This is a genomic window from Caballeronia sordidicola (genome assembly GCF_001544455.2).
In the GTDB taxonomy this organism is placed as follows: domain Bacteria; phylum Pseudomonadota; class Gammaproteobacteria; order Burkholderiales; family Burkholderiaceae; genus Caballeronia; species Caballeronia sordidicola.
The window spans coordinates 228834-282767 of record NZ_FCOC02000004.1; the positions used below are offsets into that span (position 1 = coordinate 228834).

The following is a 53934-nucleotide window of genomic DNA, read 5'->3' on the forward strand; positions in this document are numbered from 1 at the left end:
GGCCGGATGTGCGTCATGCTCAACGTTGATGGCCGTGCACAACTCGGTGGGTTGCGGTCCCATACTCGCATTCGGCACCGACGCGCAGAAAGCCGAGTATCTGCCGAAACTGGCAACCGGGGAGATGATCGGCGCGTTTTGCCTGACTGAGCCGCAGGCTGGATCGGAAGCGAACAACCTGAAGACGCGCGCGGTCGAACGGGATGGCCAGTGGGTGTTGTCGGGCGCGAAGCAGTTCACTACCAACGGCGCGCGCGCCGGCATGGCGATTGTCTTTGCGGTTACGGATCCGGAACTTGGAAAGAAAGGCTTGTCGGCGTTTATCGTGCCGGCGGACACACCCGGTTTCAACGTCGGCCGGCCCGAACACAAGATGGGCATCCGCGCCTCCGATACCTGCCCGATAACCCTCGACGACTGCACGATTCCCGCGGCCAACCTGCTGGGGGCGCGTGGCGAGGGCCTGAAGATCGCGCTGGCGAATCTGGAAGGAGGCCGCATTGGTATTGCCGCGCAGGCGGTGGGTATTGCGCGTGCCGCGTTCGACGCCGCTCGGACTTATTCGCATGAGCGGGTCCAATTCGGCAAGCCGATCAAGGACCATCAGTCGGTCGCCAATTTTCTCGCCGATATGCAGACCAGCCTCAACGCCGCTCGCCTCCTGGTGCTGCATGCAGCGCGCATGCGTACCGAGGGCTTGCCGTGTTTGAGCGAGGCTTCGCAAGCGAAGCTGTTTGCATCGGAGATGGCGGAGCGTGTTTGCTCGCAAGCCATCCAGATTCATGGGGGGTATGGCTATCTGGAGGACTATCCGGTAGAACGCCATTACCGCGATGCGCGTATCACGCAGATCTACGAAGGCACGAGCGAAGTGCAGCGCATGGTAATAGCGCGGCAACTTTGAATGACCGGGAAATTCGGAACTTCGTTCTTTGGTCTCCCGGAAATGCTCACCGTGGACTCCCGTGAAAGCTCACTGTCGACACCCGGCTCACTCCCGTACATCCTCACCGGTCACTTCCCGCAGACCCTCACCTTTGTGCTTGATATGTAAGCCATGTCAGCCAAAAAACCCCGCGCCGTGGACGGACGCGGGGTTTTGGCGCTCCGCGATTAACAGTTACGGACGGTTGTAATCGGCGGGATTTGCCGCTGCCGCCACAGGTGCTCCCGACGCCGACGTGCCGCTCACCGACGGACCGTAGCTGCCTTGCGCAACACCGTCTTGCGCAGCAACCCGTCTTTCGGCTGCCTGAATATTCGCCGGATATTGCGTGCGATCCGATGCCGGGTTGTAGCCCGCCTGTTCCAGCTGAACCAGCTCGCCGCGAACCTGGGCGCGCGTGACCGCGTTGTTGCTCTGAGCAAACGCGAAGCTCGGTGCAGCCAATGCAGAAGCGATGACAACTGCAGGGATAAGTGCCTTGAACATGGTGAATCTCCAGTCTGGTTATCGACTACGAAGCGTGCGTCGCCGGTGCTCCGATGAACTGAGGCTTGATCGGCATCGCCTGTTTCGATCCGTGGAACGATCTTATTCCCCGATGCTCTAGGTAAAAACCCTTAAATCGTAAATACACTGTTGTGCCCTGACGAATAACTGATCGCATCTGTCCGCCGCGCTGGACGAGCGGTGTGCGAGCGCGTCGCGTTTATGGGGAACCCTTTTCCCCTCGAGCGGCTATACGCTTCATTGCGTCGCGGGAAGGGTGACTTCCTGCATCCATCGTTCAAGATCAGGAGGTCGTCATGTCGAAGCTATTTTCCCCATTCAGACTTGGCCGTCATGAACTCGCGCATCGCGTGGTGCTTGCGCCCATGACACGTTTGCGTTCAGATCCGGACGACAGTCCGAGCGAGATGATGGTCGAGTACTACAGCCAGCGTGCATCGGCGCGCGCGCTGCTGATCACGGAGTCGTCGCACGTGCTGAAGAGCGGGCGCGGTTATGCGGGCGGTCCGGGAATCTACGAAGACCACCATGTTCAAGGCCTGGAAAAAGATCGCCGATGCCGTCCACGCAAAAGGCGCACGCATCTTCATGCAGCTCGTGCACGACGGCCGCCAGTCGCATGTCGACCTGACCGGCGGTACACCGCCCATCGCGCCATCCGAAGTGCCATTCGAAGGACGCGCGCTGACGCAGGACGGATGGGTGCCGGTATCGATGCATCGGGCCGTGGGTATCGAAGAAATTCCGGCGCTCGTCGAGGCCTTTCGCAAAGGCGCGCAACGTGCGCTGGCGGCGGGATTCGACGGCGTCGAGATTCATAGTGCCAACGGTTATCTCATTGATACCTTCCTGCAAGACGGCACCAACAAGCGGACCGATGCCTACGGTGGCCCGGTCGAAAACCGTGCGCGCTTCCTGCTCGAAGTCACTGAAGCGGTGAGCTCGGTGTGGGGCGCCGATCGCGTGGGCGTACGCGTGTCGCCGAGCGGTCAGTGGGGCGAAATCTCCGATAGCAACCCCGAGGCCACTTTCGGCTACGTAGCCACACAGTTGAACCGGTTCGGTTTGGCCTATCTGCATATCATCGAACCGCGTGTGAAGGGCGTCGAAACGCTGCACGAGGGCCAGGCGCCGGTTGCCTCGGTGTTCTTGCGCAAACTGTTCAAGGGTCCGATTATCGCGGCGGGAGGATTTGACGGCGATGGCGCGGAAGCGCTCCTGCAAAAGGGCGATGCAGACTTGGTCGCATTCGGGCGCTGGTTTGCTTCGAACCCCGACCTGCCGAAACGGCTCAAGTACGGCTTGCCGTTGAACGGCTATGACCGCTCGGCCTTCTGGGGCGGCACGGAAAAGGGCTATACCGACTATCCGTTTTATGAGGACGAAGCCATGGCTTGTGCGTGATCGGCGGTTCAGGCCGCGCCGGACGCGTCCGGGGCAAGATCGCGATCCCATGGTGCGACTTCGCCCCACGTTTGCGTCAGCAAGTCGATAAAGATACGCACCTTCGGCGACAAATGCCGGCGGGTCGGATACATCGCGCGGATGGGTTTGGCAGCGGGCTGGAATTCGCTCAGCATTGGCACGAGCTTGCCCGTGCGTACGTTGTCCTCGAGCAGGTATGTCGGCATGTTGATGATGCCAAATCCATGCACGGCAGCGGCGACCAGTGCTTCCGCGCTATCCATTTGCAACCGGGTCACGTGGCTCACCTCGTTCGCGAGAGGGTCGGTGAAAATCCAGGGCTGAGGCCGTCCCGCGCTCATGAAAAACAGGCATTCGTGATTGAGCAGATCGCCGGGCGCTTGCGGCGTACCGTGCGCTTTCAGATAGGCCGGTGACGCGCATGTCAGCAGGTGCTGCTGCGCGACAGTGCGGGCAATCAGACGCGAGTCGGGACGCGGGTCGCCAATGCGCAACGCAATGTCGATACCTTCATCGATCAGGTCCACGAACCTGTCCGTGAAGCTCACTTCGGCGCGCACGTCGGGCCATGTCTTCAGGAACAATTCGATGACCGGCATGACGTGCCGATGCCCCAGTCCCGTGGGCACGCTCAGCCGCAGCACGCCGGTCGGCTTTGCGCTGCGCACGGCCATGGCCAGTTCGGTTTCCTCGAGGTCGTCGAGAATCTGCGTGCAGCGGGAGAAGAACACATCGCCGTCGTCAGTGAGGCTCAGGCTGCGCGGCGTGCGGTTCAGAAGGCGCACGCCCAGGCGCTGCTCGAGACGCACAATGCTTTTACCCACCGCGGAACGCGTGAGCCCGAGTTGCTTCGCTGCGATCGTAAAGCTTCCCGCTTTTACGACAGCGACGAACATGGCTATATCGTTGATATTTCCAAGTGCCAAGGCGGCGCTCCGGGAGAAAGTTGGCGGCAAAGCTGGACGGCTTCAAGGACGCGCCATTGTATTTCGATTCCCGTGGTCACACGAAAAGCGCATCCGGCGCTCGACGGTTGCTTCGTGCTTGACGGTTGCTTCGTCTTAACGCGGAGTTTTGGTCCCGTGAAAGGGGAAGACGATTCCCCTTTAATCCGAGTGCCAAGCATCAACCTCTTGCTGCAAGGCAGGACACCCGCGAGCATGAACCGGTTCAACGATTGTTCGCCGTGGATGAAGAGTTAACTACGTTTCCACCCAATAAATACTGTTCCTGTTTGGCCTAGACTACGTCGCAGAAAGCCGAGGATCGCTGCTCAGGATTTCCTAAGCATTTCGAATTAATAGACCGTGCTGGCGAAGCGTCCTTGTGATCGCCATCGCCGGTTTCCCTGCAATTTCATTCATGTATCGGAGTCTCACATGTCGCAACTTTTCACTTCAACCAACATTGGCCCGTACACGTTGTCCCATCGCATTGTGATGGCGCCGCTTACTCGCATGCGTTCTGGTCCCGGCGATGTTCCCGGTGACCTGATGCGCGAGTACTACGCTCAGCGCGCAACGCAAGGCGGTTTGATCGTCGCTGAAGCCACGCCGATTTCTCCCGGCGCAATCGGATATCTGGGTGCTCCCGGCATCTACGCCGACGAACAGGTTGCGGGCTGGACAAAGGTCGTCGATGCGGTTCATGCAAAGGGCAGCCGGATCTTCCTGCAACTGTTCCACGCCGGCCGCCAGTCGCACATTGACTTGACGCCCAATGGTGAAGCGCCCATCGCGCCGTCGGCGTTGCCGTCCGACGGATTCGCCTACACCGCTGAAGGCTGGAAGGCGACCTCCATGCCGCGTGCGCTTGAAACGCACGAGATAGCCGGTATTGTGGAAGAATTTCGCCGTGCGGCCGAACGCGCATTGAACGCAGGTTTCGACGGCGTCGAGATTCATGGCGCGAACGGTTATCTTCCAGACCAGTTCCTTCAGGATGGCTCGAACAAACGTACCGACGAATACGGTGGTTCGATCGAAAATCGCGCGCGCTTTCTTCTGGAAATTACGCAAGCGGCGGTATCCGTCTGGGGCGGCGAGCGCGTGGCAGTCCGGCTGGGACCGAGCGGCACGTGGGGCGGCATGTCGGACAGCGATCCTAACGCCACATTCGGTTACGCCGCAGACCAACTGAATCGTTTCGGTCTTGCTTATCTGCACCTGATTGAACCACGTATCAAAGGCAGTGAGCTCGTTTCCGAGGGTCTTGCGCCCGTAGCGTCACGGCACTTAAGGAAAATTTTCAAAGGACCGATCATTGCCGCGGGCGGTTTTACGCCGGAGTCGGCCGAGCACATTCTGGGAGAGGGCAGCGCTGACCTGGTTGCTTTCGGACGGCACTTCATCTCGAACCCGGATTTGCCGGAGCGCGTGCGCAAAGGATTGCCGCTCAACGCCTACGATCGCGACACTTTTTATGGCGGTGACGCGCGCGGCTACACTGACTATGCATCGGCCGATGAAGCAGCCGTTGCGGCATGAGGCGCGCATACGCGGCAGAGAAAGCCGCTTTCCGATACGCTGCGAGATACGGCATCACGTACCTTGCCCAACGCCGTTTTGAGGAGCAGAAGTCATGACGAAGACAGTGAAGACTCCAGGACCCGATCATCCGATCAGCATCGAACCCAATGCATCGCGGATCACGGTGACTATCGGTGGCCGCGTACTTGCCGACACACGAAAAGCGCTCACGTTGCGCGAAGCGTCGTATCCGCCGGTCCACTATATTCCGCGCAAAGATGTGGATATGTCGCTATTGCAGCGTACCGAACACACGACGTATTGCCCATACAAAGGCGAGTGCTCGTACTACAGCATTCCCTTGGGCGGCGAGCGTTCGGCGAATGCGGTGTGGACTTACGAAGACACTTATCCGGCCGTTGCCGAAATCAAGGACTATCTTGCGTTTTACACGGATCGTGTCGACGCATTCGAAGTGCATGCCGCCTGAATTGTAGTGCCTGGATTGTAATAACGCGCTTCGAAGCAGGCTGTCTTCGCGTTGAACGTCGTTTGTGCACGTTTTCGCCAGCCGACGTATTTTACGGAGGGCGTTCGTTCAACAACGACGTGTTCGCCTTTTGCACCGACCGATGCAGAGGCATTCCTATCAACGCTCCAGCGGAGCCTTATGACCATGCAACGTCGCTTGCGGCTGGGCGCTTTCATGCGGCCGGCCACCATTCACACCGGGGCGTGGCGTTACCCGGGCGCGTTCCCCGATGCCAACTTCAACTTCGCCCACCTCAAGCGTTTTGCGCAGACGCTCGAGCGTGGGCGCTTCGACGCGTTTTTCATGGCCGATCATCTGGCCGTGCTCAACATGCCGGCTCAAGCCCTGAAGCGAAGCCACACCGCGACCTCGTTCGAGCCACTGACGCTGCTTTCGGCGCTTGCCGCGGTGACCGAGCACATCGGCCTGATTGCGACGGCTTCCACCACGTTCGACGAGCCTTATCACGTTGCGCGCCGGTTCGCGTCGCTCGACCATTTGAGCGGCGGTCGTGCGGGCTGGAATCTGGTCACCACGGCCAATCCCGACGCGGCGCTCAACTTCGGCCTTACCGAACACGTCGAACACGGAGAGCGCTACAAGCGGGGCCGCGAGTTCTTCGACGTCGTGACCGGCCTTTGGGACAGTTGGGCGGATGACGCTTTCATTCGCGACGTGCAAAGCGGCATTTTCTTCGATCCCGCGAAAATGCACGTGCTCGACCACAAGGGCGAAAGCCTCTCGGTGCGCGGCCCACTCAACATCGCGCGGCCGGTGCAGGGGTGGCCTGTAATCGTGCAGGCGGGATCCTCGGAAGCGGGGCGGCAGATCGCAGCCGAGACCGCCGAGGCCGTCTTTGCTGCGCCGAAATCGCTGGCGGAAGGCCAGCGATTTTATGCCGACGTCAAAGGCCGCATGGAGAAACTCGGCCGTAATCCCGAGCATCTGAAAATCCTGCCGGCGGCGTTCGTCGTGGTCGGCGATTCGCTCGATGAAGCGAAGCACAAGCGCGCGCTGCTCGACACCTTCGTACATTACGACAGCGGCATTGCGTCGCTTTCCATCATGCTCGGCCACGATGTCTCCGGCTTCGATCCCGATGGACCACTTCCGGAAATCCCCGAGACCAACGCAAGCAAGAGCAGCCGTGAGCGCGTGATCGAGTGGGCGGCGCGCGAAAATCTGACGATCCGTCAGCTTGCGCAGCGGGTCGGAGGCTATTCGGGGCTTGAGATGATCGGCACGCCGCAGATGATTGCCGACCAGATGGAGCAATGGCTTGTTGAAGCGGGTTCGGACGGCTTTAATGTGATGTTCCCGTACTTGCCCGGCGGTCTCGACGATTTCGTCGATAAAGTCGTGCCCGAATTGCAGGCGCGCGGCATTTTCCGGCGCGAGTACGAAGGTCGCACGTTGCGGGAAAATCTTGGCCTGCCGCGGCCGGCGAACCGCTACTTCGAGCCGGGCGCCAGAGAGTAAATACCGGCTTCCCGGAGAGTCTGGTCAATATCACCGGTCCCGCCGAGCGCCGCGCCCGCGCAATCCTGCAGTTCACCGCAACGGATTGCGCCGTTGCCGGGCCGCCTCCGTGAGCCTAAGTCGAGGGAACCAGAAGGAGAGTCAGGAAAAACTCGTGTTGAAGCGTTGCGGGCAATCCATTACATTCGACGCGTTGTCCAGATGTCGATCATCCGGCGCAAACCCGGGTGATCCGCAAACCACTACAAAATGATGTCATTTGGAGATTCACGATGAAAGCGATCAAACTGGTTTCCTTATCCGCTCTCTTGCTGGCGGTATCCGGTCTGGCCATGGCTCAGAGCGGCGGCGGCAATGGCAACGGCGGTGGCGGCGGTGGTAACGCGCACGGCGCGGCGACCGCAGGGCCGACCACGGGTGGCGACAACTCGTCCACGCCGGGCAGCTCACGCGGCAAACCGCACTTGTTCAAGCACAAGCAAAAGAAGACGGCTCCGGCTGCAGCCCAGTAATTGCGGGCCGGGCAGCGTGATCAGTCCGTCGCGCCGCCCCTGTAAGCGATGAACGAAAAAGCTGTTACGGCCGAGGCAAACGGTCGTAACAGCTTTATTTTTTCGTCGAGTGCTTTTCAGCGGACGCTTCGAAAGCTTCGCGTGTCACCAAGGCGCTGAACAGAGAGACTTTGTCCGTTTTTATACTGTCATTGTTGAACGGCCACGCGCGCCGGGATTTCCAGCGGGTTAATATGGATGCAACTCAGTTGCACTGAAACCGCTGGCCGCCGTTAAATCTGTCAAATTCAGGAATTCTGAAATCAGTGATTTCAGTGTAATTTGAACTCTGGGCGGCGCTCATGCTCGAATGTGAGCAATCAGTGCAACAGTCGATGATCTGGCATCATGAAATCTACGGCGCTTGTCGCGGATGGTGCGCAACTGCTTCCATGTTGCGGCAAGGATCGGCAGCATATGATTCACGCGAAACCGCTGCGCCGGACTTTTATCACTATCCACCGGCTGCGCATCTTGGTTGCGCATCAACATTCCGTCGGATATCTCCCGGAATAGCCCGAAATACTAACGTCAGGTCGAATAAGAATGGCTACAGAATCCCAGCAGCAAAGTCAGAGCGATGTGTTGAACGCTGCTCGCAAAGAGCGCAAGCGAGTCGCAATTTTCCTCGTGAACGGGGTGCGGCTGGTTGGTCACATCGAATCTTTCGATCAGTACCTGGTCATGCTGAGTTCGGCCGCTGGCATCCAGGCGGTCTACAAGCATTCCATTTCGACTATCCAGGAAGACACCGGCAAGGCGTTCGCCGCGGGCGCGGCGCGCACCAGCTCGGGCAGCTCACGCGATGCCGACGCCAAGCGTCCAGTCGCGATCTCGCACAAGCGCCGCTTGCCAACCAATATCGGCGGCGAATAAGTACGAACGGCGGCGCATCTGCACTATCCGGGTGCGCGCCATACAGCAACGTCCAGCGCTGACCCGTTTGAGCGATTCGCCGACATGCGGTATGGACGGACAAATAAAAAGGCGAGGCCTGTTTTGGGCTTCGCCTTTTTATTTCGCATCAATTCACGATTTCGTCATAATCCGAAAGCGTGTATCAAAAACTTATCGTCCCGATGACGTCTTTTTGCGCATCACCAATACTGGATGATGATCGACCCGCACAATCTCGTTTGACTGCTTTGTCTCGGCAATCTCCGGCAGCGAAAGATCGAGTACATCGGCTACAGGTTCCAGCCGTGGACCTGCTGGAACGGCAACGGCGACGTCCGCGGCTTCTGCGCGATCCACCATGACGGAATCCTGTGCGGTCGTATGCCGCACGTCCACGGTGCGGCAGCGCACTTCGAATCCCACCGAGCGAATGATCGTCTCGCGTGTCTTCCAGAAAGCCTCGGCGGAGCGGGTCATGGGCCGCATGGCCACATACTCGATGATGACCGGATAACCTCGCACGCGCGGATAAGCCGCCAGCAGCTGGCCCGACCGGACGTACTGCGTATAACGATCTATCTTCTTGGTCAGCAGCGAAAAATGCGTCGCTTCGTCGTCCCAGTCGAGGTCGTCGAAAATGCCGACATACACACGCTTGAACAAGATGTTTATGCGCCCGGAAACCCTTTATCCATATAGCGCGTCCAAAATTCATCCAATATTCGTCCAAAATTCTAGCCGGCCTTCAGCTTGATTTCCGTCCATTCTCGACCCCGGACGTCGCGGTAAAGGCTGGTCATTTTCCCGGACTTGTGGCCGAGGAGAGCCTGGGCGAAATCTTGTCCGTACTCCTCGGTATAGAGGCGCGCGGCAAGAGATCGGATTTCGTGAAAACTCGCCGGCGTGCGGCCGGCAGGAACGGTCAGCTTGGCCTTATCGCGGAAGTGCGCGAACTTGATACTGAGCGTGCCGCTCTTCGGCGCCGTGCCCGGTTCTACGTTGCCGGTCTTGCGCACGAGGTGGATCACGTTTTTCGATAGAACCTGGTCGCGGCACTTTTTAAGTACATCCTCCAAAGTCATCCCCAGGGCATCGAGTCGCAGGCCGAGTGGGATGCGCAGCTTCGCGCGCTTGCCTTCCTTGCCCTTCGATTGCTCGACCAGCAGATACCCGTCTTTGATGTCTTCAAACCGCATCTTTGCGATGTCCTCGCGGCGCTGCCCGCACATGAGCGCGAGTTCCATTGCGTTTGCAATCCAACAATCAACGCGTTCCTTGCGCGCCTCGTCGCGGCACTGTCCGGGCAAGTCGCATATGCGGTATTTGCAGTTGCCGAAAGGAGTATTCATGGTGGTCCTCTATGCGGCCGCGTAAGCCAGTTCTTTCTCATGGGCGAAGTTGGCGACGATCAGTGCCTTAGCCATCGGCGGGCAGACCGAGTTACCACACATGCGCACCTGGGCGCTCTTCGTTAGTTGTAGGCCCTGCGCGGCGTCGTCTCCGATGATGTAGTGCTCAGGGAATCCTTGCGCCCGGAACAGTTCGCGCGGCATGAGCATGCGCAGACCGATGTCGACAATCTGATAGTCCTGCCCGTGGATCGTGACCAGCCCGAAGCGATCGCGGCTAGTGATGGTGGCAAGCGGCCCGTCGAGCTGCGGCGCTTGGTCCGTTCCGTAGTAGCTGAGCAAGAAGGCTCGTACTTCGGCATGATGCTGGCCGCCGGCGCTTACCGTGGCAAGCGGTTCGTCGGTGGCGGCCGCTGTGCTCGTGCCGCGCAGTTTGATGAGATTGCTAGTGACAAGCGCCGTGTCGTACTTTGCCGTCACGGTCGCCGTTGGTTCTTCGATGCCGCGCGGCCGGCTCTGGCCGGCGCGCGCGCCGACGCCTACCAGGCACGCTGACACAAGGCTGTGATGATCGGTCGACGTCACGGTGCCGATCGGTTCTTCGAGGTCTGACCCAACGACGCCCGTGTAATGCTTCGCCAGAAAGGCGCTGACCAACGCGTGCTTCGATGTACCGCTGACAACCGTGCCAAGCGGCTTCTCGATGTCCAGCGCGCGCGGCGCTTGGCCCTCGCGTTCGCCGTAGCCGGTTTGAACCGGCGTGGCCGCCATCAGCGCTTTCTCGCCGCGGTGCGCCCCGGTTATAGCCGTGCTCGCGCAATTGACGCACGAAGCTATCGAACGTTTTCCCTTTCTTTGCAGGGTCCGGTTTGGCGTTGCCGTCCGCATCGATGACGAGCGGCCCCCACGTCTTAAATTCTTCGACGTTCTCGAGCATGATCACGCGCGGTTTGCACTTTGCCGCCCAGCGCAACGTGACCCAGGCCAAGCCGCGAATCTTCTTCTCGACTGGTTTTCCACCTTTGGCCTTGCTGAAGTGCTTGCAATCTGGCGACAGCCAGACAAGGCCGACCGGCTGATTGTTGGTGACCTTGATCGGATCTACGTCCCACACGCTTTCGCACAGGTGCTTCGTATGCGGATGGTTCGCGGCGTGCATCGCGAGCGCCTGAGGATCGTGGTTGATCGCAATATCGACCGGACGGTCGAACGCTTGTTCAAGTCCTTCGCTGGTGCCTCCGCCACCGGCAAAGTTGTCAATGATCAATTCGCTGCCCAAGTCCAGCGCGAGCGTCATCAAGTCACGTTTCATTTTCTAGTCCTTTGTATCCAGCCGCGTTTGGCTGGTCCTAAACTTGCTTCAATAGTGTTAAACGATTGCTGAATACGCCGCCTTCGTGCGGGTAGGCAGCGGTTTCCGATTCATGGAATAGCGAGAGAGGCAAATGGCGGAGCGGCGGTCTACAGCGCTCCTTCGTCACTCGGCGCTTTGCAAGCCAGCACTCTTTGCATGGAAATCATGAGCCCTCACCGTGATCACGAATTCCGTTTCACCTACCGAAGGAAAACCGGGAAAAAGCTGGCCTATAGCGTTGGTTTCAGCGTCAGCGATGCGAGATGGGATGGCAGTTTTTATTACGACTTCGATGTCGTGAGGGACGAAACCATTTCGATACTGCATGCCGACGCTGCGCGGCTGGCAGGGCCGAGCTGTCGGATGGAAGTAAAAAAATTCGTGCATGCCCTGATAGAGCAAGAGATCGAAGCTCTTTCTGACGATGCGGAGTAGCACCGGGTTGAGGGGTAGCGGTTGCACCCTATTGGACAGCCGATGCCAAGCCCATGCCGCCGAGGTTCGGGGTCAGGCCAAAGCCTGGCGAGAGAAGGTTGGCGGAAAAGGCAACCGGGTTGCGACCTCATGAGATCGAAGAGCTCCCGGTTCCTGGGCTACAGTTTTTGGATCAATCGCCGATAACAACGTAGTGGGTTGTACTAACGCTGATGCGACCGCACGGACGATACCGAGCGGCGAGATAAGACTCTGAGAGAAACAATGGACCAAGCAAAGGCGCAAAGACCCGATGACGATGATCCGGCATTCCTTAAAGCGCGCGCGTTGGCGTTGGCGTTGGTCGCCATACGACGTGCACAAGGGAAACCGAATCCCAATGACTTCCCTATAGGAAGCGTTGAATGGACGCAAGTCATTGCAGATTTTGCTGCGGATCTCATGCGCGTTCCTCCGGATATTTTGCAGAGCGTTATCCCTAAAACACCCAACGGCAGCGCGGAGTAGTTGTGCTGAATCCTTAAAAGGAGGATATATGCGCAAAATCAGTGAGACAAAAGCCTTTGACCTCAGCATTGCTGCGATACGAACGGCACAGGGAAAGGGAAACCCGGAAGATTTTGCAACGGGGACGCCAGAGTGGCAAAGCGCCCAGCTCGGCGTAATGCAAGACACGCTTCGAATTATCGATTTGCTGCGAACCGAGCGGAAGGCAGCATTGCGCGGCAACATAGATAAGCGCTACATCGCTGGCAAAGAGCGAGCACGTAAATAAGCGGCGCCAGGCTGGCTCCGGGCTATGCGGTCCATCGTTCATCCCCTGTTTGGTTCGCTGGTGTTCGTCAGCGCTTGAGAGGGAGTATAGAAAATCTAGTCTATTAAAGTCAAGAAAAACTATACATTGGGCTTTATCTTTTTTCTCGCAATGTCCACGCACGTTGTGGGACAGCGACGGATAGTGCCGATGGGCGGAAAAAAGCCCGCGCAGGGCGGGCTTTTTTAAAAGTCTGTTGTAAGGATGTTATTTCAACCCGTCTAGGCCTGCCTTGAAGTTAATAGCCATGCGTGCGGCTGCGGTCGTCGTCCAGACGCCCACCATTGTGGCGTCGGGAGTGCGGCAGTCCGAGGCCGTATGCGCAATTACGTAAGGGTCGGTCGTGACGCCGTTGACATCCGTCACGATTCCGCGATCGACGGTGCCAACCGGGAACGCAAATGCAACCGCGACGGCATTCGATATGGCTTGATTCAATCCATCGGCGGCGGTATGCCCAGGCGCAAAGTCGCACGTCGGGATTGCGCTCAGGATGAACGTCTGCTTAGCCGCAAGGTCCTGCTGGAAGATAAACGTCGTAAGGTCGGACTGAAATTGGTCGAGGGCAGCTACCTGCTTCGGATCGTCGCGACTCGTGACCATGTCGTCGAGTTGAAAATTCACCACAGCGTAGCCAGTGGGCTGAACAGTTAGCTGATCATTTGTCGGTCGGACGCCACCGTTCACGCTCATGACCAAGTCGTGGAGGGCGGTCGCGGACATCGTAATCGGTGTTACTGCGGCCGTGACGCCCTGAGCGGCGAGGGCCTGCGTGAGGGTGGCAATGGTTTCTGAAGCGCCGGCGTCGGATGCTGCGGCAGCTACGGCCGCTTTGGCCGTCGCACCGCCGCTGGCTTGCGGCATGGGCGCGCCATAGTACTGGATCGACATTACGGGTGCCGTTTCGCGGGGCCGTCTCCGCCACCACCGCACGCAGCCAACCACAACGCCACGAAAAGCGGAAGAATTTTTCTTTTCATTCTGAGAGTCCCCGGAAAGGTTTTGTAATTGAGTTTTCAAGTTAACATCAGAACATTCGATCCGCAACGTTCGAATTCGCTACAAGCAGCACAGGTAGCACTCGCGTGCGCGCGCCTCAGATTCAATGCATATGCGGAATCAAGCTTGGCGGTGCGCCGGATCTGTATTAGCCTCGGTCGATGCGTCATTCGCGGACGCTGATTGCTGGCAGTAGCAGTTGAGGAGGGCCAGTGCTGCATCAGCGCGCTGGAACTGTGCTCGGGATAGATGATTCGCGCTGATCAATGTGTACAGCTTCTCACGCCAGTAGGCGGGCGGGAGTATCGAGCTTGCTTCAATCTCAGGCCGCCACCGCCGGACGATCGTCTCGATATGGGTGAGTTCCTCGTCGATCAAGTCGTACATGACGCGCCCCGGATCGTGTTTTTGTCTGTTAATTATGTTTAGTCAAGAACACGAAACAAAGTAGGGATTTACATCAGTAGCGCGGACCCCGTTTTTAAGACGTGAACCGACCGTCAGTCTTAGGAGCAGCGCGCTTTCTGCCATCGGCCTCCCACTCGCCGTACCGAATCGCAAATTGGCAGGCTTTTTGTTCGGTCTCGAAGTAGCCGAGGATGCCGGATGCCCACTGGGCGCCAGCGGGAGTCGTCACGATAACCATTGCCGCGTAGCTGCCGGGCGAACCGACTGCTAGCGGTTTCAAGGTGTGATCCTTATAGAGGACTGGAACAGCGTGCATAGGAGCTCCTGCGCAACGGAATCGAAGATGATTGCGCAAAGCAACAACAAAAACTGTCAGAAATTGAAAAATTTGAAAGAAGCGGAGATGGCGTGCGTCCATCGAGACCGATATTGCGTAGCGGCACGAGTCGAAACCACTAGCGATAAAAAACACCCGCTGAAAAGGGCGGGCGCAAGGTACTTCGGTGATCAGCCGCGCTGAGAACACGGCACCCTCATGATACGCGCCAACCAAGCGACCTCAGTCGTGAGATTCACGAATTTTAGGCGCGCAGATCATTCAAAAGAGATCAGATGGCCGGCTGCAGAGTCCAGATGAGCGCAAACATCACCACGAGCGCCGCTGCGACCATCGCTGCGCCCGCCGCGATAACGAAATCGTGCCACGTCGTTCGTTCTTCCCTCAATTTCATCTCATGGAGCAGTGGACTCAAAGACTGCTCCATCAACCGCACGCTGGTAGTAGACTCGTTCGCCGACCGTCTCGCGCTACGTCGGATGTACCGTGGTTTTGTAAATGTCTGACGCATTTCTATCCTCGGAATCGCGGGGCATACGCCCAACGCTCTGAGGAATGCAATTTCTAGGCCGATCGTACGATTTCGACTGCACACACAACAAAAAGCCCCGATTATGCGGGGCTTCAGATGATTCCATAGAAGGAAATACCTGAGGGCGGTCAGGGATGAGGCGCGGCCACGACGAAGCGGGCAATGAAGAAAACGACGGCCACCAGAAGGGCGCAGGAGCCAATGATCTTCCAAGTTTGAGCATTCAGGGCCTCGTGAAGGTCAGCGCGAAGCGTCTGAAGATCTTCTTTCGTGGCGAGCGTGGGCAACACGACATCAAGACGCGTTTCCAATGCGGTAAGTCGGCGTTGAATTTCCATGTCACCATTGTCACCGCCGCCGCCGCCAAGGTCAACGTGCAGCCGTTCCGATTCGGCCTCAAGGCGACTCAAGCGCTCCATCAATTCGTAACTTGGCTCAGCCATGAGTATGCTCTTGGGAGACGGCCTTGGAAGTGGCGTCAACTAACTTCTCCAGCTTTTCTATGGCAGCCGTCGATAATTCCGTCAACTCTTGGATCTTCGCCACATCAGAAATATTGGAGGCTAAAAAGAGACGCGTAGCGAATTTGAAAATGGCCAGCTGGCTTGCAGTTATCGCAACGAATGCTTCTCGTTCGTCATTTGTCATAGCATTTCCCAAGATTACTACGCGAAGCGTCGGCACTCAGAAGCAAACGCAATTCAATAATCAAACCGCCGCGCTGCATGGCTGATCATCCCCATACAAAAATTCCCATCATCGCAACCATAGCCAACAACAGCACTGCGAACCCAAAGACGATCAGCGTGTCGCCGCGCCGGTAGGTCTTCCGTAGGATCTCAAGCCGCTTTTCCATTCCTTGATCCCAGATCCTCTCGAGCTTGTGCTTGACCGTCCGCGCGCGCTTCATGTTGGTCCGACCGTTGACTAAAATGAAGCCGATCGTCGGGCAATCCGTGGGCCCGCTAGTACTGAAAGTCATGCCAATGGGGGAAGATGTGTTTTTGCCTTCTCAACCCTTTTCAAAATTGTTTTGCCAGCGGAAGAATGTGTATCGTGCGGATAGCGATCAAAGCAAGCTTTTGACTCTTCGACAACTTCTCCATATTTCCTCGAACGTGAAAGGCAGAGGGTTAGGCGATCTAGGATAACTATGTCGGTGAACGGTGTGCTGCCCTGTAGCTCACCTACGAGGCCGCCTTCCGCTTGGATAGATGCATACTCATGCATTGCCTTTAGCGCAGAGCGATAACGAAGGATGGCACCGTTCCGCAATTCGTGAAATCTTTCCCACTTTTTATAATCGGTCTGGCGGTATGGCGTCTGGATATTGACGATCGTTTTCGCATGCTTGCGAAGCAGCGCGTCTTTCTTAGCAGTGGCTTGGTCTATATAAAGTTCATCTTCGACGATTTCGACTTCATACGAGCCGCCGGATCTCTCGGCGACATATTTCTTCCACAGTCCGCTCTTCGGAGCCCATGCCCAATCGTCATGTCCCATGCCAACGTAAAAAACGTTGCCTGCGCAATCTCGATGAACATAGGTGTAGTAAATCGGGTCTTCGGATCGCACCCATTCAAACTCAGCTTCCATTTTGACAACAGAAGTCTCGACGACGCGCGCTTCTTCTTGTGCTGGCTCAGGCGCCAGCGCGGGCGTCACAACCGTCGGCTCAATTCGATCGGCCGGCTCGAAGCTGAAAGGTTTTGTTGAAACATCCTCTTTGGGAATCTCAGCTTTCTTTCGCTTGAATAGGTCGAAGAAAGCCATTAATCGGGCCGCCACATGGCGCGTTTCGCGATGCCGGCAACGAAGTGCATCTTTTCAATTTCTGCATCTGTGAATGACACGGTCCCGTGTGCTTCATTGGTCGAGAGCAGGTGGTAGCGCCCCGCCGCCTTGTATGCGAAGACCTTTACCATCACCCGGCCGTCTTTGGACTTCACCAAAACTTCCTCGCCTGGTGTGACAGGGGTATTCGGCTCGACGATTACAAACTCACCAGGTTTGATCCTGGGAATCATCGAGTTGCCTGCGCACTCGAGTGCATACGCGTCCGGATCCGAAGTCGGCCAGTCGATGTATCCATTGCCGTGTCCGACCGCGTGTTCGATGTCGGCCCAGAATCCGTTATCGCCTAACTGTGCCATTCCTACCACCGCAAGAGCCCTCCGCCTGCCGATCGCCTTCGGACGATACTCGTCGTTGTAATGGAAAGCAGCCTTCTTGTCGCCTTTCCCAGAAAGCAACCAGATGCTGCTGTAACCGAAAGCAGTTTGGATGGCTATGGCATCGTCAATACTGATAGGGCCGCCCTCAGCGAGCCACAGTTTGACGCTATCAACTGGGATCATCGCTCGCTCGGCGACCGCGGCGGCGTCCAGCCCAAGCTCCGCGAGCATCTCCTGCACGCGCGCCTGTCCATCTCTCCCGGTAGCGTTAAGCGGGCCGGTAGCGCCTGATTCGGCGTCCGGCATGGGCAAGCTCGCCATTGCGGAAATCTGCTGAAGCTGAGCATAGCTGGCGTGGTGGCGGCCGGTCTCCCAAGCAGACACGTTTCCCTTCGTCAGACCGAGCTTTTCGGCGAGCTGTTCTTGTGTTAGGCCGGCTTTCTTCCGCGCGGTGCGGATCCAGTTCTTGATTTCCATGCGCGGAGGGTATAGGAAATCTAAACAACCGTGGTCTCGAAATTCTTTACTTGAATGTCTAGTTATTCTATACTTGGTCGAAACGTCATTCCAGGCAACTCCATGAAAGAGCATCCGGTTGAACGAGCAGCACGAATTGCAGGGGGCTACAAAGCCCTCGGCGATCTGCTGGGTGTAACAAAGGGCGCGGTCCACCAGTGGTTGGACGAGAAGCGGCATGTTCCCGCCGCCCATTGCCCAAAGATCGAAACCTTTACCGGGGTGTCACGAAAGGATCTACGTCCGGACGACTGGAATAAATATTGGCCTGAACTCGAATCACCCCGTACAGCAGAGGTTGCCTGACATGGAGCAGAAACAGAGCCTTGATCATGCCGTACCAGCGGCAGATAACGACCGTGAGCAGCGCGAGGCGTTTTACGTGGCCGCTATTGGAGGCTCTGGAGATTGGAAGACATGTTCTGAACGTGAAGATCGAAAGACGCAATGACCATGTCACTAACGTTCTCCTTATTCAATAAGGTAACTCGTGCGATCTCCGCGGCCTTCGAGTGCTCGGCAAGCAAGCCTGGAAGTGCTTGTGGCGGGAGCACTCGAAGTAGAGCGTCGAACATCACTTGCAACGCCATGCATTCGCCTTTGATCTCACATATTTTTTCTGTTGCTTCTTGCAAGTCTTTCATGGGTATCCCCGTAGGAATTGGTTGTGTGAGAGCTTTCAATTCTACAGTCGAAAGACGGGATACCCGCCCTAAATAAAGGAGCGCGCGTGCTTACTGCCGCTGAGTTGAAAGAGATACGCGCGGTGCTGTGTGAGATGGCTGCGCGAGGATGCGTTGAGGTTCAGCTTGAGCGCGCGTGGAAGGATTTGGTTGCTCAGTATCAGGCGCTGAAAGCGGCGACAGCGAAGCCAGGAGCAGTAGCGAAGTAACTGACGACGATGGTCATCCTGCCGGGTTCACCCGGTCTCGTTGAGGACTACTAAACCGTCCGTCTCCGTCACGCAGGTTTGTTGTTTTCATTTTTGTTTTACCCGTCTTGTTTTTGTTGTTGACCGAAATATACGTTCCGCAGCGCAGCAATAAAACGTTCGATTGGAGATGCAGTGAACATTACCGATGCAGTTTACGCAGTTGTCCACGATTACCCGGGTGGCTCCGAATCGCTTGCGCCGCGCTTGGGTATGTCGCCCGCAATGCTCCGGAACAAGGTCAACCCAAACAACACCACGCACCATTTGACGTTGGCTGAAGCGCTGCGCATATCCCAGATCACTGGCGATGTGCGCATTGCCGAGGCTATCGCTAACGAACTCGGCTACACGATGGTTCAGACGCCGCGCGTGGAAGAGTGCTGCGACTCCGCCATCGTCGAGTTGATGGGCGAAGCGTGGAGCACGCACGGCGATGTGGGCAAGGAAATCTGCAAGACGCTCGAAGACGGGCGCGTCGAGATCAAGGAGGTTGATCGCGTCGAGTCGCGGATCTACAAACACGCGCAGGTGGGTCAGGATTCCGTGCAAACCAACAACCGACTCAATAGTTTCGAATCGATGATGACGCAGGCGCGCCATGATCCAGCGCTCGACGATTTGAACCGCTACTTCAACCTTCGGCTTCTCGTAAGTCAGCAACTGTCTGTCATGAGGAACAACGCGTAGTCAAAGGCGCGTTCTTCGAGATCACCCATCCATTTCACCCGCTTCGCGGAAATAGCTTCGTTTTGGTCAGCCGGCGGCTGAACTGGGGCGAGGATCGGGTGATGTATTTCGACGCGAACAAGCGCCTGCGTTCGGTTTTGGCATCTTGGACAGACGTGCCGGAACCGGATTTGTTCGCGCAAGCTTCGGAAGTTCGATCCTCGTTTAGAACGGACGACTTGCTTCGATTGCGTGCGCTAATCGACGATTTGCTAGGTGCTCGCGATGTCAAATAAATTTCGCCGCTTATGTAAGGATAAATACGCCGTCGTCACGATACTGAAGCATCTGATTGATCAGGAAGTCTTATGTCTATCCAGCTCTAATTTGCCGTTATTTCAGAGTAAATCAATCATTGAAATCCTTGACAGATTGATTTTACTGTCATATTTTAGTTGTCATTTTAACAACAACGGATACTCTAATGACCAAGCCGCCGTCAAAGCGAGATCGACTACGCGAACTCGGCGGCCTCAATCCTCATCCCGATCGAATACAAGCGCCCTGGTTCCGATCGGGCGATTTCTTCGATCCCGACGACATGGTTCAGGTCAAGTACGAGATGTTGCGTCATGTTCAGGTCGACGGCGCCTCCAAGGCCGAGGCGGCCGCATTGTTCGGAATGTCCAGGCCAACGTTCTATCAAGCAGAGAGTGCCTTTGCGAGCGAGGGGTTGCCGGGGCTGCTCCCGAAACAGCGTGGGCCCAAAGGCGCACACAAACTCAACTCGACGGTTATGGCGTTCATCGAAGAGCGCTTACAGGACGACAACACCATCCACGCTCGCGCGCTCGCACAGGAGATAGAAACCGCGCTGGATCTATCGGTCCACCCACGCAGTATCGAACGCGCGCTGGCGCGCAAAAAAAAACCTTAGACGATTCGGCTCAATTTATTTCGCCATCGTCGGCGCTTGGACGCTACGAAGCGCTGCGGGCCGAGCTCTTCGGCACAGATCCTCACTCCGAAGGCCACGCCGCAATACGCTTTCATGGGGTATTGAACGGCCTCGCGATCAAACTCTCGCATGCTCTGTGCACCGAAGTTGCCGTCCCGGCCGTGTTTGATTCCAACTCAGTGCGGGATAACGGTGCGCTCGTACGCGTGCTGGCCAACCTCGTGCTGCGCGCCCACGAGGAGCTTGCCCATGTCTACTAACTCCGCTCAGAAGGTCACCTCGGAACATCTCCGGCGAGATGCCTTTCTTTATGTTCGCCAATCGTCGCTTCGACAGATGTTCGAGAATACCGAGAGTACGAAGCGGCAATATGCACTGCGCGATCGTGCCGTTTCGCTCGGCTGGCCAATTGAGCGTATTCACGTCGTCGATAACGATCTCGGTATGTCCGGATCCAGCGCTAAGGAACGAGACGGCTTTCAGCACTTGGTTGCCGAGGTGGCCAACGGTCACGCCGGCATCGTGCTGGGATTGGAAGTGTCCCGTCTTGCGCGCAATAATGCGGACTGGCATCGCCTGATCGAGCTTGCATCGCTCACGCAAACTTTGATTTTGGACGAAGATGGAATTTACGATCCGGGCCAATTTAACGACCGTCTTCTACTGGGATTGAAGGGCGCCATGAGTGAGGCTGAACTTCATATTCTCAAGGGTCGTCTGCAAGGCGGGATCGAGAACAAGGCACGCAGGGGCGAACTGGAAGTGCCTTTGCCGATCGGCCTTGTTATCACCCGAATGGCTCAGTGGCGCTCGATCCTGATCAACAAGTACGGGGAGCGCTGCAGTTGCTCTTCGACACGTTTCGGCAAGCTGCATCCGCTACCGCGACGGTCAGGCGATTTCGCCAGGAAGGCTGGCTGTTTCCGCGTCGCATCCGCCGCGGAATCGGGAGGGAGACCTGCTTTGGGGGCCCCTGGAACACTGCCGGGTCATTCAGATTCTGCATAACCCTCGTTACGCCGGTGCGTTCGTGTACGGGCGCACCCGCGGAGCATACCGTCCCGGTCGCAAATCCACATCGCTGAAGGTTGCTCGCGAGAACTGGCAAGTGCTGATTCAGAATTCTCATCCAGGTTTTATCGATTGGGACGAGTTCGAACGTAACCAGGCTACCCTTAAGCAGAATCTAACCGGATTCGGCCTCGATCGACGTGGCAGCATGCCACGTGAGGGTGTCGGCCTCCTGCAGGGGCGTGTCGTGTGCGGTGCCTGTGGAGCACGCATGCGCGTACGATATCAAGAGGTCGATAATAAACTTCAGCCCTACTATATGTGCACGGAGAATCCGGTACGTCGTGCAGGCAAGCCCTGCCAATCGGTTCGCGGAAGCGCCATCGATGACGCTATCGGCTCGCTGCTTTTGGAGAGCGTTGCGCCAGCTGTGCTCGAGGTCGCGCTAGCGGTCGAAGATGAGATATCGGGGCGCGTCAAACAGGCCACGGCGCAGCGTCAGAAGCAACTAGTTCGAGCGCGCTACGACGCCGACACACCCTTGGAAATGCCCAGCGACGCGGCGATTCGATCGTGCGAGAAGCCGGCGTCGAATTTAAGTCGTAAAACGTCCTTGATCATGCGCATGTTCATCCGGTGCGCGGGCATCGTCTCTCCGGCCAAAGCCGGCGAGCATAACCCGCGTGGTTGATGTCATGCGCAACGCCAATCCTGCTGTCCGGTCCGCTCGGTCACGTTCCCGAAACGGCCAGTCACGTTGCCGAAATCGTCGGTCACGATCCCGAAACGGCAGGTCATCTTCATCCGAAATACGCAGCTACATCCAACTGAGCGACGTCCCTCAACCGCTGATGGAGCGCAGCCACCAGCATCTGGACGGTGCGACCAGCGACAAGCTGATCGCTTTCAATGATTGCCCACTGGTCGGGCGCATTGAGGAGAGCGACGGCGTCTATGAAATTGAGTATCCATTTCCGCGCTCGACGATCCGCGATGACTTCGTCTCGTGGCTGATGCGCTGGGGAATTAGCTTTCGGGTGGAGCAATGAGACGCTTCGAATACATGGACCCGTCGCTCGTGCTCGAGCGCAAGCAGGAAGGCACATGCATTGGATGTGGCGACCTTATCCGATCGCGCTGGGGAGGAGTCACGAAATACCTTTGCAATAAAGCATTTCAAAAGGCGATCCACCGAGTGGATCGAGATGCGCCGCTGCAAGAAATATCACTTGGGAGCACCTATGACACGCGACGAGAGCGAGCAAATTGAAATCTTGCTGACAGACTGGTATCAATGGCAGGCCGGCTACTTCCCGGCGCTGGGCGGCGGCCGCGTAGATCCGTCATGCCGCAACTTCCCCGAGAGCGATCGCCACTCCGACATCGAGGACCGCACGGACGCTGCGGAGCGGCGGTTAAAGAAGAAGCAAGCCGAGCAGGTCGACCTGTGTGTTGATGCGCTCGTATGGCAGCAGCGCGCATCAATCCAGACGCACATGAAGAACAAACTGGCGGGCGTTGAAGTCTGGAGCAACCCGCGCATCACATTCGAAGAGATGCACGAGTTGTATCAGGATGCCAAGCAGGCGTTGTTGCCCGCTCTGCGTCGACGCGGCATGATCAAGAGCGTCGTCGTCGGATAAACAGGGGGGCGCTCGTCGGTAGAACTGTCAACCTTCACTGGATTACTTGGCTGCGCCTACCAGGCTAAACGCATCGAAGCTTGAATCAATCGGCGTATGACCTATATGAGTCAATGCTTCTTCAACGAGAGGCTCACAGGCTGCATAGTCTGAGTTCATGCTGTCAGTGTGCGCCTGGGGAAAATTCACAGACTGAACCTTCCCGCCCCAACGATCGACGGTTGCAGTCATGCTGCATTTGCCCGCACCGCCGATCTTCAAGTCCAAGAGGATCACGTTCATTTCAAAAGCAGCATCTGAATTAGAAAAATTCCACTGCATCACCAGACGGTCGGCTGGGGTATTCGTGTCGACCAGCTTCATTGTCTTGTCTGGGATTCCAACTGCTGCGACCAGGTCAAGAGCATTGGACCCAATGAGGGCGCCAGAATCTTTGCGAGCCTCATGGGTTCGGTAAGCCGCACACCCACTGAGAGCCGTGACGAGGGAAAGCAATAGAACAGTGAAAAGTCGCACAACGACTCCTTTGGAAAGAGATGTGAAAGGCCTCGGGCGATCAAGTCACATGCCCACGGCCGCGCTCGATGCGTGGTCGTCATAGCAAGAATGCGACCCGATGGAAAGCTTACTTAATTGAAAGTGCGTCTTACCGGCGCTTGCGAGCGATAGGTGCCATTGCGAGTCTTCTGCCGAGCGTCATTCGAGGCGCGCACTGCGTGCGATTCCACCGGTGGAGTGATGTCCCGTCAATACCAAGCGACACCTGGCCGTCGCTAAGCCGCTTTTTGGCTGACTGGCATCTTTGCGGTGAATAAGGTCCCAGACTGATCGGACGAAGACACAGTTAGCGTACCGTGGTGCGAATTGACGATTTCGCTGCAGATAAAAAGCCCGAGCCCTAAACCACCTCCCGGTTTGCTGGTTTTCGGCCGCCAATAAGGTTCGAATAGATTTCCCAGCGATTCGGCAGCGATCGTATTGCCGAGGTTATGCACACTCAATTCCAGTGTCTCATTTTCAATACGAGCCTTTACGGTTACGGGATGATCTGTCGAACCATGAAAGACTGCATTCGAAAGCAAATTTGAAAGCAACTGCTGAAGGCGCGTGTTATCGCAATACACCACGCTTTCCACGGAAAGATCGGCAATGATCATGCAATCTGGATTTGCGGTTTGCACTTCGCTCACGACCTCGCGCAACTCGGTTTCCAGGACTGAGTCTGGCTTAATATCCGCCTCAATACCGGCTCCCAACCTTCCTCTCGCGAAATCCAGCACGTCGTTGATAAGTGCACTCATTCTGCGCGAGGCGCCTAGCAACCGTGCCCCAAACTTTGCTAGATCCACGTCTGCTTTCCGAAGCGCGAGCAGTTCGCCCGTCGCGCTCACAACAGCTAAGGGTGAGCGCAAATCGTGGCCCAGGACTGCGATGAATTGTTCGCGGAGGTGCGCATCTTGCTCTCGGCGCTCCGCCAAGCGCTGCGCCATTTGTTCGCGGTTTTCGTTTTCAATCTGCAAGGCGATCACTTCAGCAAACGCCTCCATCATCTTGACAACTCGTTCATCGGACGGATGCGCGGGCTTTGAGTCGATTGCGCATAGATTCCCAAAGTACTCACCGGTCGAGAGCACGATCGGCACTGAAATATAACTTTCGAGCCCATAAATCTGTGATGTGGGATGCCCGGCGTAATGCGCGTCCTCACTGAAACTGTCGATAACGATCGGTTCGCGCCGATTGCGCGACTCATGACACAGCGTCGTGCGTAATTCAAGTTGTGAGCCTGCCTGCAGCCCGAAACCGATTTCGTCGTTTACGGCACACGCTGTCCATGTCAAATCTGTCACGCGTGCCACAGCAGAAAACCCCATGCCGGCGTTTTTGCAAATCACGCGAAGCATCGACGGAATGGCGGTAACCGCTCCAATCAAGGCCACGTCGTGTGCAATCGATTCCGGAGCGTCAGGATCCCTTATTGGATTGGTCATATGATTGGCAAGGTGGCCTAGGGCTCATTGTGAGGCCGTCCGCGGCGAGCATGTAGATAACGGGCCTCAAGATTGCTCGACAAACCTCACCTGAGCGCTTTTGTGTGCGACAACAATTGGTGGAGTATCGGCATGACATGGCAATCGGCGCGTACAAGGATTTGGACCGGCCGGACAGTGGAATCGGCTGCGAATAAGTTTCGCGTGCTGGTAGTGGACGATAACGTAGACGCGGCGGATGCATTGGCCATGTACCTGCAGTACGAAAATTTGGAATTGCGAACTGCATACGGCGGGAGGCAGGCGGTCGATGTTGCGATCGCGTGGGGTCCGCATATGGTAATCATGGACAGTTCTATGCCCGACTGCAATGGAATTGAGGCAGCCCAACACATGCGCGCCGACGCTCGGACTAGTCATATAGCGATAATTGCATTCACGGCACTCGACGAGAACGAAGTGCGCCGACATCTAGCCGATAACGAATTCGATGCGTACTGCCAAAAAGGAGAGCCTCCCAGCCGTCTGGTGGCGCTGTTGGCGCGGTTGACGAAAAAATAATTGGCCGCACCGGCCGTGGCGAAGGGGCAAAATTAATTTTTGCAAAAAGGCGTTGTAAACCCCGAAAACCTTCGCTATATTGACGGGGTCGGGTGCGAGGTGCGCCCAGAGAAAGCCCACACGGTTAGCCGCGTGGGCTTTTTCCGTTTACGCCCGAGGGATCATGAACCTAAAAACCATCATCGCGAAGGTTGTCTCGTGGTTCAAAGGCGAGGCATCGACCATTGAGCATGACATCGCGTTGCGCGTCGATGCCGCTACCGCCTTGCTCAATGCAGAATTCACGGCGCGATTCAGCGCTGATCAAGCGTTGTCTTCGCGTTTATCCACCATCGAGGAAGCCATGAGCACACCCGCTACCGCAGCAGCGCCGGCCGCACAAGCCACGCCAGTGAACCAAATCAACACCGCAGTGCAGATCGCGCTTACGCTGAAGGCTATCGATGCATCGCTGTCGGTCGATGCAGTGCAGGCCGCAACGAACGCCGCACTCGGCGCGCTGTACCCGACAACAGCCTAAGCCATGATGGCGCCGATTCGCACCGCGCATTGCAACGTTGTGTTCGGTGCGCCCGTCGATTGGGACGAGGAGAAGGATGGCAAATGTGGTGCATTGCCGATCTATCGTGATGCAGCAACCCAGACGATGCATTCGTTCTGGCAGCCGAACGAGCAGGAGATCGCCAACATCCTCGCGGGCGTGCCGATCCGGCTCACGATCATTGGCTCGGCACATCCTCCTGTCGCTATCCGACCGATGCGCCCGTGCAAGCATCGCGGGTGCAGTGCTCTTGTGCCTGGTGGCAAGACCTATTGCCCAGCGCATGCAAGTGAAGAGATCAAGTGGAAGCCTGATGCGGTGCGCGGCAACCGGCACGAGCGTGGCTACGGCAACGCATGGATGAAGCGCCGCGATCGCATCTTGCGTCGTGACTGCGGACTGTGTCAGGTCTGCAAGCGGGTCGGGTGCGTGACTATCGCAACGGAAGTGGATCATCGAGTGCCCAAGTCGCAGGGCGGCACCGATGACGATGACAACTTGCATTCGATATGCAAGCCATGCCACAAATCGAAGACGGGAAGCGAGCGGAAAGTGTAAAACGTTGCGTGAAACCAACGTTTCGAGGGCGTTCCACGCGAGAAGCACCAAAAAGGTGCATTCATGTTGTGATTTTGCAACATAAAACGATACTATTGGGTGGGGGGTCTTAAGTCTATGGCTATTACGGCTAGGACCGACCGTTCCGTCAAATTTTCACCGCCGCGAAAAATGAAAAGCGGGTTTTCCGCCCGACACGTTTTCGCATGTAAGAGTTACAACGGCAAAATCGGCAACCCTGGCAAGCGGGCGCTAAATAAAGACGAGCCAAACTTTGGTCTCGCAACGAATATCGAGTGTCCTGTCTGGGTTTTGGGGTATGCGGCAGAGATGTGGGACCGCGTAGCGCCCGCGCTATGCGCGAACAAAATCATGCAGGTGACCGATCTGCACAACCTCGAAGTCTTCTGCATGGCGTACGGGCGGTTGCGGCTGGCAGAAGAGGACATGAGCCGGAACGGAATTGTTGTCGCAGGCGCGCAAGGCGGCCCGATGAAGAATCCGGCTGCGACCGTAGCGAATGAAGCGGCTCGGCAGATGGCGACGTTTGGCGCGCTGCTCGGGCTTGATCCATCCAGCCGCCAGAGCATGACCGGCGGCAAGAAAAAAGACAGCGGCAATCCTTTCGCCGCATTGCTCGGCGGCTAAACCTGATGGCGACAACGATTTCGCGAGTGGAGCGAGGGCTCCAGTTCGCGCGTGATGTCGTGCGTGGGAAGAAACCTGCCGGTCGGCTTGTCGTGCTCGCGTGTCAGCGGCATCTCGACGACATCGCGGCGAGCCGGAAGAAAGAATTCAAGTGGAAGTTTGATGCGGCGGCAGCCGAACGGAAGATCGCGCTGATCGAACTGATGCCGCACGTGAAAGGCGAGTGAGGCTTCAAACGTCAGCTCGTGACGCTCGAGCCGTGGCAGATATTCGGCTTGATGGTCACATTTGGGTGGTTGAGCAAGCGCACGGGGAAGCGGCGCTTCCGTGAAAGCTACTGGGAAGTGCCCCGGAAGAACGGCAAGTCGGTGATCGCGGCCGGCGTCGGACTCGGCATGTTCCTGATGGACGATGAATTCGGCGCGGAAGTGTACGCCGGCGCGACCACGGAAAAGCAGGCGTGGGAGGTTTTCAGGCCCGCGCGGCTGATGGTAAAGCGTTCGCAACTGCTGATTGACGCGGCAGGAATCGAGGTGAACGCCTCGAATTTGAATAAGCCGGCCGATGGAAGTCGCTTTAAGCCGCTAATTGGCAATGCGGGTGACGGATCCTCTCCATCATGCGCGATCGTCGACGAGTATCACGAGCACGACAGTTCCGCGCTCTACGAAACCATGTTGACCGGCATGGGGGCTCGGCGGCAGCCATTGATGTTCATCATCACGACCGCCGGCGCGAACATTGAAGGGCACGGTCTGGACGCAAGCACGCGCCGATGCTCGCCTTACCGCTGATCTGCTTCGCTTCGGCGCCGCCGTCGATAGCCTGGTCAAAGTGCCGCTCTCGCCGCAACAGAAAGCCGCGATCGTGGACTTCACGTTCAATCTCGGCTCCGGAAATCTCCAATCCTCGACGCTGCTGAAGCTGCTAAACGCCGGCGATTATGCCGGCGCGGCGAACGAATTTCCAAAGTGGAATCTTGCGTCAGGCAAGGTCATGGCAGGCCTGGTCACGCGTCGCGCGCGCGAGCGCAGTCTTTTTCTAATCGGAGCATGGAGATGATCACGATCATCGTTGGATTCATCGTCGCTCACATCGGCGCGATCGGCGCGGCTCTTGTCGCCGCGGGCAGCGTTTTGTTCGCTTGGGTTAAGACAAAGGGTGCGCAAACGACTGTCGCGCAAACCAAAGAACAAGCGCAATCCAAGGTCGATGTGGCCAACGCGAATGCACAGGTCGCGATCGATAACCTCAACGCGCGCAAGACGGCCGACGTCCAGGCGGACGCCGATGCGGCAAAGATTGCGGCCACAGCCGCGCAGGAGAGAACGAATGTTGAAAACGATCAAGCTGCTCTCAGCGACGACGCTGCTCGCGACAATCTGCTCAGCCATGCTCCACGGTTCAGCCGGCAGCAATCCAGGCACCGGTCAAGGAAGTTCCGGGACCGATCCGGGTCGTGGATAACTCGTGCATCTGGTTCAAGCCAGAAACGCCGACGGATAACGATGTGAAGGTGATGTCGCGCGGCTTGGTCGATCAGATCACGAACAATCTAAAGGTCGGGATTGAGCACTGCGGCTGGAAGATGGCGGCGCCAAAGTAATCATCAACGCTTCTTTGGCGCTTGCATAAGATCGATTGCCTGCACGACCAGGGCGGCGGATTTAGCTGCGCGATCTTCTAAGTCTCCAATTTGAGCCAGCAAATCCGCTTGCCGCTTTGCCAAAGCATCGAAGGCTTCCAGAGCTTGGGCTTTGCTGTGCTCGAGCTCGTGCATATCCTCGTGGTGGTGCGACTCGTCCTCGAAGAACATCTCGATGTATCGGCGCAGATCTTCACTCGTGCATGCCATCGCCCGTCTCCCTGCCTCTCGGCAACTCAATCTCGCCACCAGCCTTTGTTGGGAACAATATCAGGTGCGCTGGCGCCGGGTTCTGTTGGCTCATCGCCGGTTATTCGCGTTGAAAATAGCCGCCACCGCGTTTCTTTTGGCTCGGTGAAGCCATGCTTTCTACACCAGCGTTTAGTCAATACCGTGGCGTAATGCTGGGCATCTGCGCCGTCCATGCACTCGCTCAATATCGCTGTTCGCTCAGCCCAGAACTCCGCCGCGTTCGAACCGTCGTCGTCCTCCATGATGCACCCACATATACTGTATGGATGTACAGTGTATCGCGACATCAAAAAGCGCCTGATTTTCAGGCGATACCTCGCCCAAGCGATGGTCTAGGCCCCGAGATTTCCCATAAGGGACCGCGCGACGCTGTTCGCGATCGTCTTTATGACTTGGTTGTTGTCCGACACTTTTCTTATGCGTCTGACTTAATCCACTTGTTTAGCTCTGGTCGCATGGAAAAACGTGGCGCGGCAAACCAGTGGCGAAGCTCTTCCTCCCACTTGTCCACCAGGTAATCGCTAAGCTCAAACTCGTCATCAGGCGCGCCGCTTCCATCTTCGTGCAGAAAAAAATAGACGACACGCGTGCCGTCCCAATATGCACCTAGAAAGTCGGCAAGCAACGCCATTGTGCCGGGAGGCTGGGAGCGCAGTAGCGAGGTAAGGATTGCGTCGATTTCAGCATAGTGCAGTTGCATGTCAGTCTCCTTGGGCAATATGGAGGGAGCAGGAACTGAGCCGGGGCTTGCGTGACCACGCGCAATTGCCGTCTGGAGCCGTGCGATCTCTCGATTCGGAAATTGTTCGGGCTGTTACGGGTGCAGAATGGGTCGCGTGCGCAAGATACGGCTTTAGCGGCGACCGCAGTTTCGAGGTAGCTAGCCGATTACTCGCAGAATTCGAGAAGACGCAATCTTCTTTAAAAGTTGCCGCGAGGCTGTCTTCGGCGCTGTTGCCTTCACTCGTAAATCCACTTTTCCAGATCAGACCGTAATCCGTATCGCGGAGATTCCATCCAAGCTACTAGGTCGGCGTGCAGGCGGTTGCACGTACGTTCGTCGAGGTCGAATTTGTCGTACGACTCGCCACTGCCATCGTTTCGTAGTTCGGCACCTTTTGCCCACTGACCATCCCAAAACACAATGGTGTGCTCATTAAGCTCCGCGGTCGTACAGCGCGGCATGCCTCGAAGCAGCGTTGCCAAATGAGCCTGAAACGCCACACATCCCATATCCATGGTCGAACTCCGGTGAATGTCGAAAGTTTCGGCACCAGAGCAAACGGCGTGCCTTTAATCGTCGATGGGATGGACCAGGATCGACCTTGACACGGCCTCTCCGCTAAGATGGTGCAAGGAGGCGATTTATGTGCGCAAACTACGACCCGGCAGCCGAGATCGACTTCGAGGCATTCAGCCAATTTCCGAAGCCGAATTTTGATTACCCGGTCGAAACGTGGAAGGACTATCTCGCGCCGATCCTGCGTGCGAATGCCGGCGACTGCCTGACAGAGCCAGCCACCTTCGGCATGGTCCCGCGTGCGCACATCCCGGCAGGTGTGAAGTTGTTTGACACCATGAACGCCCGTGCGGAATTGGTGGGAGAGAAGCGAAGCTTTTCGGGACCGTGGAAGAAGCTACAGCTTTGCTTGATTCCGTGCCGTAGTTTTCATGAGCCGAGCTACGAAACCGGCTCTGCGGTGCGCTGGCGCATTGGCTTGGCATCGGGTGAGCCGCTCGCTATTGCTGGACTATGGCGTGAATGGCTAGAGCCGGAAGGCGTGGCGCTGTCGTTCACCATGTTGACCGTGAATTCCGACGACCACGCGTTGATGCGCCGATTCCATAAACCTGGCGCTGAAAAGCGGTCTGTGGTGATCCTTCGGCCCGAACAGTACGACGACTGGCTGTCGTGCCGCTCAACGGATGAGGCCCGCTCGTTCCTGAACCTTTACCCATCCCATGAGATGACATCGGCGCCGGCACCGATTCCGCCACGAAGGAAAAAGGTCGACTCTGGCGACACTGACACTCTGTTGTAGAGCAGCCAGTGCTTTGTTAGAGCAAAAAGCCCCGTGGTTTTACGAACGGGGAGCTCGGCAATCCCTGAGCGCACCATCGCCGAATAAGGACGGTAGAACGATAACGCGTCGGCCGAAATTTCGTGACAACGTCTTGCGCAACAGAATCTGCAAAACCTGAAACGTTCGTTGCCGAGTCACGGAAATCGCTTATTCGAGTCAGGCGGCGCAGGAGGTGGTTTTGCCCCCTAAAGTCCAGACCTTCCTCGCGCCTCAGCCAACAGTAAGTACAGTGAGTGCAGCCCTACCAGCTGACTGCCGGTTTCGTCTTTCCAAGCCCTGTTGATCACTTCCCGGTATCCCTCGGCTCGATCGATCACGCGCCTCAGATGCTCAATCTCAAGGATCAAGCGCCGCACCTGTTTATCAGGATACGCAGCCCACAACCGACGCAGCTCTGCATATGTGGGCGCTTCAAAGGGAGGAAGTGGCTTATAGGACACGGAACCCTGTCCCTAAAAAATACTGTATGGATATACAGTATAAGCCACGGAAATCATGGCACTACAATTGCCCTGAAAGCGATCCAACCTCCGGCAAAAAAAGACGCGTATGAGGCAACTCCCAAGGCGATTGAGACCCATTGAATACGGGAGCCCCATCTATGCCAATAGGGCGGTGCGTTAGGTAGAACCGCGTTGCCATAGGCCGCCTGCGACAAATACCGCATAGCGGTGGATGTGCCCGCAGATCCGGCTCCAATCATGAACACAAACAGTGCGCCGCCCACCTTCGTCAAAATCGAGGTCAATGGCGGACCGTCCAATTTGGTTACGGCATTTCCGACAAATGCAAGCATGGCAACCGCCGCACCTCCGTTTAGCAATATGGCCGACTTCAATGCGGTCTGACCCGCCTCGATGACCGCTTTAAACATCTCTATGGTCATTCCCGACTGAGCAGACAACTGCGTCTTCCATACTTCCAGCTGATGCTGCGCTTGCGCCTCGGTGACTTGCGGGGGAAATGATTCTTGCTCTAAAGCGGTCGCGAGAATTTCGTCGATATAGGTTTGCATGTTGGGTACTGCAATTACCGTCTGTCCTGCCTCAGCGCATTGGTCAACCGCTGCTTTGATTTGTTGAATGACCTCGGAGGTTTTCATGGTCTCATTATTTTTTAACGGTGATGTATGGAAGCCTGAAATTTCAAGTGTAACTCACGCCCAAACTTGCCCGAGCACACGCAGCAGTTCATCCAAAACGCCACTGTAAGTGCTTGTTTTTCTATGTCACGTCGTTTGGTATTTTAGTAGTACTAAATAATGGAAAAAATGGTGTCAACCTCTTGAAAATAAAGGCTTAACATGGTTCGCTCGGCATTTCCTTGAACAGGATGTTCACGCCGACGTAATCGATAGTGTCCACGTCGAGAAGAGACATGGTAGTTCCCCAGCGCCCGATGCCGGGCAAAGATTGCAGGCGCGTATTGTAATGGACTGCGTCATCCCAAATAAGTACGCGGGGCGTGATTGCAACGGTGTACGACGCTCGAATGTGATGCCGTTCATCGCGCTTTGAAATTGACTATTTTAAAGGAGTTAAAAAACGATGATCGTGAATAGGAGAATACCTAAAAATACCCCGAATCAATTGACAGCGCTCATCTCGAAAAACAAACTGGGGTCACGTTATTGAACAGTTTGTGCGATTGAATACCGGACGGCGCACGAGCAAGCCATCATAGTCCGGCAGGAGCAGCAACATGAAATCGAAGTACAAAAAGTCCCTCAAGGCAACCATGATCGCGGCAGCGTCCCTAGTCCTGGCGACAAGCGCATTTGCGGCGTCGATCGACGGCACCGTAATGGTACGCGTCGGTGGCAGAGTGCAATCAGTGGACGCGAATATGCATCGCGTGACCGTCATCAACGCCCAGGGCGCCACGGAATCGTTCCAGGTAGGTGCAAGTGTCTCTGATCTTAACAAGCTTAGGGCGGGCACCAATGTAGTGGGCACGACCGCTCGTCCCGTTCGGCTCACTGTGCTTGAATCGTCAAGGCTCGCCGCGGTGCCCTCGCAAAACGGCAATGAAACTATCGCCCAGGTGACGAGCGTGGACAGTCAGCGTGGTTCCTTGACGCTCAAGGACACGTTGGGAGCCGAATTGACGGTGCAAGCGAACTCGCCCGGATCGGTCGCCGCCGTTGCGCCTGGTACGCGCGTACTTGTCAATGCAGTCAATCCCGCTTTGCTGGCTAACGGCCAAGCCCTCCAGTAAGCAGTCGGATTCCTCCGATAGCGGGGCATGCAGTAAGGCTCCATGATGCAAGCTTCGTTGGTCATCCAGATCCCCGCTGGATGACCAACGGTGAATCGTCCGGTTCGCTTTCGGTCGATTCAGCTTCTTAGGAAGCGCGGCGGAGCAGCAGTCAAAGTACCTCTGCGACCAAGCGTCGTCGCAAAAAAATCCACCCGGTGCAAGCCGAATGGATTTTTTTTACTCAAAAGTCCAAGCTCATATTTTTATAAGGATAACAAACCAAATAAACAAATCCTTTGCTTTAGCATTGATCAAATACTGGCTTGGCCTTGCAAAGAATTCCCGACGGTTTGCATGCTTGGTCGGAATGGTGATGCGCAGGATAAGCGCCGACTCATACGTTGCCAGGGGCATGCAAGCGCAAAGAGTTCGTTTGAAAAACGCGTGCTGATTTGCATCTTACGTTTGTGCTACACGCTTTTTAAAAGAGTTGGTTAATATACGTTCGCGTATCTGTCGGCCCACGCATAAGGCTTACGAGCCTTACAATTCTCTCGCGGGGTCCGCTGACACGCAGCGAAGCATGCAGTTCCAGCAGGACAAAGGCGGTGGACGCCGTTGGCGCTGCCGCACCAAAAATAAACCGCTTCTCGTGGAGAATCTCGTTATGTACCAAATCCGCATGGCTGCATTGGCTCTCGTCGTATCAGTGGCAACTGCTGGACTGACTGCTCCGGTCGCAATGGCACAAACGGCCGACACCGCCGCTTCCACGCCGAAGCAGGTGCAAAAGGCGCAACGCAAGGCTGACCGCAAGGCGGCCCGCGCCAAGAAGAATGCGGAACTGAAGGACTTGGAAAAGAACGGCTATCAGCCGGGCGGCGACCAGACCAATTATCCGCAGAACATCCAGAACGCAGAGAAGAAGTCGGCTGAAGCGAAGGCCAAGGCTGCGTCGGCTCCTTAAGCGGCGTACGAAATCGGTTCAAATGGAATAACCCGCTCATGGCGGGTTATTTTTTGCGCGAATACACCATATGGCCGGAACTTGCCACGTGCCGGGCGCTTGGTGCGTGCGTTGATAAAACCCTTGTGGTGTGCCGGATTCGAGCGGGCCGGTGCATCGGCAGGCTTTTTGGTGAACCGGTAGAATCGGATGCCATTTTGCGTAGGCTCATTTTGGGGTGGCGTGCTCGTTCAGGCATCTTCACGGCGGCTCCGCGTGGTTGTTGCGCGCCCTGCGCCGGCTTATGGCCGGCTTCACTTTCTACCAGGCGGTATATGCGACGTTCCGCATTTTTTATCCGCGTAATCGGCATCGGAATCCTGTTTCACGTGTATATCGGCATGCGCCTCATTCCCGTGGCGCCCGTGGGCCCTGCACTCAAGATATTGGCGGTGCTGGCGTTGGCGGCATCCATCGTGTTGATCCCGCTTGGCATGATGGCGCGCAATATCGAGCAGCAGCCGCTGTCCGACCGGCTCGCGTGGACCGGACTGCTGGTGATGGGATTTTTCTCGTCATTGCTCGTGCTCACGTTTCTTCGCGACGTCGTGCTGCTGGTGCTGCATCTGGCGAGCAGCGGCGAAAATGTTGTCGATCCGTGGCCCGGCTTCAAGGCGTGGAGTGCGCTCGGCGTGCCATTGCTTGCCGTGCTGGTGACGCTGTTCGGCATTTACAGCGCGCGCCGCCGCGCGGCGGTCAAGAATGTGGATGTATCTATCGATAACCTGCCTGCCGCCCTGCATGGCTTCACCATCGTGCAAATCAGCGATATCCATGTTGGCCCGACAATCAAGCGTCACTATGTGGAAAAGATCGTGGCCGCGGTCAACGCATTGAAGCCCGATTTGATTGCCGTCACGGGCGATGTGGTCGACGGTTCTGTGCCGCAACTTGCCGCGCACACGCAGCCGCTATCCGACCTGAAGGCACGCCATGGGGCGTTCCTCGTGACCGGAAATCACGAGTACTACGCCGGTGCCGACCGGTGGATCGCGGAATTTCGCCGCCTTGGACTGACCGTTTTATTGAACGAACACGTGGTGGTGGATCACGACGGCGAACGCGCCGTCGTGGCTGGCGTGACCGATTACGGCGCGGGCAGTTTCGATCCTGCGCATAAAAGCGATCCGGCCAAGGCGATGCTCGGCGCGCCAGCCGACATCATGTTCCGTCTGCTCCTCGCGCATCAGCCGCGCAGCGCGCCGGCGGCGTCGAAGGCAGGTTTTACGCTGCAATTGTCCGGCCACACACATGGCGGCCAGTTTCTGCCGTGGAATTTCTTCGTGCGGCTTCAGCAGCCATTCGTTGCCGGTCTTGAAAAACTCAATGATTTGTGGGTCTACACAAGCCGCGGGACAGGTTACTGGGGGCCGCCGATCCGGATTGCCGCACCGTCCGAAATCACGCTCCTTCGCCTTCTGAGCAGCGCCCGTTCCGCCTGACGTATTTGCCAGCGCACAAACGACTTGCAAAGGAAAGGATTGATGACTTCGCGTCGATATCCTTTCCCATAATTCCCGATATCGGATTAAACCGGATTTTTTAATTAAAAAGTCGATTTCACGATAATCAGTAATTAATCGGCCTTTCTCCCTGTTTCATGGACAACGCTGTGTTGCGCACGGTATAAATATCGTCAGCGCATTAATGCGTTTGCGTGTCTGATTCAATTGACTGTATTGATTCAATACGTGATTTTAATTCCATTCGCCCGGAGAATTGCATGAACGCAAAATGGACTTTGGCAGTATTGCTGACGTGTTTGACCATGACGGCGCAAGCCAATGCACAAACCAGTGACCCGCTTTCCAGTGATGCAATCAAAACCGCACTGGCTTCCGAACCGCGTCATTTGCAGGCGCAAATCGTCGGTATCGACGCCAGCACGCGAACCTTGTCGCTCAAAGGGACCAAAGGGCGCGTAATACCGGTGTCGATCGGCAAGCAGGTGACGAATTTCGATACGCTTAAAATAGGCGATCGCGTGGATGTGCTGATAAAAGAGGCGTTATTGCTGGATGCGGTAAAACCGCAAAATAAAGATGACGGATTGAGAAAACGCGTGGATACGACTGCTTTTGCGCCTGCTTCTGACGCATCGGGTTTCGGCGCGGCGAAGGAAGTCGATATTATCGCAACAGTACAGCGTATTGATCCTAAGAAGAAAACGATTACCCTGCGAGGTCCGTGGCGAACCGAGACCTTTGGTCTGACACCTGAACTGGCCGCCAAGAAATTCAAGGTCGGGGACAGCGTTCACGCGGTCTATATTTCGGCGACGGCGGTTCAGGTGACCCCAGTCGCCAAATAAATCAAATCCTGATCAGGACCGCGCCCGCTGTAACAAGCGCACACGCCGCAATGCGCCGCGCGGTCAGCTTTTCGCTCATGAATATCCATCCGATCAGCACTGCAAAGATAGAGCTGAGTTCGCGCAACGCCGAGACCATGGCAATGGGCAGGTAGCGAAACGCGATGACCACGATTCCGTACGCGACCATTGCAATCGCGCCACCCGCCATGCCTTGCAGCGAACGGCGTGCATCGCTTGAGAACAATCGGCGCGGGCCGCCGTATCGATACAGCGCGAACGCTGCAAACGGCACGTTGAACAGAAGATATACCCACGCAATGTAGGCGAAGCCGCTGCCGGCGACCCGCACGCCCATGCCATCCACGATTGTGTAAGCCGAGATGAACGCGCCTGTCACGAGCGCGGCGGGCACGCTTGCGGTGGCGAAGCGGCGCTTGCGGAACGCGAGTGAAACGATGCCTGCGGAAACCAGTGCCACGCCTGCCAGCGCCAGCGGCCGGAGATGTTCGCCCGCGAAAATGAATGCGCCCGCGAAGACGAGCAGCGGCGAAAGGCCTCGCGCAATGGGATAGATCTGCCCGAAGTCGCCTGCTTTATAGGCTTTCGCGAGCGCCACGCAGTAGCCGAACTGAAATACCGCCGATGCCCCGATGTAGGGCCAGCTTCCGCGCGCCGGCGCCGGTACGAAGAGCAGCGCGATCGCCGAGCACACTATGTACGGAAACGACATCATGCCGAACTGCCAGACGCGGTCCTCGCTGGTATGGAGGAAGGCGTTCCACGTTGCATGCAATAACGCGGAAAACAGCACGAGCAGAACGATGAAAGGCTGCATCGGAAGAAAGGAGAGTTGGAAAACGCCACGCTGATTGTGTGGCAAGGAGTGGCGTTGAATGGCGAAAAGTGGCAATCGGAAAGCGGCTCATTATGTCAGAGAACACGGCGCAGCGACACTGCGTCAATGCGCTGGGAAACGCATGGGGTATGCGTCTCATGCGCCAAAACCCGCCCCGGGAAACTCCGCATATTGAATAAATCTTACATTTCCTACACTCAGAAAGCTTCTATTCAAAGCACAACCATAACGGAGACCGCCATGTTTGCCCGACTGACCTGCATTGCTCTTGCAACGTTCGCGTTTGCATCGACTTCGTATGCCGCCGATCCGATCAAGATCGGCGTCGACGGACCTTTCACAGGCGGTTCTTCGTCGATGGGCGTCAGCATGCGTGACGGCGTGCGCCTTGCCACCGCCGAGATCAACAAGTCGGGTGGCGTGCTGGGCCGCCCGCTAGTCCTCGTTGAACGCGACGACGAAGCGAAGAACGAGCGCGGCGTCCAGATCGCGCAGGAGTTGATCAACAAGGAAAAGGTCGTGGCGGTGGTGGGATACATCAACACGGGCGTTGCGCTCGCGTCGCAACGCTTCTTCCAGGAAAGCAAGATCCCGGTCTTCAATAACGTTGCAACGGGTTCCATCATCACCCGGCAGTTCGCCGATCAGCCTGAAAACTATGTCTTTCGCAATGCTGCCGCGGACAGGATCCAGGCGCCGATGATCGTGGAGGAAGCCATCACCAAGCGTGGCTTCAAGAAGGTCGCGATTCTTGCTGATTCGACCAACTATGGCCAGCTCGGCCGCGAGGATCTGGAGAAGGCGCTTGCTGCGAAGGGCGTCAAGCCGGTCGCGACCGAGAAGTTCAACATCAAGGACGTGGACATGACGGCCCAGTTGCTGAAGGCGAAGGAAGCCGGCGCCGAGGCGGTGCTGACTTATGGCATTGGACCCGAGCTCGCGCAGATCGCCAACGGCATGGCCAAGCTCGGCTGGAAGGTGCCGCTGATTGGAAGCTGGACGCTTTCGATGGCCAATTACATCGACAATGCCGGGGCCAACGGCGAAGGCGCGCGCATGCCGCAGACCTTCATTCAGGAAGCGAACACGCCGAAGCGCAAGGCGTTTATCGATGCCTATCTGGCCGAGTTCAAGCCCAAGAACAACCGGATCGATTCGCCGGTTTCCGCAGCCCAGGGTTATGACTCCGTCTACCTGCTCGCCGCCGCGATCACGCAGGCCGGATCGACCGATGGCCCGAAAGTCAAGGCCGCGCTGGAAGGGCTGAACAAGAAGGTCGAGGGCGTTGTAATGGTCTACGACAAGCCTTTCACGAAGGACGATCACGAGGCGATCAGCGCCAACGTGCCTGTCGTGGGCGAAGTGAAGGGCGGACGCGTGGTGTTTGCCTACGACGCCGACAAGAAAGGCGGTGGCGAGCTGCGCACGAAGCAGACGACGACCGCCGCGAACTGAGTTTGCCATCGGAAATGCTCCCGCGCCCGCCTGACGGCGGGCGCGGCTTTGCTTGTGCGCAAAGCTCCGGACGCGTCCGGCCCTTGTCTGGCCTCCAGCCACCTTCGACATCAAGGCGCAACACATGGCCATCCTTCTTCAGCTTGTCTACAGCGGCGTCGCGCTCGGCATGATCTACGCCGTGATCGCGTTCGGTTACCAACTGACGTTCGCCACATCGGGCACGCTTAATTTCGGCCAGGGCGATGCGCTGATGCTCGGCGCGCTGGTCGGCCTGACGCTCGTTTCGGCCGGGGTGAACTACTGGCTGATGATTCCGATGGTCTGCGTTTTCGGCCTCGCGCAAGGTGCGCTGGTCGAGCGCATTGGCGTGCGGCCGGCGATCAGGATCAAGTCGGAGTTCGGCTGGATCATGTCGACCATCGCGCTTGGCATCATCTTCAAGAACGTCGCGGAGAATGTCTGGGGACGCGACGACCTGCGTTTTCCGTCGCCATTGCCGGAGGCGCCGATCAAGGTCCTTGGCGCGAACATCCTGCCGATGGAACTGCTGGTCGTAGGCGGCGCGCTGCTGATGATGCTCGCGGTCGAGTTCTTCAACCGCAAGACGATCTTCGGCAAGGCCGTGGTCGCCACTGCGAACGATCGCGACGCCGCCGCGCTGATGGGCATCAACACAGGGCTCGTGATCACGTTTTCGTACGCGCTGTCGTCGCTGACCGCTGCGTTCGCGGGCGTGCTGGTCGCGCCGCTCACGCTGACGGGCGCGACCATGGGCGCCGTGCTCGGATTGAAGGCGTTCGCGGTCGCGATCATCGGCGGATTGTCGAGCGGCATGGGGATCATCGTGGGCGGGATGATCCTCGGCATTGCCGAAACCACGACCGGTTTTTATCTTTCGACCGGCTATAAGGACGTGCCGGGCCTCGTGCTGCTGCTGATCGTGCTGGCGCTCAAGCCGGCCGGGCTGTTCGGCAAGACCGCGATCAAGAAGGTGTGAGGACCGTAATGAAATCCGTCAAGCCAGTCAAACTCGCGGCAGCCGTGCTCGGTCTTGCCGCGCTCGCGATCTTCCCCATAGCGTCAGGCAATCCTTACTATATTCACCTTGTCGAAACCATCATGATCTACGCGATCCTGTTGTTCGGGCTCGATATCGTAGTGGGTTACACGGGGCAGGTTTCCTTGGGTCACGCCGGGTTGTTCGGCGTGGGCGCATATACGGCGGGCGTGTTGTTCATCAAGCTCGGAATGCCGTTCTACGTGACCACGCCGCTCGCAATCCTGGTCACCGCCGGCTTCGGCGCGATCCTCGCACTGCCTGCCTTGCGCGTGTCCGGGCCATACCTTGCAATGGTCACGCTCGCGTTTGGCACGATCATCCAGATCCTGATCAACGAGATGGATTTCCTGACCAATGGTCCAATGGGACTCAAGATTCCCAAGCCTGTTTTCGCCGGCCAAAGCATGAGCGAGGACGGTTTCTACTGGCTTGTTGCCGTGCTGCTGGTCATATCGATGATCGTGGTGCATCGCATCCTGAAGTCGCATCTGGGCCGTGCGTTCGAGGCGCTGCGCGACTCGCCTATCGCGTCGGACTGCATGGGTGTGTCTGTGTACAGGTACAAGGTTTATGCGTTCGTGATAAGCGCCGGCTTCGCGGGACTTGCAGGTTGTCTTTATTCGTATTCCGAACAATATATCTCGCCCAACACATATAACTTCGAGCTCACCATCCTGTTCCTGCTTGCCATCATCATGGGTGGCCGCAAGACGCGCACGGGTGCCATGCTCGGGTCCACGATCATTGTGTTGCTGCCCAAGCTGCTTGACGATATCGCCATGTTTCGCAGTGTCGCGACCGCGCTGGCCGTGGTCGTTGCCGTGGGCGCGGCGGTCGCATTGGCGCGCAAGGTCACCACGCTGCGGAAGGTGTTGATTCCCGTCGCGGGAACGGCCGGTCTCGCGATTTTTTCGTTCTGGATCGATGCGCTCACTGACTGGCGGCTGACGATCTTCGGGCTGATGATCTTGCTGGTGGTCTACTACCTGCAGGACGGCGTGGTGGGTTTCGTGCGCAAGATCGTGCTGCACGGCAGGCGCCGGCCGGTCACGATCAAGGCAGATGAGCTTTCCGGCGAGGGTCATGACGCGGTGATCGCCGTTCGCGGCGAAGACACGGGGAACATCATCGACCTGCGCGGCATCCTGATGCAGTTCAGCGGCCTGAAAGCGCTCAACAACGTGAACCTGAGCGTGCGTCGCGGTTCCATCCATGGCTTGATCGGCCCCAATGGTTCAGGCAAGAGCACGATGATGAACGTGCTCACGGGCATCTATGTGCCAACGGCGGGTTCCATTGAATACGACGGTGAATCGATTGCGGGAAGGACGTCGTCGAAGATTGCGTTATCGGGCATTGCGCGTACGTTCCAGAACGTGCAGTTGTTCGGCGAGATGACGGCGCTGGAAAACGTGCTGGTCGGATTGCACCACACGTTCAGGGCGAACCTCGCCGATGTCGGCCTGATGACGCCGCGTTATCGGCGCGAAGAACATGCGGCGCGCGAGCGCGCATTCAGCATGCTGCGTTTTGTCGGGCTTGCGGCGGTGGCATCGGAGGAAGCGCGCAACCTGCCTTACGGCAAGCAGCGGCTGCTCGAAATTGCCCGCGCACTGGCGCTCGATCCGCAACTCCTGCTGCTCGACGAACCGGCCGCCGGCCTCACCGCACCCGACATCAAGGAACTCGTTGCGATCATCCGCAAGGTGCGCGCGCACGGCATTACGCTGATCCTGATCGAGCATCACATGGACGTGGTGATGAGCGTGTGCGACACGGTTTCGGTGCTGGATTTCGGGCAGAAGATCGCGGAGGGGCGACCGGCCGAAATCCAGGCCGATGAGCGCGTGATCGAAGCGTATCTCGGCGGCCAGGCCGCCACGCACGTATAAGGCAGACGCGATGTTATCGATAAGAAACCTGCATGCGGGCTACGGCAAGGTCAAGGTACTGCACGGCATTTCCATGGATGTGCCGAAGGCGTCGGTCGTCACGCTGATTGGTTCGAACGGCGCTGGCAAGACAACGACCATGCGCGCGATCTCCGGCATGATCCGTCCCACGTCGGGCGAGATCACAATGGGCGAGGGTGCGCAGTCGAAGCGCATCGACGCAATGGATTCGCACCGGATCGCGCGCCTGGGCCTGGCGCACTCACCCGAAGGACGCCGGGTGTTCGCGACCATGTCGGTGACGGACAACCTGATCCTCGGTGCATTTCCACGGCTCACGTGGGCGCGCCCGCGTGGCGATGTCAGCGCGGACCTCGAGCGCGCCATCGAACTGTTTCCGCGCTTGAAAGAGCGGCGTCACCAGCTTGCCGGGACGCTGTCCGGCGGCGAGCAGCAAATGCTCGCCATGGCGCGCGCCGTCATGCTCAACCCGGATCTCGTGCTGCTCGATGAGCCGTCGATGGGTCTGGCGCCAATCCTTGTGGAAGAGGTGTTCCGGATCATCGCGAGACTCAAGGATGAAGGCGTGACCATGCTGCTTGTCGAGCAGTTTGCCGCCGCCGCGCTGAACGTGGCCGACTATGGGTATGTGCTTGAAAACGGGCGTGTCGCGGCGCACGGACCCGCGGAACAACTGAAGAACGATCCCTCGGTCAGAGCGGCGTACCTGGGCGCGAGCTGAGACGGGCCGCGCCTTGTCATATGACAAGGCGTGTTTCAGGGCAGCGAACCCCAGCGCGTCGGCGTCCATTTATTCCCCCAATCAAACAATCCGCCGCAACCCTCTGCACGCGCATTCCACAAGTCTCCTCCCCGACGAATATTTCGTTGGAACTGAGCATCAGCCTTCAATAATCCTCGCTATCCTTTCTGAATCGATGCTCAGGTTATACGTTAGTCGGGTGATTGGTAATAATTTGTATGGTTAACCCCGATTTCAACGTAAACGAACAAAAAGGAACATGCGAGTTGTTGCTTTGGTTTCCTTTTTGAAAACCAGAAAGGTCTGGGTCATCGGCGCTTCTGACCTGCATCCGACAAGAAAAAGCATTGACGAAGAGGAGAGCAACTTGGTTTTGGAACTGGAGCAGGTCACCGTGTTATCGGGTGGCCAGACACATCTGTACAACGTGGACCTGCGTCTCACGCCCGGCGCGATCAACGTGCTGCTGGGTCCCACGCAGGCGGGCAAGACTACGCTGATGCGCGTCATGGCCGGCCTGGATCGTCCGGCCACAGGGCGAGTTCTGGTCGATGGCCGCGATGTGACGGGCGTGGGCGTACGCGAGCGCAACCTCGCGATGGTCTACCAGCAGTTCATCAACTATCCCGCGATGAGCGTGCACGACAACATTGCGTCGCCGCTCAAGTTGCAGAAAATCGATGCCGCGCAGATCGAGCAGCGCGTGGGCGAAGTTGCAGCGAAGCTTCATATCGATCACTTGCTGCAGCGTCGGCCCGGCGAACTCTCGGGTGGCCAGCAGCAGCGCTGCGCGCTGGCGCGTGCGCTCGTCAAGCGCTCATCGCTCGTATTGCTCGACGAACCGCTCGTGAACCTCGACTACAAGTTGCGCGAAGAGTTGCGTGCCGAACTCACCACGCTCTTCGCCGACGGCAAGACCACCGTGGTGTATGCGACCACCGATCCGCTGGAAGCGTTGCTGCTCGGCGGCTACACCACAGTGGTCGACAAAGGCCGCGTGCTTCAGACGGGCCGCACGCTCGACGTGTACAACGCCCCCGCCACGGTCGACGTCGCCGCCGTCTTCAACGATCCGCCAATGAACATGCTCGCAAGCGACGTGAGCGCGGACGGCGTGGCGCATTTGCCAATGGGTATCGACGTAAGACTGCGACGCGCGGATAACCAGACGGGCCAGTGCCGCATCGGCATTCGTCCGGGGCACTTGCGGCTCGCGCCGCGCACGCCCGAATCCATCGCAGTGCCGTGCCGTCTCGAACTTGCCGAACTGAGCGGTTCTGAGACTTACCTCCATGTGCGCACGCAGCAAGGCGGGGTCGATCTCGTGGCGCAACTGCAGGGTGTGCATCAGATCGGGCTGGGTACGTCGCTGGATGTGTTCGTCGATCCGAACGAGTTGTTTGTATTTGGCGCGGACGCCAGACGCGTGTCCGGTCCGGAGGCGAGTCATGGCTCGTATTGAGTTCAAGGACCTCGCGCACGCGTACCGGCCGGATCCCGCGAGTCTGGATGACTATGCGCTGCAACCCATGTCGATGGTCTGGGAAGATGGCGGCGCGTACGCGCTGCTCGGACCTTCGGGATGTGGCAAGTCCACGCTGCTCAACATTGTCTCGGGCCTCGTGAATCCATCGGAAGGCCGGGTGTTGTTCGATGGCCGCGACGTCACCGCGCTCGGCGCACGCGAGCGCAACATTGCGCAGGTGTTCCAGTTTCCGGTGATCTACGACACCATGAGCGTCTTCGATAACCTCGCGTTCCCGCTGCGCAATCGCGGGATCGCGGCGCCGGAAGTGAAGGCGCGCGTGCATGAAGTCGCCGAGATTCTGGACATGACGCGCGAACTCGGGCGCAAGGCGAGCAACCTGTCGGCGGACGCGAAACAGAAGATATCGCTGGGACGCGGCCTGGTGCGCAAGGACGTCGCGGCGATTCTCTTCGATGAACCGTTGACCGTCATCGACCCCCACATGAAATGGATGCTGAGGCGGCAACTCAAGAAGATCCATCAGCAACTGAAGCTCACGCTGATCTACGTCACGCACGACCAGGTGGAAGCACTTACCTTCGCCGATGAAGTGGTCGTGATGACCAACGGCCGCGTGGTGCAGAAAGGCGGACCCGAAGCGCTTTTCCTGCATCCGGATCATGCGTTTGTTGGGTACTTCATCGGCAGTCCGGGGATGAACCTGTGCCCGGTCGCACTCGATTCCGAGGGCGTGAAAATCGGCAAGCAGCATCTTCAGGTCGACCCGGAAACGCTCGCCACCTTGAAGGCGGCCAGCGGCACACTCACGCTCGGTCTCCGTCCGGAATTCGTGCGTCTTTCGGATCATCAGGAGTCCGGCGCGGTCAGGGCGCACCTGTTGCACGCGCAGAGTCTTGGCAATTATCAGCTTGTCACGGCGCAGTGCGAGGGCCAGGTCATCAAGGCGAAAGCCGACCCGCACACCATGCTCGCCGAAGGACCGGTCTGGCTGAAACTGGCGGCGCCGGAAACCGTGTTCTTCAGCAATGACGAGAGGATCGGACGATGAACAAACCCGTCAACCAGAAGGCCTGGCTGCTGGTCGTGCCCGTTTTCATCTGCGTCGCATTTTCCGCGATATTGCCGCTGATGACCGTGGTGAACTATTCGGTACAGGACATCATCAGCCCGACGCAGCATGTGTTCGTTGGAACAGAATGGTTCCGCAGCATCATGAACGACGAAGACCTGCGCGGCGCGCTTGGCCGTCAGATGATCTTTTCGCTTTGCGTGCTGCTGTTTGAAATTCCGCTGGGCGTGGGGCTTGCGCTTGCCATGCCTGCGTCAGGCTGGCGAGCGTCCGCGGCGCTTGTCGTGCTTGCGATGCCGCTGCTCATTCCATGGAACGTCGTAGGTACGATCTGGCAGATTTTCGCGCGGCCGGATATCGGCTTGCTCGGCTACTGGCTCAATGATTTCGGTATCGACTACAACTACACCGCAAGTCCGGCGGCGGCGTGGGTGACGGTGCTCGTCATGGACATCTGGCACTGGACGCCGCTTGTCGCGCTGCTTTGCTATGCGGGCTTGCGCGCGATTCCCGACGCGTTCTACCAAGCCGCTGAAATAGATGGCGCAAGCCGCTTTGCGGTGTTCCGGTACATCGAACTACCGAAGATGCGCGGCGTGCTGATGATCGCGGTGCTGCTTCGTTTCATGGACAGCTTCATGATCTATACCGAACCGTTCGTCCTGACGGGCGGTGGTCCTGGCGACTCGACAACGTTCCTGAGCCAGTACCTCACGCAGAAGGCCGTGGGCCAGTTCGATCTTGGGCCCGCCGCGGCGTTTTCGCTGATCTACTTCCTGATCATCCTGCTGCTGTGTTTCATCCTCTACAACTGGATGGAGCGCGTGGGCAAGGGCGGCCCCGTCACAACCGGAGACGATCATGCGTCGTGACCGCCGCTGGATGCGCACCGTCACGCTTGTCATCTACATCGTGTTCGCGCTGGTTCCACTCTACTGGATGCTGTCCATCTCGCTGCGCACGAACGAGGAAACGCTTGCGTCGTTCTCCACGTTTCCGCAGCACCTGACGCTCGACAACTACAAGGTGATCTTCACGGATCCGTCCTGGTACTGGGGTTACATCAACTCGATCATCTACGTGCTGATGAACACGGTCATGTCCGTGCTCGTTGCGTTGCCGGCGGCCTACGCGTTCTCGCGATACCGCTTCCTCGGCGACAAGCACATGTTCTTCTGGTTGCTTACCAACCGCATGACGCCGCCCGCCGTGTTTCTGCTGCCATTCTTCCAGCTTTACTCGAGCGTGGGATTGATGGACACGTACATTGCGGTGGCGCTCGCGCACATGCTCTTCAACGTGCCGCTTGCGGTATGGATCCTGGAAGGTTTCATGTCGGGGGTATCGCGTGAAATCGATGAAACCGCGTATATCGACGGCTATACGTTTCCTTCGTTCTTCGTGAAGATCTTCCTGCCGCTGATCAAGTCGGGCGTGGGCGTCACGGCATTTTTCTGCTTCATGTTCAGTTGGGTCGAGTTGCTGCTTGCACGCACGCTGACATCGGTCAACGCCAAGCCGATCGCCGCCGTGATGACGCGCACGGTGTCCGCCGCGGGCATGGATTGGGGCGTGCTCTCGGCGGCCGGCGTACTGACTATCGTGCCCGGCGCGCTCGTCATCTACTTCGTGCGCAACTACATCGCGAAGGGCTTTGCGATGGGGAGAGTCTGATGATCACGTGGATGTACTGGACGCCCGAAGTGGCGATCTTCTTTGGCTGCATCGTGCTCATGCTCGCCGGCATGACCGTGTGGGAAATCCGCTCGCCGACTTCGGAACACAAAGGTTTTCTCCCCATTGCGACCACGCGGGGCGACCGGCTGTTCATCGGCTTGCTGAGCGCCGCATATATCAATCTGGCGTGGATTGGCATCAGCGCGGAGAACGCGAATGCATGGCCGGGTTTTGCGGTATCCATGCTCGTGCTTGTTCTGATCATGTGGAAAGGATAAGGAATCCATAGCAAATACAGAAGCACCGGTTCAGCGGTTACCCCGAGCGAGGACCGGCAGATGATCCAGGGGGAGACGGAGGAGAACATCATGCAACACAGGAGACGGATCGTCGCGCTCGCAGTTGGCGCACTCTTCGCTAGCCCGTTGGCGCTGGCTGGCGCGCCCGAAGCGCAGAAATGGATCGACAGCGAATTCCAGCCAAGCACGCTTTCGAAGCAGCAGCAGGCCGACGAGATGAAATGGTTCATCGACACAGCCGCCACGCTGAAGTCGCAAGGGGTAAAGGAAGTGCACGTGGTGTCGGAAACGCTCGACACGCACATGTATGAATCGAAGACGCTCGCAAAAGCCTTCACCGAGATCACGGGTATCTCGGTGAAGCACGACATCATTCAGGAAGGCGACGTTGTCGAGAAACTGCAGACTTCGATGCAATCCGGCCAGAGCATCTACGACGGCTGGATCTCGGACTCCGATCTGATCGGCACGCATTATCGCTATGGTGTGATCGTGCCGCTGTCGGATTACATGCAGGGCGAAGGCAAGGCATACACGAATCCGGGGCTCGACATCAAGGATTTCATAGGAACGAGTTTCACGACCGCGCCCGACAAAAAGCTGTATCAGTTGCCGGACCAGCAGTTCGCCAATCTTTACTGGTTCCGCGCGGACTGGTTTGCGCGCAAGGACTTGCAGGACAAGTTCAAGGCGAAGTATGGCTATGACCTGGGCGTGCCGGTGAACTGGACCGCCTATGAGGATATCGCCGAATTCTTTACCAACGACGTGAAGACGATCGATGGCGCGAAGGTGTACGGGCACATGGATTACGGCAAGAAGGACCCGTCGCTTGGCTGGCGATTCACCGACGCGTGGCTTTCCATGGCAGGCGAAGCGGACAAGGGCATTCCGAACGGCTTGCCCGTCGACGAGTGGGGTATTCGCGTGACGCCCGACGGTTGCCATGCGGTGGGCGCGTCTGTGTCGCGGGGCGGCGGCACGAACAGTCCGGCTGCCGTATATGCGACGACGAAGTACATTGAGTGGCTGAAGAAATATGCACCGCCGGAAGCGTCTGGCATGACGTTCAACGAGGCGGGACCGGTCCCGGCGCAAGGCAGGATCGCACAGCAGATCTTCTGGTACAGCGCATTCACGGCATCCATGCTCAAGCCCGGCAATGTGACGAACGCCGACGGCACGCCAAAGTGGCGCATGGCGCCGTCACCGCACGGCCCGTACTGGAAAGATGGCATGCAGAACGGCTATCAGGACGTGGGCTCGTGGACGTTCTTCAAGTCGACACCGCCCAGCCAGCGCGCGGCAGCATGGTTGTATGCGCAGTTCGTGACCTCGAAGACGGTGTCGCTCAAGAAGTCGATCACCGGACTTACGTTCATTCGCGACTCGGACATTCACAGCGACTACTTCACGAAGAACGCGGACAAGTATGGTGGTTTGATCGAGTTCTATCGCAGTCCGGCGCGGGTGGCGTGGACGCCGACCGGTAATAACGTGCCGGATTATCCGAAGATGGCGCAACTGTGGTGGAAGAACGTGGCGACGGCCGTGGCCGGAGAAAAGGCGCCGCAAGCCGCCATGGACAACCTCGCGAAAGAGATGGATCAGGTGCTCGGACGGTTGCAGCGTGCAGGGATGAAGGTATGCGCGCCGCAGTTGAATCCGGAAAGCGATCCCGCGAAGTGGCTGTCCGATCAGCACGCACCGTGGAAGAAGCTCGCGAATGAGCGTCCGAAGGGCGAGACGGTCAAGTACGACCAGCTGCTTTCGGCGTGGAAGGAGGGGAAGGTTCGCTAGGCTTCATTGCGTAGCTGTGGAAGAACGGGCGATACGTATCGCCCGTTTTGTTTTCCGGATCGCATTCAGGCAACGGCCCTGTTTTCAGGGGCCGCGCAGAGCCACGCCAGATCGACCCGCAGAAGCCTCGAAAGACGCCGGCATTGCCCACTGCCCGGCAGCGTGATTCCAGCCCGCCAGAAGTTGACTTCGTGCTCCTTCACGCCCACATACGACGCAACCAGCCGGGTCGTGATCCGTGCCCGCTTGATCGTCATGTCCAGTTTGGCTGAGAACAGTTTTCGGAAGCGGTCCGAATGCGTGTACCGTTCAAGGTGAGTTTCCAGTTGGTTCGCACGCCTCATGCTGTTTGCCTCGCTCACAAGTTGGACTGGTTCCACGTGAACTACCGCGCCTCGACTTCCGCCACATCTGCATGGCTGTTCCCGCGAATATAGTGCTCCAGTTGATGAATCGTGAATTGCTGTTCGGCAATCAGGTTCTTGACCAGGTCGCCTATCGACACCATGCCGATCAGCAATCCACCGTCGATAACCGGAAGATGGCGTATGCGGTTGTCCGTCATCAGCGTCATGCAATGATCGGTCGTCTGGTTGAGGCGAACATATCGCACCGCTTTCGACATGACATCGCCGACCGGCGTGTCCCTCGACGAGCGATCGAGCAGCACGATCTTGCGCGCATAATCGCGCTCGGTGAAGATGCCGGTGATCCTGTCACCCGAGGTCACCACCAGCGCGCCGATCTGCTTGTGGGCCATCAGCTTGATGGCCTCGAAAACACTAGCCGTGGCTTCTATGGTGTGAAACGACTGGTTCGGTTTCGAACTGAGTAATTGTGCAACGGTTGTCATGCAGGACCTCGTTGAATAGTCGGGCGTTCAGCGAACGGCCGCGATTGATTGATCGATAAATCCGAAGCTTCAATACATGGATGCCTAGCCGAAGTCGAACAGTTCTCCAAGCATCGACTTCTTCTTTTTATACGGATGACGACGGTCGTGGTAATCGCGCTCGCGCCTGTCGTCGTCCTCGAAGCGGCTGCGTTCGTCCCGCCTGCGTTCGAATCCGGCATTCGTCGATGCCGTAGCCGTTTGCAGCGCAGCGCCCTGCACGTTGTTATCTCCCGCGGCGCGCTCGATCAGCTTGTCGAGTTCGCCCCGATCCAGCCATACCCCGCGACACGTCGGGCAGTAGTCGATTTCAACGCCCTGACGGTCTGTCATCAACAGGTCGGGGCTCTTGCACGTGGGACATTTCATACTCGTGGCTCCTTCGTCTTGAACGCTAACGAAGCCTCAATGTACTGTAAGTAAGGTTATTGTAAAATTCGTATTTTCAACATCGATACTTCGAGAAAACCGATGTATCAGCCAATGCCGCCGAGGGCCAGATGAACTTCAAGCATTTATATTATTTTTGGGTGGCGGCTCACGCCGGCGGTATTGCGCGCGCGGGCGCGCAGTTGCATATCACGCCGCAAACGCTCAGCGGTCAGATCAAGCTGCTTGAAGAAACGCTCGATAAAAAGCTCTTCAAGAAGAGCGGCCGCAACCTCGAACTGACTGACGCAGGCAAACTCGCTCTCGACTACGCCGACGAGATTTTTTCCCTTGGCGCGGAACTGGAAGGCGCGGTCAGGCAGGAAAGGGAAGCGGCGCGCACGCAGCTACGGGTGGGCGTGGCGGATTCGGTGCCGAAGACAGTTGCCTACAGGTTATTGGAACCCGCATTGAACCTGTCGGATTCGCTGAAGCTGATTTGCCACGAAGGCAAGCTGCACGGGCTTTTATCGCAACTCGCGGTCCACAAGCTGGACCTGATCATTGCCGACGCGCCGATTCCTTCCGATGTGAACGTGAAAGCGTTCAACCATTTGCTGGGCCGTTCCACGTTGAGCTGTTTTGCGCTCAAGGCGCTGGCGGCGCGCGGCGCCAGGTCGTACCCGGCCTCGCTTGGCGACATGCCAATGCTCCTGCCCGGAACTGACTCGGCCGTGCGAAGGAAACTCGATCATTGGTTGAAGTCTCACGCAATATCGCCGCGAATTGTCGGGGAATTCGATGACAGCGCACTTACGCTTGCATTTGGACGGGAAGGGCGCGGCGTCCTTTTCGCGCCCACGGTTCTGGCGGCGCAACTCAAACGCGAACACGGGCTGGTGGTGATGGGTCACATCGAGACTATTGTTGAGGAGTTCTTCGCGATCTCGATCGAGCGGCGCATCAGCCATCCAGCTATTTCCTCGATCATGAATGCGGCGCGAAGCACCCTGTTCAACGCTTGAATGCCGTTGTTGCACGCGTCATATTTTTGCGCAGAATTCCTTTCAATTAAATAACAAAAATAACTTACATTACTTTTTGCTTTCGACTATAACGGTCTTACGTGTTGCGGACCGCCATGTCACGTACCACGTCTCAGCCCGTCAGGCTTGCCTGCGGGCTTTTTTTTGCCAATCGAAAAGAGCCGAGGATATGTGATCACTTCTTTCATATTTCTTTCGGTAGTAACCCGATCTGGTGAAAACCCTGTTGTTTCTTTCACTTGACTTACTTGATATATCACATATTGTGTATCCCATTGTCACCTCGAAATTGAGACGGCAATGAGGCAGACGTCGTTCGGCGTCCCGAATACAAGGCAGCAAATGCCAAGGAGACAGTGATGGAAACGAATCGCCCGGTAGGAGAGTCGCGCCTCGCATCGCCGTGGGTGCAACTCGTGTTCGGCGTGATCTGCATGGCCATGATCGCGAACATGCAGTACGGCTGGACGCTGTTTGTAAATCCGATCGATGAAAAGCACCACTGGGGCCGCGCGGCCATCCAGGTAGCGTTCACGATTTTCGTTGTGACTGAAACGTGGCTTGTTCCAATCGAAGGGTATCTGGTCGATAAATACGGTCCGCGTCCTGTCGTCGTGGTGGGCGGTTTGCTTTGCGCGGTTGCATGGGTGCTGAACTCGGTGGCGGGTTCCCTGCCGATGCTCTACTTCGCGGCTGCGGTTGGAGGCATTGGCGCCGGCGCCGTGTACGGCACGTGCGTGGGCAATGCGCTCAAATGGTTCCCGAACCGGCGGGGGCTGGCCGCCGGGATTACCGCGGCGGGTTTCGGCGCGGGTTCCGCTGCCTCGGTCGTGCCGATCGCGCACATGATCAAGAGCAGCGGCTACGAAGCGACCTTCCTCTGGTTCGGCCTTGGACAGGGACTGATTGTCTTCTTCCTCGGAATGGCGCTGTTTGCGCCCCCGGCAAGCCTGCTGGCAACTGCCAAGAGCGCATTGAAGTCCGCGGTCTACAACGCCACGCCCAAGCAGGTGATGAGCTCGCCGATTTTCTGGGTCATGTATCTCATGTTCGTGATGATGGCCGCCGGTGGCTTGATGGCGACGGCGCAACTGGGACCGATTGCGAAAGATTTTGGCCTGCATGATTCGCCGGTTTCGATCCTGGGGCTGACATTGCCAGCGCTTACGTTCGCGCTGACCATCGACCGGGTGCTCAATGGGTTGACGCGGCCTTTCTTCGGCTGGGTGTCGGACCGGATCGGGCGGGAGAACACCATGTTCATGGCGTTCGCAATCGAGGCGATCGGGATTCTGGCTTTGTCGAAATACGGGCAAAGTCCGGTTGCGTTCGTGGTGCTGACCGGGATCGTGTTCTTTGCCTGGGGCGAAATCTACAGTCTCTTTCCGGCCACGTGCGGCGATACCTTCGGTCCGAAGTTCGCAGCAACCAACGCGGGTCTGCTCTATACGGCGAAGGGAACTGCGGCGTTGCTGGTGCCCTTCAGCAGCGTGATCACCGCGGCCACCGGAAGCTGGCATGCCGTGTTCCTGCTGGCGTCCGGCATGGCGGCCGCGTCCGCGCTGCTCGCGCTGTTTGTGTTGAAGCCAATGCGGCAGGCCCACAAGCAGAAGCATGCATCTGCTCCGGTGGATATGCCGTTCGCTTCGATCGCCAAGGATTGATGCGGGGATCGATGCAGCGCCGGGCGTAAGTCTCGCCATGTCCGATGGCCGGTAAACTCAGCGGCCATCGGCCGTATTGAAGAGAGCTTATTTTCGCCCCACGAGATAACACACGCCGTCGGGCCCGTATCGTTCGCTATGGGCTTCGTTCGGCTTCAGGTGAAACACATCGCCGGCTTGATAGCGCGTTTCCTTACCCGCGACTTCAAGCGTCAGCTCACCCTCCAGGATCAGCGCCTTCGCTTCGAACGGATGCACATGATCGTCCAGGGACGCACCGGCTTCGCGCTCGACCAGCACGGTGGTCTGGAAACCCTCGCGTGCGAGCATTTCGATGAAATCGTCGCGTTCCATGATTGTTCCCCTTGTTTGCGCACCTCGTTCAATCGCTAATATAGGTTGAAACCGTGCGTCCTGCGGCCAATTCCGAAAACGCGTAAAATGTGAGACTGTCCTCATGTTTTTACGCGTATTGTTTTGCGCACATTTCAAATGGAGCCGTCATGTCTAGTCTCGATCTGCATCCTGAACACACCGCGCTGGTGGCCATCGACTTGCAGCAGGGCATTCTCGCGAGGCAACTCGGACCCCATTCAGCCGCCGATGTCCTCGCAAACAGCGTGCGGCTTGCCAATACGGTGCGCGCCAAAGGCGGCCTGGTGGTTTGGGTTCGCGTCGACCTGGCCGGCATTCTGAGTCTTCCCGCCGATGCATCCACCGCGCCGCCGAAGGGTTCGCCGCCACCGCCGGCAAGCGCGTCGGAGTTGTCACCGGAGCTCGGCAGGCAGGGCGCGGACGTGGTCGTGACCAAGCGCCAGTGGGGCGCGTTTTATGGCACCGACCTGGAGCAGCATCTGCGCCGCAAC

At 57.6% G+C, this 53934-nt stretch carries 68 protein-coding genes and 4 pseudogenes (2 of these 72 running past the window's edge); 44 read left to right on the plus strand and 28 right to left on the minus strand.

What is annotated here, in order from left to right; all coding sequences use genetic code 11:
- Nucleotides 1-904, plus strand: the 3' portion of a protein-coding gene (locus AWB64_RS10280) for an acyl-CoA dehydrogenase (RefSeq protein ID WP_060818770.1). It extends 230 nt beyond the left edge of the window; the window shows 904 of its 1134 coding nt (coding positions 231-1134); the start codon falls outside the window, past its left edge; its stop codon occupies nt 902-904.
- 216 nt (nt 905-1120) lie between these two features.
- Here AWB64_RS10280 and AWB64_RS10285 read toward each other — a convergent pair whose 3' ends face one another.
- A complete protein-coding gene (locus AWB64_RS10285) occupies nt 1121-1432 on the minus strand; it encodes a DUF4148 domain-containing protein (protein WP_060818599.1) in 312 nt (103 codons plus the stop codon).
- Nucleotides 1433-1749: 317 nt separating this feature from the next.
- Here AWB64_RS10285 and AWB64_RS10290 point away from each other — a divergent pair.
- Nucleotides 1750-2857 (plus strand): annotated as a pseudogene (locus AWB64_RS10290) (alkene reductase).
- An 8-nt stretch (nt 2858-2865) separates the two neighbouring features.
- On the opposite strand, the gene AWB64_RS10295 reads toward AWB64_RS10290, so the two are convergent.
- Nucleotides 2866-3804: a LysR family transcriptional regulator gene (locus AWB64_RS10295; RefSeq protein ID WP_060818600.1), complete on the minus strand. Its 939-nt coding sequence runs from the start codon at nt 3802-3804 to the stop codon at nt 2866-2868.
- 453 nt (nt 3805-4257) lie between these two features.
- On the opposite strand from AWB64_RS10295, the gene AWB64_RS10300 reads away from it, so the two are divergent.
- From AWB64_RS10300 to AWB64_RS10315, 4 genes are all read left to right on the plus strand, one after another.
- Nucleotides 4258-5364, plus strand: coding sequence for an alkene reductase (locus tag AWB64_RS10300; protein ID WP_060818601.1), 1107 nt, complete (start codon nt 4258-4260; stop codon nt 5362-5364).
- Between the two features lie 94 nt (nt 5365-5458).
- A complete protein-coding gene (locus AWB64_RS10305; protein WP_060818602.1) occupies nt 5459-5836 on the plus strand; it encodes a DUF427 domain-containing protein in 378 nt (125 codons plus the stop codon).
- Nucleotides 5837-6022: 186 nt separating this feature from the next.
- Nucleotides 6023-7357 carry an LLM class flavin-dependent oxidoreductase gene (locus AWB64_RS10310; RefSeq protein WP_060818771.1) on the plus strand — a complete coding sequence of 445 codons (1335 nt, stop codon included), beginning with the start codon at nt 6023-6025 and terminating at the stop codon, nt 7355-7357.
- Between the two features lie 272 nt (nt 7358-7629).
- Nucleotides 7630-7869: a hypothetical protein gene (locus AWB64_RS10315; protein ID WP_060818603.1), complete on the plus strand. Its 240-nt coding sequence runs from the start codon at nt 7630-7632 to the stop codon at nt 7867-7869.
- Nucleotides 7870-8208: 339 nt separating this feature from the next.
- Here the strand turns inward: AWB64_RS10315 and AWB64_RS10320 are convergent, their stop codons facing one another.
- The gene (locus AWB64_RS10320; RefSeq protein WP_060818604.1) at nt 8209-8394 is read right to left on the minus strand and encodes a hypothetical protein; all 186 of its coding nucleotides are present in this window, start codon (nt 8392-8394) and stop codon (nt 8209-8211) included.
- 60 nt (nt 8395-8454) lie between these two features.
- Here AWB64_RS10320 and hfq point away from each other — a divergent pair, with 60 nt between their 5' ends.
- Nucleotides 8455-8784, plus strand: a complete 330-nt coding sequence (hfq, locus tag AWB64_RS32695) for an RNA chaperone Hfq (protein WP_060818605.1) — start codon at nt 8455-8457, stop codon at nt 8782-8784.
- A 192-nt stretch (nt 8785-8976) separates the two neighbouring features.
- Here the strand turns inward: hfq and AWB64_RS10330 are convergent, their stop codons facing one another.
- The 4 genes and pseudogenes from AWB64_RS10330 to AWB64_RS32590 all read right to left on the minus strand — a co-directional run.
- Complete coding sequence (locus tag AWB64_RS10330; RefSeq protein ID WP_060818606.1) at nt 8977-9468, minus strand: DUF6572 domain-containing protein; 492 nt, start codon at nt 9466-9468, stop codon at nt 8977-8979.
- A 71-nt stretch (nt 9469-9539) separates the two neighbouring features.
- A complete protein-coding gene (locus tag AWB64_RS10335; RefSeq protein WP_060818607.1) occupies nt 9540-10154 on the minus strand; it encodes a tyrosine-type recombinase/integrase in 615 nt (204 codons plus the stop codon).
- 9 nt (nt 10155-10163) lie between these two features.
- Entirely contained in the window at nt 10164-10925 is a 762-nt protein-coding gene (locus tag AWB64_RS32585) for a DNA cytosine methyltransferase (protein WP_341845210.1), read from the minus strand.
- Nucleotides 10926-11016: 91 nt separating this feature from the next.
- Nucleotides 11017-11466: pseudogene (locus AWB64_RS32590) on the minus strand (DNA cytosine methyltransferase); the annotation flags it as partial.
- Nucleotides 11467-11664: 198 nt separating this feature from the next.
- On the opposite strand from AWB64_RS32590, the gene AWB64_RS10345 reads away from it, so the two are divergent.
- The 3 genes from AWB64_RS10345 to AWB64_RS10355 all read left to right on the plus strand — a co-directional run bounded on the left by AWB64_RS10345 (nt 11665) and on the right by AWB64_RS10355 (nt 12718).
- Nucleotides 11665-11943, plus strand: a complete 279-nt coding sequence (locus AWB64_RS10345; RefSeq protein WP_157766606.1) for a hypothetical protein — start codon at nt 11665-11667, stop codon at nt 11941-11943.
- 264 nt (nt 11944-12207) lie between these two features.
- Complete coding sequence (locus tag AWB64_RS10350; RefSeq protein WP_060818609.1) at nt 12208-12450, plus strand: hypothetical protein; 243 nt, start codon at nt 12208-12210, stop codon at nt 12448-12450.
- 28 nt (nt 12451-12478) lie between these two features.
- Entirely contained in the window at nt 12479-12718 is a 240-nt protein-coding gene (locus AWB64_RS10355; protein WP_060818610.1) for a hypothetical protein, read from the plus strand.
- 246 nt (nt 12719-12964) lie between these two features.
- Here the strand turns inward: AWB64_RS10355 and AWB64_RS10360 are convergent, their stop codons facing one another.
- From AWB64_RS10360 to AWB64_RS10395, 9 genes are all read right to left on the minus strand, one after another.
- Entirely contained in the window at nt 12965-13621 is a 657-nt protein-coding gene (locus AWB64_RS10360; RefSeq protein WP_157766607.1) for a hypothetical protein, read from the minus strand.
- Between the two features lie 255 nt (nt 13622-13876).
- A complete protein-coding gene (locus AWB64_RS10365) occupies nt 13877-14143 on the minus strand; it encodes a hypothetical protein (protein ID WP_060818612.1) in 267 nt (88 codons plus the stop codon).
- Nucleotides 14144-14237: 94 nt separating this feature from the next.
- A complete protein-coding gene (locus tag AWB64_RS32230) occupies nt 14238-14717 on the minus strand; it encodes a hypothetical protein (protein ID WP_244164010.1) in 480 nt (159 codons plus the stop codon).
- Between the two features lie 55 nt (nt 14718-14772).
- Nucleotides 14773-14916 (minus strand): hypothetical protein, encoded by a 144-nt coding sequence (locus AWB64_RS31545; RefSeq protein WP_157766608.1) that lies wholly within the window; start codon nt 14914-14916, stop codon nt 14773-14775.
- Nucleotides 14917-15161: 245 nt separating this feature from the next.
- Entirely contained in the window at nt 15162-15476 is a 315-nt protein-coding gene (locus AWB64_RS10375) for a hypothetical protein (RefSeq protein ID WP_060818614.1), read from the minus strand.
- On the minus strand, nt 15469-15681 hold the full coding sequence (locus tag AWB64_RS10380; RefSeq protein ID WP_060818615.1) for a hypothetical protein: 213 nt from the start codon (nt 15679-15681) through the stop codon (nt 15469-15471). The genes AWB64_RS10375 and AWB64_RS10380 overlap by 8 nt, the downstream gene beginning before the upstream one ends.
- An 85-nt stretch (nt 15682-15766) precedes the next feature.
- A complete protein-coding gene (locus AWB64_RS10385) occupies nt 15767-15943 on the minus strand; it encodes a hypothetical protein (RefSeq protein WP_167353913.1) in 177 nt (58 codons plus the stop codon).
- 68 nt (nt 15944-16011) lie between these two features.
- Nucleotides 16012-16806 (minus strand): hypothetical protein, encoded by a 795-nt coding sequence (locus tag AWB64_RS10390; protein ID WP_060818617.1) that lies wholly within the window; start codon nt 16804-16806, stop codon nt 16012-16014.
- The gene (locus AWB64_RS10395) at nt 16806-17684 is read right to left on the minus strand and encodes an XRE family transcriptional regulator (protein WP_167353914.1); all 879 of its coding nucleotides are present in this window, start codon (nt 17682-17684) and stop codon (nt 16806-16808) included. The genes AWB64_RS10390 and AWB64_RS10395 overlap by 1 nt, the downstream gene beginning before the upstream one ends.
- A 102-nt stretch (nt 17685-17786) precedes the next feature.
- On the opposite strand from AWB64_RS10395, the gene AWB64_RS30845 reads away from it, so the two are divergent.
- On the plus strand, nt 17787-18029 hold the full coding sequence (locus tag AWB64_RS30845) for a transcriptional regulator (protein WP_075643268.1): 243 nt from the start codon (nt 17787-17789) through the stop codon (nt 18027-18029).
- Between the two features lie 83 nt (nt 18030-18112).
- On the opposite strand, the gene AWB64_RS10400 is transcribed toward AWB64_RS30845, so the two are convergent.
- On the minus strand, nt 18113-18367 hold the full coding sequence (locus tag AWB64_RS10400) for a hypothetical protein (protein ID WP_060818618.1): 255 nt from the start codon (nt 18365-18367) through the stop codon (nt 18113-18115).
- A gap of 86 nt (nt 18368-18453) precedes the next feature.
- Between AWB64_RS10400 and AWB64_RS31550 the strand changes: the two genes are divergently transcribed.
- The 8 genes and pseudogenes from AWB64_RS31550 (at nt 18454) to AWB64_RS10430 (ending at nt 22935) form a co-directional block, all read left to right on the plus strand.
- Complete coding sequence (locus AWB64_RS31550; RefSeq protein WP_157766610.1) at nt 18454-18615, plus strand: hypothetical protein; 162 nt, start codon at nt 18454-18456, stop codon at nt 18613-18615.
- Nucleotides 18616-18789: 174 nt separating this feature from the next.
- Nucleotides 18790-19188, plus strand: a pseudogene (locus AWB64_RS32595) (phage regulatory CII family protein); the annotation flags it as partial.
- 176 nt (nt 19189-19364) lie between these two features.
- Complete coding sequence (locus AWB64_RS31915) at nt 19365-19619, plus strand: DUF5372 family protein (protein ID WP_167353915.1); 255 nt, start codon at nt 19365-19367, stop codon at nt 19617-19619.
- Nucleotides 19620-19807: 188 nt separating this feature from the next.
- Nucleotides 19808-20260 carry a helix-turn-helix domain-containing protein gene (locus tag AWB64_RS10415; RefSeq protein ID WP_060818620.1) on the plus strand — a complete coding sequence of 151 codons (453 nt, stop codon included), beginning with the start codon at nt 19808-19810 and terminating at the stop codon, nt 20258-20260.
- A gap of 270 nt (nt 20261-20530) precedes the next feature.
- A complete protein-coding gene (locus AWB64_RS32240) occupies nt 20531-21289 on the plus strand; it encodes a recombinase family protein (RefSeq protein WP_244164011.1) in 759 nt (252 codons plus the stop codon).
- Complete coding sequence (locus tag AWB64_RS32700) at nt 21282-21983, plus strand: recombinase family protein (protein ID WP_374728614.1); 702 nt, start codon at nt 21282-21284, stop codon at nt 21981-21983. Before AWB64_RS32240 ends, AWB64_RS32700 begins: the two co-directional genes overlap by 8 nt.
- Nucleotides 21984-22143: 160 nt before the next feature.
- The gene (locus AWB64_RS10425; protein WP_060818621.1) at nt 22144-22341 is read left to right on the plus strand and encodes a hypothetical protein; all 198 of its coding nucleotides are present in this window, start codon (nt 22144-22146) and stop codon (nt 22339-22341) included.
- A 60-nt stretch (nt 22342-22401) separates the two neighbouring features.
- On the plus strand, nt 22402-22935 hold the full coding sequence (locus AWB64_RS10430; RefSeq protein WP_244164012.1) for a hypothetical protein: 534 nt from the start codon (nt 22402-22404) through the stop codon (nt 22933-22935).
- 42 nt (nt 22936-22977) lie between these two features.
- Here AWB64_RS10430 and AWB64_RS10435 read toward each other — a convergent pair whose 3' ends face one another.
- Together AWB64_RS10435 and AWB64_RS10440 are read right to left on the minus strand one after the other, a co-directional pair.
- Nucleotides 22978-23298 carry a hypothetical protein gene (locus AWB64_RS10435; protein ID WP_157766611.1) on the minus strand — a complete coding sequence of 107 codons (321 nt, stop codon included), beginning with the start codon at nt 23296-23298 and terminating at the stop codon, nt 22978-22980.
- A 410-nt stretch (nt 23299-23708) separates the two neighbouring features.
- A complete protein-coding gene (locus AWB64_RS10440) occupies nt 23709-24926 on the minus strand; it encodes a GAF domain-containing sensor histidine kinase (protein WP_060818624.1) in 1218 nt (405 codons plus the stop codon).
- Nucleotides 24927-25058: 132 nt separating this feature from the next.
- On the opposite strand from AWB64_RS10440, the gene AWB64_RS10445 reads away from it, so the two are divergent.
- The 7 genes and pseudogenes from AWB64_RS10445 (at nt 25059) to AWB64_RS10475 (ending at nt 28748) form a co-directional block, all read left to right on the plus strand.
- On the plus strand, nt 25059-25487 hold the full coding sequence (locus AWB64_RS10445; RefSeq protein WP_060818625.1) for a response regulator: 429 nt from the start codon (nt 25059-25061) through the stop codon (nt 25485-25487).
- A gap of 163 nt (nt 25488-25650) precedes the next feature.
- Nucleotides 25651-26007: a hypothetical protein gene (locus AWB64_RS10450; RefSeq protein ID WP_060818626.1), complete on the plus strand. Its 357-nt coding sequence runs from the start codon at nt 25651-25653 to the stop codon at nt 26005-26007.
- A gap of 6 nt (nt 26008-26013) precedes the next feature.
- Entirely contained in the window at nt 26014-26586 is a 573-nt protein-coding gene (locus tag AWB64_RS32705; RefSeq protein ID WP_374728612.1) for an HNH endonuclease, read from the plus strand.
- Between the two features lie 171 nt (nt 26587-26757).
- Nucleotides 26758-27234, plus strand: a complete 477-nt coding sequence (locus AWB64_RS10460) for a phage terminase small subunit P27 family (protein ID WP_060818627.1) — start codon at nt 26758-26760, stop codon at nt 27232-27234.
- 5 nt (nt 27235-27239) lie between these two features.
- Nucleotides 27240-27995, plus strand: a pseudogene (locus AWB64_RS10465) (terminase large subunit domain-containing protein); the annotation flags it as partial.
- Nucleotides 27976-28296, plus strand: a complete 321-nt coding sequence (locus AWB64_RS10470; protein ID WP_060818628.1) for a lysozyme — start codon at nt 27976-27978, stop codon at nt 28294-28296. The pseudogene AWB64_RS10465 and the gene AWB64_RS10470, both read left to right, overlap by 20 nt.
- The gene (locus tag AWB64_RS10475) at nt 28293-28748 is read left to right on the plus strand and encodes a hypothetical protein (RefSeq protein WP_060818629.1); all 456 of its coding nucleotides are present in this window, start codon (nt 28293-28295) and stop codon (nt 28746-28748) included. Before AWB64_RS10470 ends, AWB64_RS10475 begins: the two co-directional genes overlap by 4 nt.
- A 95-nt stretch (nt 28749-28843) precedes the next feature.
- Here the strand turns inward: AWB64_RS10475 and AWB64_RS10480 are convergent, their stop codons facing one another.
- The 3 genes from AWB64_RS10480 to AWB64_RS10485 form a co-directional block, all read right to left on the minus strand.
- Complete coding sequence (locus tag AWB64_RS10480; protein WP_060818630.1) at nt 28844-29089, minus strand: hypothetical protein; 246 nt, start codon at nt 29087-29089, stop codon at nt 28844-28846.
- A gap of 26 nt (nt 29090-29115) precedes the next feature.
- On the minus strand, nt 29116-29373 hold the full coding sequence (locus AWB64_RS31555) for a hypothetical protein (RefSeq protein ID WP_157766612.1): 258 nt from the start codon (nt 29371-29373) through the stop codon (nt 29116-29118).
- Nucleotides 29374-29546: 173 nt separating this feature from the next.
- Complete coding sequence (locus AWB64_RS10485) at nt 29547-29831, minus strand: hypothetical protein (RefSeq protein ID WP_060818631.1); 285 nt, start codon at nt 29829-29831, stop codon at nt 29547-29549.
- Nucleotides 29832-30498: 667 nt separating this feature from the next.
- Between AWB64_RS10485 and AWB64_RS10495 the strand changes: the two genes are divergently transcribed.
- Nucleotides 30499-31173 (plus strand): SOS response-associated peptidase, encoded by a 675-nt coding sequence (locus AWB64_RS10495; RefSeq protein ID WP_060818633.1) that lies wholly within the window; start codon nt 30499-30501, stop codon nt 31171-31173.
- Nucleotides 31174-31708: 535 nt separating this feature from the next.
- Here AWB64_RS10495 and AWB64_RS10500 read toward each other — a convergent pair.
- On the minus strand, nt 31709-32317 hold the full coding sequence (locus AWB64_RS10500; protein WP_060818634.1) for a hypothetical protein: 609 nt from the start codon (nt 32315-32317) through the stop codon (nt 31709-31711).
- Between the two features lie 599 nt (nt 32318-32916).
- On the opposite strand from AWB64_RS10500, the gene AWB64_RS10505 reads away from it, so the two are divergent.
- From AWB64_RS10505 to AWB64_RS10520, 4 genes are all read left to right on the plus strand, one after another.
- Nucleotides 32917-33432 carry a hypothetical protein gene (locus tag AWB64_RS10505; RefSeq protein ID WP_060818635.1) on the plus strand — a complete coding sequence of 172 codons (516 nt, stop codon included), beginning with the start codon at nt 32917-32919 and terminating at the stop codon, nt 33430-33432.
- 565 nt (nt 33433-33997) lie between these two features.
- A complete protein-coding gene (locus AWB64_RS10510) occupies nt 33998-34381 on the plus strand; it encodes a DUF4148 domain-containing protein (RefSeq protein ID WP_341845208.1) in 384 nt (127 codons plus the stop codon).
- A gap of 314 nt (nt 34382-34695) precedes the next feature.
- Nucleotides 34696-35862 carry a metallophosphoesterase gene (locus AWB64_RS10515; protein ID WP_060818636.1) on the plus strand — a complete coding sequence of 389 codons (1167 nt, stop codon included), beginning with the start codon at nt 34696-34698 and terminating at the stop codon, nt 35860-35862.
- Between the two features lie 281 nt (nt 35863-36143).
- Nucleotides 36144-36731 carry a hypothetical protein gene (locus tag AWB64_RS10520; protein ID WP_060818637.1) on the plus strand — a complete coding sequence of 196 codons (588 nt, stop codon included), beginning with the start codon at nt 36144-36146 and terminating at the stop codon, nt 36729-36731.
- A 1-nt stretch (nt 36732) separates the two neighbouring features.
- Here AWB64_RS10520 and AWB64_RS10525 read toward each other — a convergent pair whose 3' ends face one another.
- Entirely contained in the window at nt 36733-37569 is an 837-nt protein-coding gene (locus AWB64_RS10525) for an EamA family transporter (RefSeq protein ID WP_060818638.1), read from the minus strand.
- Between the two features lie 261 nt (nt 37570-37830).
- Here AWB64_RS10525 and AWB64_RS10530 point away from each other — a divergent pair, with 261 nt between their 5' ends.
- From AWB64_RS10530 to AWB64_RS10575, 10 genes are all read left to right on the plus strand, one after another.
- Complete coding sequence (locus tag AWB64_RS10530) at nt 37831-39045, plus strand: ABC transporter substrate-binding protein (RefSeq protein WP_060818639.1); 1215 nt, start codon at nt 37831-37833, stop codon at nt 39043-39045.
- A 124-nt stretch (nt 39046-39169) separates the two neighbouring features.
- Nucleotides 39170-40045 (plus strand): branched-chain amino acid ABC transporter permease, encoded by an 876-nt coding sequence (locus tag AWB64_RS10535; protein WP_060818640.1) that lies wholly within the window; start codon nt 39170-39172, stop codon nt 40043-40045.
- An 8-nt stretch (nt 40046-40053) separates the two neighbouring features.
- On the plus strand, nt 40054-42000 hold the full coding sequence (locus AWB64_RS10540) for a branched-chain amino acid ABC transporter ATP-binding protein/permease (protein ID WP_060818641.1): 1947 nt from the start codon (nt 40054-40056) through the stop codon (nt 41998-42000).
- A gap of 10 nt (nt 42001-42010) precedes the next feature.
- Nucleotides 42011-42742, plus strand: a complete 732-nt coding sequence (locus tag AWB64_RS10545) for an ABC transporter ATP-binding protein (RefSeq protein ID WP_060818642.1) — start codon at nt 42011-42013, stop codon at nt 42740-42742.
- 388 nt (nt 42743-43130) lie between these two features.
- The gene (locus AWB64_RS10550; protein ID WP_060818779.1) at nt 43131-44225 is read left to right on the plus strand and encodes an ABC transporter ATP-binding protein; all 1095 of its coding nucleotides are present in this window, start codon (nt 43131-43133) and stop codon (nt 44223-44225) included.
- Nucleotides 44212-45300: an ABC transporter ATP-binding protein gene (locus AWB64_RS10555; RefSeq protein ID WP_060818643.1), complete on the plus strand. Its 1089-nt coding sequence runs from the start codon at nt 44212-44214 to the stop codon at nt 45298-45300. Before AWB64_RS10550 ends, AWB64_RS10555 begins: the two co-directional genes overlap by 14 nt.
- A complete protein-coding gene (locus AWB64_RS10560; RefSeq protein ID WP_060818644.1) occupies nt 45297-46193 on the plus strand; it encodes a carbohydrate ABC transporter permease in 897 nt (298 codons plus the stop codon). The genes AWB64_RS10555 and AWB64_RS10560 overlap by 4 nt, the downstream gene beginning before the upstream one ends.
- Complete coding sequence (locus AWB64_RS10565; RefSeq protein ID WP_060818645.1) at nt 46183-46995, plus strand: carbohydrate ABC transporter permease; 813 nt, start codon at nt 46183-46185, stop codon at nt 46993-46995. The genes AWB64_RS10560 and AWB64_RS10565 overlap by 11 nt, the downstream gene beginning before the upstream one ends.
- A complete protein-coding gene (locus tag AWB64_RS10570) occupies nt 46995-47276 on the plus strand; it encodes a DUF2160 domain-containing protein (RefSeq protein WP_060818646.1) in 282 nt (93 codons plus the stop codon). The genes AWB64_RS10565 and AWB64_RS10570 overlap by 1 nt, the downstream gene beginning before the upstream one ends.
- A gap of 90 nt (nt 47277-47366) precedes the next feature.
- Nucleotides 47367-49097: an ABC transporter substrate-binding protein gene (locus AWB64_RS10575; RefSeq protein WP_060818781.1), complete on the plus strand. Its 1731-nt coding sequence runs from the start codon at nt 47367-47369 to the stop codon at nt 49095-49097.
- 65 nt (nt 49098-49162) lie between these two features.
- Here the strand turns inward: AWB64_RS10575 and AWB64_RS10580 are convergent, their stop codons facing one another.
- The 3 genes from AWB64_RS10580 to AWB64_RS10590 all read right to left on the minus strand — a co-directional run bounded on the left by AWB64_RS10580 (nt 49163) and on the right by AWB64_RS10590 (nt 50358).
- A complete protein-coding gene (locus tag AWB64_RS10580) occupies nt 49163-49441 on the minus strand; it encodes a hypothetical protein (protein ID WP_060818647.1) in 279 nt (92 codons plus the stop codon).
- Between the two features lie 41 nt (nt 49442-49482).
- Complete coding sequence (locus AWB64_RS10585; protein ID WP_060818648.1) at nt 49483-49950, minus strand: CBS domain-containing protein; 468 nt, start codon at nt 49948-49950, stop codon at nt 49483-49485.
- 84 nt (nt 49951-50034) lie between these two features.
- On the minus strand, nt 50035-50358 hold the full coding sequence (locus tag AWB64_RS10590; protein ID WP_060818649.1) for a TFIIB-type zinc ribbon-containing protein: 324 nt from the start codon (nt 50356-50358) through the stop codon (nt 50035-50037).
- A gap of 131 nt (nt 50359-50489) precedes the next feature.
- Between AWB64_RS10590 and nhaR the strand changes: the two genes are divergently transcribed.
- Both nhaR and oxlT read left to right on the plus strand, forming a co-directional pair.
- The gene (gene nhaR, locus AWB64_RS10595) at nt 50490-51383 is read left to right on the plus strand and encodes a transcriptional activator NhaR (protein WP_060818650.1); all 894 of its coding nucleotides are present in this window, start codon (nt 50490-50492) and stop codon (nt 51381-51383) included.
- Nucleotides 51384-51763: 380 nt separating this feature from the next.
- A complete protein-coding gene (oxlT, locus tag AWB64_RS10600; RefSeq protein WP_060818651.1) occupies nt 51764-53068 on the plus strand; it encodes an oxalate/formate MFS antiporter in 1305 nt (434 codons plus the stop codon).
- 87 nt (nt 53069-53155) lie between these two features.
- Here oxlT and AWB64_RS10605 read toward each other — a convergent pair whose 3' ends face one another.
- Nucleotides 53156-53422 carry a cupin domain-containing protein gene (locus AWB64_RS10605; RefSeq protein ID WP_060818652.1) on the minus strand — a complete coding sequence of 89 codons (267 nt, stop codon included), beginning with the start codon at nt 53420-53422 and terminating at the stop codon, nt 53156-53158.
- Between the two features lie 149 nt (nt 53423-53571).
- Here AWB64_RS10605 and AWB64_RS10610 point away from each other — a divergent pair, with 149 nt between their 5' ends.
- A protein-coding gene (locus AWB64_RS10610) for an isochorismatase family protein (protein WP_060818653.1) crosses the window boundary here: on the plus strand, nt 53572-53934 show its 5' portion. 219 nt of this gene lie beyond the right edge of the window; the window shows 363 of its 582 coding nt (coding positions 1-363); it begins with the start codon at nt 53572-53574; the stop codon falls past the right edge of the window.

Bases quoted from the DNA above. Each gene is read 5' to 3' on its own strand.
- AWB64_RS10435 (WP_157766611.1), bottom strand. From the start codon at position 23,298: ATGAAGCTGGTCGACACGAATACCCCAGCCGACCGTCTGGTGATGCAG.
- AWB64_RS10415 (WP_060818620.1), top strand. From the start codon at position 19,808: ATGACCAAGCCGCCGTCAAAGCGAGATCGACTACGCGAACTCGGCGGC.
- AWB64_RS10365 (WP_060818612.1), bottom strand. From the start codon at position 14,143: ATGTACGACTTGATCGACGAGGAACTCACCCATATCGAGACGATCGTC.
- AWB64_RS10475 (WP_060818629.1), top strand. From the start codon at position 28,293: ATGATCACGATCATCGTTGGATTCATCGTCGCTCACATCGGCGCGATC.
- AWB64_RS31555 (WP_157766612.1), bottom strand. From the start codon at position 29,373: ATGGAGGACGACGACGGTTCGAACGCGGCGGAGTTCTGGGCTGAGCGA.
- hfq (WP_060818605.1), top strand. From the start codon at position 8,455: ATGGCTACAGAATCCCAGCAGCAAAGTCAGAGCGATGTGTTGAACGCT.
- AWB64_RS10450 (WP_060818626.1), top strand. From the start codon at position 25,651: ATGAACCTAAAAACCATCATCGCGAAGGTTGTCTCGTGGTTCAAAGGC.
- AWB64_RS10310 (WP_060818771.1), top strand. From the start codon at position 6,023: ATGCAACGTCGCTTGCGGCTGGGCGCTTTCATGCGGCCGGCCACCATT.
- nhaR (WP_060818650.1), top strand. From the start codon at position 50,490: ATGAACTTCAAGCATTTATATTATTTTTGGGTGGCGGCTCACGCCGGC.
- AWB64_RS10545 (WP_060818642.1), top strand. From the start codon at position 42,011: ATGTTATCGATAAGAAACCTGCATGCGGGCTACGGCAAGGTCAAGGTA.
- AWB64_RS10350 (WP_060818609.1), top strand. From the start codon at position 12,208: ATGGACCAAGCAAAGGCGCAAAGACCCGATGACGATGATCCGGCATTC.
- AWB64_RS32585 (WP_341845210.1), bottom strand. From the start codon at position 10,925: ATGGCGGCCACGCCGGTTCAAACCGGCTACGGCGAACGCGAGGGCCAA.
- AWB64_RS10400 (WP_060818618.1), bottom strand. From the start codon at position 18,367: ATGAAAGACTTGCAAGAAGCAACAGAAAAAATATGTGAGATCAAAGGC.
- AWB64_RS10335 (WP_060818607.1), bottom strand. From the start codon at position 10,154: ATGAATACTCCTTTCGGCAACTGCAAATACCGCATATGCGACTTGCCC.
- AWB64_RS10580 (WP_060818647.1), bottom strand. From the start codon at position 49,441: ATGAGGCGTGCGAACCAACTGGAAACTCACCTTGAACGGTACACGCAT.
- AWB64_RS32240 (WP_244164011.1), top strand. From the start codon at position 20,531: ATGTCTACTAACTCCGCTCAGAAGGTCACCTCGGAACATCTCCGGCGA.
- AWB64_RS10500 (WP_060818634.1), bottom strand. From the start codon at position 32,317: ATGAAAACCTCCGAGGTCATTCAACAAATCAAAGCAGCGGTTGACCAA.
- AWB64_RS10590 (WP_060818649.1), bottom strand. From the start codon at position 50,358: ATGAAATGTCCCACGTGCAAGAGCCCCGACCTGTTGATGACAGACCGT.
- AWB64_RS10315 (WP_060818603.1), top strand. From the start codon at position 7,630: ATGAAAGCGATCAAACTGGTTTCCTTATCCGCTCTCTTGCTGGCGGTA.
- AWB64_RS10520 (WP_060818637.1), top strand. From the start codon at position 36,144: ATGAACGCAAAATGGACTTTGGCAGTATTGCTGACGTGTTTGACCATG.
- AWB64_RS10345 (WP_157766606.1), top strand. From the start codon at position 11,665: ATGGAAATCATGAGCCCTCACCGTGATCACGAATTCCGTTTCACCTAC.
- AWB64_RS10355 (WP_060818610.1), top strand. From the start codon at position 12,479: ATGCGCAAAATCAGTGAGACAAAAGCCTTTGACCTCAGCATTGCTGCG.
- AWB64_RS10385 (WP_167353913.1), bottom strand. From the start codon at position 15,943: ATGAAGCGCGCGCGGACGGTCAAGCACAAGCTCGAGAGGATCTGGGAT.
- AWB64_RS10525 (WP_060818638.1), bottom strand. From the start codon at position 37,569: ATGCAGCCTTTCATCGTTCTGCTCGTGCTGTTTTCCGCGTTATTGCAT.
- AWB64_RS10390 (WP_060818617.1), bottom strand. From the start codon at position 16,806: ATGGCTTTCTTCGACCTATTCAAGCGAAAGAAAGCTGAGATTCCCAAA.
- AWB64_RS10460 (WP_060818627.1), top strand. From the start codon at position 26,758: ATGAAAAGCGGGTTTTCCGCCCGACACGTTTTCGCATGTAAGAGTTAC.
- AWB64_RS10540 (WP_060818641.1), top strand. From the start codon at position 40,054: ATGAAATCCGTCAAGCCAGTCAAACTCGCGGCAGCCGTGCTCGGTCTT.
- AWB64_RS10485 (WP_060818631.1), bottom strand. From the start codon at position 29,831: ATGCAACTGCACTATGCTGAAATCGACGCAATCCTTACCTCGCTACTG.
- AWB64_RS10510 (WP_341845208.1), top strand. From the start codon at position 33,998: ATGCAGTTCCAGCAGGACAAAGGCGGTGGACGCCGTTGGCGCTGCCGC.
- AWB64_RS30845 (WP_075643268.1), top strand. From the start codon at position 17,787: ATGAAAGAGCATCCGGTTGAACGAGCAGCACGAATTGCAGGGGGCTAC.
- AWB64_RS10570 (WP_060818646.1), top strand. From the start codon at position 46,995: ATGATCACGTGGATGTACTGGACGCCCGAAGTGGCGATCTTCTTTGGC.
- AWB64_RS10480 (WP_060818630.1), bottom strand. From the start codon at position 29,089: ATGGCATGCACGAGTGAAGATCTGCGCCGATACATCGAGATGTTCTTC.
- AWB64_RS32705 (WP_374728612.1), top strand. From the start codon at position 26,014: ATGGCGCCGATTCGCACCGCGCATTGCAACGTTGTGTTCGGTGCGCCC.
- AWB64_RS10395 (WP_167353914.1), bottom strand. From the start codon at position 17,684: ATGGAAATCAAGAACTGGATCCGCACCGCGCGGAAGAAAGCCGGCCTA.
- AWB64_RS10535 (WP_060818640.1), top strand. From the start codon at position 39,170: ATGGCCATCCTTCTTCAGCTTGTCTACAGCGGCGTCGCGCTCGGCATG.
- AWB64_RS10605 (WP_060818652.1), bottom strand. From the start codon at position 53,422: ATGGAACGCGACGATTTCATCGAAATGCTCGCACGCGAGGGTTTCCAG.
- AWB64_RS10555 (WP_060818643.1), top strand. From the start codon at position 44,212: ATGGCTCGTATTGAGTTCAAGGACCTCGCGCACGCGTACCGGCCGGAT.
- AWB64_RS10560 (WP_060818644.1), top strand. From the start codon at position 45,297: ATGAACAAACCCGTCAACCAGAAGGCCTGGCTGCTGGTCGTGCCCGTT.
- AWB64_RS10585 (WP_060818648.1), bottom strand. From the start codon at position 49,950: ATGACAACCGTTGCACAATTACTCAGTTCGAAACCGAACCAGTCGTTT.
- AWB64_RS10380 (WP_060818615.1), bottom strand. From the start codon at position 15,681: ATGACAAATGACGAACGAGAAGCATTCGTTGCGATAACTGCAAGCCAG.
- AWB64_RS10565 (WP_060818645.1), top strand. From the start codon at position 46,183: ATGCGTCGTGACCGCCGCTGGATGCGCACCGTCACGCTTGTCATCTAC.
- AWB64_RS10320 (WP_060818604.1), bottom strand. From the start codon at position 8,394: ATGCGCAACCAAGATGCGCAGCCGGTGGATAGTGATAAAAGTCCGGCG.
- AWB64_RS10445 (WP_060818625.1), top strand. From the start codon at position 25,059: ATGACATGGCAATCGGCGCGTACAAGGATTTGGACCGGCCGGACAGTG.
- AWB64_RS10505 (WP_060818635.1), top strand. From the start codon at position 32,917: ATGAAATCGAAGTACAAAAAGTCCCTCAAGGCAACCATGATCGCGGCA.
- oxlT (WP_060818651.1), top strand. From the start codon at position 51,764: ATGGAAACGAATCGCCCGGTAGGAGAGTCGCGCCTCGCATCGCCGTGG.
- AWB64_RS10495 (WP_060818633.1), top strand. From the start codon at position 30,499: ATGTGCGCAAACTACGACCCGGCAGCCGAGATCGACTTCGAGGCATTC.
- AWB64_RS10305 (WP_060818602.1), top strand. From the start codon at position 5,459: ATGACGAAGACAGTGAAGACTCCAGGACCCGATCATCCGATCAGCATC.
- AWB64_RS10440 (WP_060818624.1), bottom strand. From the start codon at position 24,926: ATGACCAATCCAATAAGGGATCCTGACGCTCCGGAATCGATTGCACAC.
- AWB64_RS10285 (WP_060818599.1), bottom strand. From the start codon at position 1,432: ATGTTCAAGGCACTTATCCCTGCAGTTGTCATCGCTTCTGCATTGGCT.
- AWB64_RS10515 (WP_060818636.1), top strand. From the start codon at position 34,696: ATGCGACGTTCCGCATTTTTTATCCGCGTAATCGGCATCGGAATCCTG.
- AWB64_RS10360 (WP_157766607.1), bottom strand. From the start codon at position 13,621: ATGCCGCAAGCCAGCGGCGGTGCGACGGCCAAAGCGGCCGTAGCTGCC.
- AWB64_RS10425 (WP_060818621.1), top strand. From the start codon at position 22,144: ATGGAGCGCAGCCACCAGCATCTGGACGGTGCGACCAGCGACAAGCTG.
- AWB64_RS10375 (WP_060818614.1), bottom strand. From the start codon at position 15,476: ATGGCTGAGCCAAGTTACGAATTGATGGAGCGCTTGAGTCGCCTTGAG.
- AWB64_RS10530 (WP_060818639.1), top strand. From the start codon at position 37,831: ATGTTTGCCCGACTGACCTGCATTGCTCTTGCAACGTTCGCGTTTGCA.
- AWB64_RS10300 (WP_060818601.1), top strand. From the start codon at position 4,258: ATGTCGCAACTTTTCACTTCAACCAACATTGGCCCGTACACGTTGTCC.
- AWB64_RS10575 (WP_060818781.1), top strand. From the start codon at position 47,367: ATGCAACACAGGAGACGGATCGTCGCGCTCGCAGTTGGCGCACTCTTC.